Here is a 41,070-nt window from a genome sequence, read left to right as displayed (position 1 = left end):
TATGCAGTCAGGGGTTTTGTTTATGTAGAAGTCCATGATTTTCACCGGCACGTTGCGAACGCAACGGTCTGGTACACAGAATTTCTTGACGACCATAGAGCATTGGAACCACCTGATCCCATCCCGAACTCAGCAGTGAAACGATGCATCGCCGATGGTAGTGTGGGGTTTCCCCATGTGAGAGTAGGTCATCGTCAAGATTAAATTCCGAAACCCCTGTCTGCTAGCGCAGACAGGGGTTTTGTCGTTTAAGGGCTGGGCAAACAACTAGAACCGGCTCACCCTTTGCGTGCCTTACTGCTTCGCCTGGCCATTAACTTGCGCCACCATATATAGATCCCGGTAGCAGACAACATCGCGATCACAGCTCCCAGCAGCGCAATCAGCACCTGACCCGCCACCCCGATGATCCTGCCCCCATGGATCGGCAGTTGCAGCCGATAAAAGCGCTCTCCCAACGTACCTTGCCCTGCTATTTCCTGCCCCAGTAAACGCCCATCCGTCCCGTGGAAAAACAACCAGGATTTCCCATGGGCCTCGGTATCATGTTGTCCAAAACCCGCCCCATAAAAGTTGTACTCAAAGCTGTAGTAAAGCTCTCCAATCGCCGCCGTCAGTCCCAGCCGCTTGCCTTCCTCCAGCGCCCGCTCATAGGCCTGTTGATAACTCAGTTGTGTCACGCCCAATTGCTCGGCGGGTAACCCGCCACGGGCCTCATAGACGCTAGGCTCAACCGGTGAGAACAGCGAGACAGCAGGCTTGAACACCTGGCTCGGCAAATTCATCGCGACGCTGCTGACTGCAATCGGCAGCAACAACAGCCAAAGCCATAACCCGCCTGCACGATGCAGGTCGAAGTTCAGCCGGTAAGCGTGGCCGCCCTTGATCTTCCACGCCGTGGACCACTTCTTCCAGAACGGTTTACCTCTCGGCAGGGTCAGCCAAAGCGCGATAAAACAATCGAACACCCATGCGATCGCCACCAGTCCCATCAGCCACAAACCCCAATTACCCGGCAGTGTCAGGTTGTAGTGAAATTCCAGAATGAACGGAATGAAGTTCTCGCGCTGAAAGCAGCAAGCCCCCCAAACACGCCGGCCCATTTCTTCGCCGCTGACCGGATCCAGGTAAAAGACCTGGTTGGGCTCCTCAAAGGGTTTGCCCGTCGCCGGATCGTTTCTCGCAACTGCCGCCAGCATCGCGGTATGACCGGCCTCTTGTGGATACTCCATGTACCAGACTTGCAGTTTGGGATGCTGCCCCTGCAACGTGTCCACCAGTTCACCTGGCGGCAATGCCGAACCTTTGGCCGTTGCTCCATAAAAGCCGGGATTGAGCCATTCATCCAACTCATGGTTAAACGCCAGAAGGCTGCCCGTGAGTCCCGCCATCATCAGAAACAACGCCGTTGCCAACCCGATGTAGCGATGAAGTAAAACCAGCAATGCGCGCATAAAAATTTCCTGCAAAGACGACAAAGCCAGCGCCTGGAATCAGGAACTGGCTTTGTATGAATCGAGAGGGATTAGAACTGGTAGCTCACCGTCGCACTGACGTTGCGCTCTTCACCCAGGTAGCAGAAGTTCAAACTGGCACACGACGCCACGTAAGACTCGTTCGTCAGGTTGTTGGCATTCAGGCGTACATCCACACCCTTCAGTCCAACCTTGCCAAGGTCATAACCCATCGAGGCATCAAACAGCGTGTAGGCGGGCACCTTCATGGTGTTCTCCGCATCTGCCCAGCTGTAGCCGACATAACGAACACCACCACCGAGTCGCAGGCCATCCAGTGCGCCGCTATCGAACTTGTAGTCTGCCCATACCGACGCCATATGACGCGGCGCCTGCGTCGGCGAGTTCCCCTTGTTCTCGATCACGTTGTCCGCAGTACTCAGCGTGCTGACCATCGACTTCGAATACTCGATATCGGTGAAGGTATAGCTGCCCAACAATTTGAGATGGTCGGTCAACTGCATATGCGCCTCCAGCTCCAGGCCCTGGGAGCGCACAGCGCCGACAGCGCGATAGAAGTTTTCCTGCGGCAGTTTGGTCGCCAGGTTTTCCTGGTCGATGCGGAACAGCGAGGCCGTGAACAAATTGTCGGTACCCGGCGGCTGATACTTCAAGCCGACTTCCCACTGGGTGCCGTCGGTAGGTGCAAGGGGATTGCCGGCACTGTCCGAATAGGAGTTCGGGTTGAAGGATTCGGAATAGCTGACGTAGGGCGCGAGACCGTTATCAAACAAGTAGAGCGCTCCGGCCCGGCCGGTCAGTTTGGTACGTTTATCACTGATCTCTGTGCCCAGCGGTCGTCCCGCTTCGGCAATGCGATTTTCATCGGAGGTCTCAACCCAGTCCTGACGCAACCCGAGGGAGAACCGCCACTTGTCCATCTCAATCAGGTCTTGCAGGTAAACGCCGGTCTGCTCGAGCCGGCGCAGATAACTGGTTGGGCTGTAATAGCTGATCTCGGAATTGCCATACACCGGGTTGAACGCATTGATTGGCGCAAGAGAGCCGCTGCTCCAGTCCACGACGGTTTTGCGCCGCTGATAGTCCGCCCCCATCAACACCGTATGCTTGGTCGCGCCGGTAAAAAATTCAGCCTGCAGCATGTTGTCGATGATGAACGCATGCAGCTTTTCGTCACCGCCTGAGTAATAGCGATTCAACTCATTACTGGTGGGCGTAGTCCAGCCATAGGCATATACCTGGTCCAGCCGGACCTTGGAGTCCAGATACCGAAAGTTCTGCCGCGCGGTGAAAACATCATTGAAGCGATGCTCGAACTGATAGCCGAACGACTGTTGATCACGCTTGTACCCATCAATGCCCGGCTCGCCTTCGAAGAAGTGGTTGGAGATCCGCTGGCCGTTGCGCTGGTGCAACGCGCCATCTGCCGGCATGCCTCCGTGGTAGCCACCGTCGGGGTCATGCTGCAGGTAAGCCTGGAGTGTGAGGGACGTGTCATCGGTAAAGTCGATGCTCAAGGTGGGTGCCAGCGCGTAGCGTTTTTCCTTGGCATGGTCGAATTGCGTGTCGGACTTGTCTGCAAGCCCGGTCAGTCGGTAAGCAATGCGCTTGTCGTCATCCACCGGGCCGCTGAAGTCGAAACCCATGCCTCGCTGCCCTTGGGAACCTATCGTGGCCTGGACCTGATGGTATGGCTCAAACAATGGCTTCTTGCTGGTCAACGCCACCAGCCCACCCGGCGAGCTGCGCCCGTAGAGCACCGATGACGGTCCTTTGAGGATATCTACGCGCTCGAGGAAATACGGGTCCACCTGCATGGTGCTGTAGGTTCCGCTGTCACCCATGGATTTCAAACCGTCCAGGTAGATGTTATCCACCGAACCGTCGTTGAAACCACGCATCGCCACATAGTCATAGCGGTGAGTGGCGCCATAAGGGTTGGTCAGCACGCCAGGGGTGTAACGCATGGCTTGGGCAACGGTTTGCGAGCCTTGGTCGTCCATCTGCTCGCGGGTCACCACTGAAACCGTCTGAGACGTTTCCAGCAGCGCGGTACTGGTCTTGGTGGCGATCTGGCTGTGGGTCGCGTTGTAGCCTTCCATGCTGCCCAGGGCATTACCCAGGGCGAAGCCTTTGATGTCGGTGGTCGGCAAGGTCAGCGCCTCGCTCTCGGGCTGGACCTGCAACACGAAACTCACGTCGTCCTGGGCCTGCGCCTGCAAGCCTGAGCCGTTGAGCAATTGGCTCAGGCCCTGTTCGGCCGAGTACTCCCCGTGCAGCCCGGGAGACTGTCGGCCCTGAGTCTGCGCAGGCGTGCTGGAAAGGGTGATGCCTGCCTGACGGGCAAACTGATTGAGCACATCGCTCAGCGCGCCTGCCGGGATGTCATAGCGCTGGCTGATACGTTCGACCCCGCTATCAGCCGCGACACCGGCCACTGGCAGCAAGCCGATGCCCATCGTGGTCGACAGCAATGCTGCGCGTACGGCTTTGCCGAGCAAAGGGTAGGAAGAGGGAGAGTTGCTGAAAAAACGCACAGTCATTATCGAGATCCGTAGAGGTCGCTGAAGGCAGATTGAATTGCTTACTGTCTAAGCCGGACTCACGGAAAAAAGCCGCCAAAAATAACTCAGGCACGCCAAAAATAATCAGGCCTGACGCTCCAGGCTCACCCACCAGCGGGTGCGATAGCGCAGGCGCACAGGCAGCGTCTGCGGAAGGATCGCCAATAGTTTCTCGGTGTCCTCCAGGCGAAAAACACCAGACAAGCGCAAATCTGCGATATCGCTCGAGCAGCCCAGATAACCATGGCGATAGCGCCCCACCTCCGCCAGGAAATCGGCAAGACGCATGTTGCGGGTGACGATCAATCCGTCGGCCCAGGCCCCTGTATCCATATCCGAAGGCGGTGCCAGAGCGGCCGCATTCTGACGCACCAGGTAGCTTTCTCCTGCATGCACTTGAGTGAAAAGCCCGTCGGCGGTATGCGGTGAATGAATCGCCACGTTGCCTGACGCGACGCTCAGGCGTGTGCAATCGCTGTCCTGGCGCACCACAAATCGCCCGTCGATACCTTCGAACAAACCATGGCGGGTGCGAACCAGCAGGGGGGCGGTCGCCGCGGCGCCGCAGGTCACCAGGATTTCCCCGCGCACCAATGTGATCAAGCGTTGTTGCGGGTTGAAGTCGAGGTCCACTGCGCTATCGGTATTGAGCTGCAGGCGCGTGCCATCCGGTAGTTGCACGCTACGGCGTTCGCCAGTGGTGGTAGCCAGGTCAGAGGTCCAACGCTGCCAGCCGGTGAGGTCTCGGCTGACCCAGGCCGCCGAACCCATCAACAGCACGCCGGACAATACCTTCAATGCCTGCCGGCGCCCAAGGCGCTGGGCACTGTTCTCCAGCGCCACATGGGCCCCGGGAATCGCCGCCAACTGGCTGCTTAATTCATGCTGCAGTGCCTGCACGCGTTGCCAGGCCAACTCGTGTTCATGATGAGCCTCGCGCCAGTGCTCGCACTGCGCCTTCAGGCGGACATTGGCGCGATTGTTACGCAGGCGCAGCATCCAGCTGATGGCCTGCTTGACCACCTGCGGGTCGATTCCTGCGCGCGCGGTGTTATCCATCGAGGTCATGCCTCATACCGCAGCACATAACAGTGATAAAGCGCCTCGGCGACATAGCGTTCCACCGAACGCAGTGATACACCCATCTGCTGCGCAATCTGCTTGTACGTCAGGCCGTCGCATTGAGCCAGTAGAAACGCCTTGCGTACCTTGGGCTTGAGTCCGTCCAGAAGCCGGGCGATGGACTCCAGCAATTCCAGAATCAACGCACGTTCTTCAGCACTCGGCGCCAAGGCTTCGGGCAAATGCGCGATGGACTCCAGGTAGGCGCGCTCGATTTCTTCGCGACGCCAATGATCGATCACCAGGCCCCGCGCGATAGTGCGCAGGAAAGCGCGAGGGGCCTTGAGTTCGAAACGTTCGGTTTTTTGCAGCAGCCGCACGAACGTGTCCTGGGCCAGGTCCGCCGCATCCGCTGCGTTACCCAGTCGGCTGCGCAGCCAAGTGTTCAGCCAGCCATGATGGTTGCTGTAAAGCGTCTGTACTGCGTACTCGGATGAGGGCATTCACACGGCCTGGCAAAGCGTCACAAATGATAATTAGTCGCATTGTCGACAAGCCTGAAAAATTTTGCAACTCCTGACGTTAGAGCGCTACCACTGGTCGGTTTCTGACATTAAAAGCAGATGCTTCTCACAAATTCCTAAGATTTATCCTGCCTTGGCCGAAAGCCTGACGAGCCATGCGTGCACCGAAATAGAGCAGTCGCAGAGTCTGCCTATACCGTTACATGGAATGTTGCATCCGGCACGCTCACCCCCTTTTGGCAAAAAGAAGTCAATGAAATGAATCTCAAGTTCAGTCATAAAATTCTGTTGGCCGCGTCAGGCGTAGTGGTTCTGGCCTTCGCGTTATTCACGTTCTACAACGACTACTTGCAGCGCAATACCATCCGGCAAAACCTGGAGTCGTCCATTCAGCAATCCGGTGAACTCACCGCCAGCAGCGTGCAGAACTGGCTCAGCGGGCGGGTGCTGGTACTGGAAAGCCTCGCGCAAAACGTGGCCCATCAAGGCAGCTCTGCCGATCTTCCGGGGTTGGTCGACCAGTCGGCATTTACCTCCAACTTCCAGTTCACCTACGTCGGTTCCACCAACGGCGTGTTCACCCAGCGTCCCGACGCCAAAATGCCCGATGGCTACGATCCGCGTCAGCGTCCCTGGTACAAGCAAGCTGTCGCAGCCGACAAGACCATGCTCACACCGCCCTACATGGCTGCGGTAGGCGGGCTGATCGTGACCATCGCGATGCCGGTGAAAAAGGATGGCGAACTGCTTGGCGTGGTCGGCGGTGACCTGAGCCTGCAAACCCTGGTGAAGATCATCAACTCGGTGGATTTCGGCGGCATCGGCCATGCATTCCTGGTCAGCGGTGATGGTCAGGTGATCGTCAGCCCGGACCAGGACCAGGTGATGAAGAACCTCAAGGACATCTATCCCGGCACCAACGTGCGCATCGAGAAGCTCAGCCAGGAAGTGGTCTTGAATGGCCAGGAACGGATTTTGTCCTTCACCCCGATCAGCGGGTTGCCGAATGCCGACTGGTACATCGGCCTGTCGATCGACAAAGACAAAGCCTACGCACCGCTGGGTAAGTTCCGTACCTCGGCATTGATCGCCATGTTCATTGCGGTTGCCGCCATTGCCGTGTTCCTGAGCGTCCTGATCCAGGTCTTGATGCGCCCGCTGACCACCATGGGCCGCGCCATGCAGGACATCGCCCAGGGCGAGGGTGACCTGACCCGCCGCCTGACAGTGGAAAGCAAGGACGAGTTCGGTGACTTGGGCAGTGCCTTCAACCAATTCGTCGAGCGTATTCACGCGTCGATTTCCGAAGTTTCCTCGGCGACGCGCCAGGTGCACGACCTGTCCCAGCGAGTAATGGCCTCGTCCAATGCGTCGATCATCGGTTCCGACGAACAAAGCGCGCGCACCAACAGTGTGGCCGCAGCGATCAACGAACTGGGGGCCGCCACGCAGGAAATCGCGCGCAACGCCGCTGATGCTTCGCAACACGCCAGCGGTGCCAGTGAGCAGGCCGATGATGGGCGCAAGGTCGTTGAGAAAACCATCCTGGCGATGTCGGAGCTTTCGCAAAAAATCAGCCTGTCCTGCACGCAGATTGAAACCCTGAACGCCAGCACCGACAACATCGGCCACATCCTGGACGTGATCAAGGGCATCTCCCAGCAAACCAACCTGTTGGCCCTCAACGCCGCGATTGAAGCGGCACGTGCCGGTGAGGCCGGGCGTGGGTTTGCCGTGGTGGCGGATGAAGTACGCAACCTGGCGCACCGCACTCAGGAGTCGGCAGAAGAGATCCACAAAATGATCACCTCGCTGCAGATTGGCTCGCGTGAGGCCGTGACCACGATGAACGCCAGCCAGACCTCGAGCGAAGAAAGCGTCGAGGTCGCCAACCAGGCCGGTGAACGCCTGGTCAGCGTGACGCAGCGGATCGTCGAGATCGACGGGATGAACCAGTCGGTAGCGGCCGCCACCGAGGAACAGACCGCCGTGGTGGAAACTCTCAACGTCGACATCAACCAGATCAACCTGCTGAACCAGCAGGGCGTGGCCAACCTCAACGAAACCTTGAAGGATTGCGACGCCTTGTCTCAACAGGCCAACCGCCTGAAGCAGTTGGTCGACAGTTTCAAAATCTGATCGATGAGCACACAGGAGCGAGCCTGCTCGCTCCTGTCTCCTTTAGCCAAACATCGCTCGCACATTCGCCAGCGCACCGTCGGCGAATGCCTGCACAAACGGCTCAAATCCCTCCATGCCAGGTTCAACCGGCTCGGCGATGATCGTCCAGGTCACCCGTGAGGATCCTGCTCCCAACGGTTCGACATCCATGGCGGCCCACAACCGTGCTACGCCCAAGGTGTTGTAGATCGTGGTCCAGGTCATGCGCATGGCCTGCTCGTCGCGGCTGTTGAGTTGCTCCACCACCAGGTGTCCATCGTGGAAGAACTTCTTGCGCAGCGATCCCGCGCCCGCACCAGTGATTTCGATGTGGGACAAGGCGGGGATGAATCTTTCAAATCCGCCAAAGTCGCCGACCACCGCCCACGCACTGGCGGCATCGCAGGCAACCACAACTGAGGACACCACAGGTTTGGCGCAAGGGTTGCGAATCAACGTATCGGGTTTCATAAGGTCTTCCTTCAATTGAGAGCCTGGTCACAGGAAACCGGTGCTGCGCAGGTACTCGCAGCCCTTGCGTAACAGCGCCGGATTTTTTTCGGGGTAGCGTCCGCCCATCTGCTCGACGCCGCGTCGTGCGTTGTCATGGCGGATCATCGAGGTATCGCCGATGTCCTCGCCCACCCCGTTGAGGTAGAAGCCCAGTACGCCGAACAGCGCATTGCGGCTGTCCACTGTGTGCAGGTGACGTTGCCAGTGAGCCACGCTCACCAGCTCGAATGCGTGGCCTGCCTGGCGAAAGGCGTCGACGTAGGTTTCCCAGCTCAGGGGCTGCGGGTTATGCAGGTTGAACACCGTCCCTCCAGCACGGCAGCGGCTGCTGTGGAACGCAATAAACCGGGCGAGAAAGTCCACCGGCATCAGGTCGAAATTCAACTCAAGGTGCGGCACCAGGCCCAGTTGGAGTGAACCTTTGAGCATCAACATCAGGCGATTCTTCTGTGGCTCGCAGACTCCGCTGCGGCTGTTGAAGCTGATGTTCCCCGGGCGATGGATATTGACCCAGGCACCTTGCGCTGCGGCGCGTCCCAGCAAGCGTTCGGCAACCCATTTGGACAGGTTGTAGCCATTCTGGATGTAGAGCGGCGGGGTGGCCGCGGCGGGGTTTTCGAGTACCTGGCCATGTGCGTCGATAGTGCTGGCGGCCGACAGCGTCGAGATAAAATTGAAGACCTTCTTGCACCGGGTTTCACACAGGCGCAGGCATTCCAGCACCGGTTCGACGTTGTCCTTGGCCAGGGTGGCGTAATCCATCACATGATTGACGTGGGCGGCGTTGTGCACCAACACGCCGAACTCCCCGGCGAGGTAGTCATACACCTCACTCGACAGGCCAAGACGCGGCTGGCTGATGTCGGCGGCATACACCTGCACCCGGCTCAGGTCCAGGTGTTCCAGACGGTACTCTCGCAGGGCCTCGGCAAACCTCGCGGTCGCCGAATGTCCGGGCCGTTCGCGCACCAGGCAGGCCACTTCAAGTGCACCCTCGGCCAACAGTGCCTCGACGATATGCACCCCGAGAAAACTGTTGGCCCCGGTCACGATCACCCGGCGACGTTCGCCCGCCTGTTCAGCCGGCAATGCCTGCACATGCAGCTCACGCAGCGCATCCCGGGTAGCCTGGCCGGTCGGTGCTTCGGGTGGTGCGTCGTCCCCCATCAGCGTAGCGAGGGTACGAACCGTGGGGGTTTCAAAAAACCGGCTTAGGGAGAGGCTGCGCCCGAACTGCTCGCGGATACGCAGCAGCATCGTCGACAGCAGGATGGAATGGCCGCCAAGATTGAAGAAGCTCTCGTCGGCCGACAGCTGCGTGACCGGCATACCCAGCAACTCGCTCCACAGGTTGAGCAACTGCACTTGCATGGGCGTGTGCGGTTCGCCGTGAATGATGGCCGGCAGCGTTGGAGTCGGTAACGCCAGCAATGCCTGGCGGTCGACCTTTCCGTTGGGGGTGCACGGCATGCTCGCAAGTTCCGTGCACAGGGTTGGCCGCAAATAGTCCGGCAGTGTTTGCCGGGCATGCTGCGTCAGTGCAGGCAGGGCGTCTTGTGTTTCGGGCTGAGCAACAAAAGCCAGGATTCGCCGCTCACGGTCAATCACCACCGCCACTTGGCGAAACAGCTGACTGCTGCGCAGGCAATGTTCGATCTCTTGCGGTTCGACCCGGAACCCACGGATCTTCACCTGCTGATCCCGGCGCCCGACCAACTCGATGCCGGCAGCGGTCCACTTCGCCAGGTCGCCTGTGCGGTAGGCCCGCAAGGTCTGCCCGTCGGGCAACTCCAGGGGGACGAAATGCTCGGCGGTCTGACGCGGCTGGTTGAGGTAACCCAGGCTGACGCCGGGACCGGCGATGTACAGTTCGCCCAACACCTGCTCATCCACCGGTTGCAGGTGCTCGTCGAGGATCAGTACCTGGCTGTTGGCGATGGGCGTGCCGAGGTTGCGATTGCTGTCGCTCGGCTGCAACGTGTGGCTGGTCACCAGCACGGTGGCTTCGGTGGGCCCGTAGAAATTGTGCAGGCGGCACTGGCCTGCCAACTGCTCGATGACATAGGGCTCGCACACGTCGCCTCCGGTCATCAGGTGCGCCAGGCCCAGGGGTTGATCCAGCGGCAGGATGCTCAGCAGCGCCGGCGGCAGGAAGGCGTGGGTAACGCGCTGTTGTCGGATCAACTCCACCAGTTGCTGCGGGTCGCGTCGCTGGTCCTCACTGGGCACGATCAGCTCGGCGCCCGCGATCAGGCTCGGGAAGATATCGATCAGGGACGAGTCAAAACTCAAGGGCGAAAACTGCAAGACCCGGCTGTGTTCGCTCAGCTGCACATGACCCCTGAACCAGGCGCTGAAATGGGCCAGGTTGTGCTGGCTGAGCAGCACGCCCTTGGGTTGGCCGGTAGTGCCCGAGGTGTGGAGCACCATGCAAGGGTCGTCCATGGCGGGGCACTGGCGCATTGGCAGCGAGGTGTCGGGAGTGTCGACGGCACTCACATCCAATGCACAAAACCCGTCCCGCAGTGGATGCTTGCCATCATCCAGCAGCACCGAGACGCCGGCGTTTTCCAGCATCGCTTGCTGGCGTTGCAGCGGGTGGCCCGGCTCCAGGGGCAGGTACACCGCACCGCAGGCGAGTACCGCGAGAATGCTGGCGTACAGCTCCAGGGATTTGTCCAGGCAGACGCCGATTACCGGCGGCGTATCGTGGGGCCCAAGCAGAGGTCGCAGACGGTGCTGGATAGCCAGGCTCTGGCGATGCAACTGTCGGTAAGTCAGCCCGCTGCCGGCAATGTTCAACGCTGGCCGGTCGGCGAAGGTTTGCAGACTGTTTTCCAATCGTTCGATCAGGGGTACCAGGGCTTGCTGCTGCAGAACCAAATCGGCCGTCAGGTTAAAACGATGCAGGTACGCCAGGGATGCAAGCGCTTGCAGGCCGTGTTCCGGATCATCAGAGGCGACGGCCGCCTGCGAGAAATAGCCCGGGTCCCGGGAGAACCCACTCACCTGTTGGGCTACCCACTCCACCAGGCTGCTTACTGCGTGTTGACGCAGCCGTTGACCATTGCCACAGGCTTCTCCGGCAACCTCCAGGGTTGTCAGGAGTCGCCGTGAGTGGGCGTAACACCTGAGCTGCAGGGCCGGCAATCCACAGTCGGTCAACGCTCCCATACCCACGCGCAGGCTCATCAAGGCTGTGCACGTCACGCCGGGCGGAACCTCCTCGCTACCGTCATCAATCAGCAGGTCTAGGTGGGTGACATCCTGTGCTCGCAGCACCCCATGACCGTATTGCGCCAATGTCTCACCCAGTTCATTCAGCGCCGCGCTGAAGCCCGCCAGCCCAATCTTCAGGTGCCTCATGGGTGCCCTCCTGGCGCCGCAAGAAAGGCATCCAGCGCCAGAACCACACTCGGCGTTTGCAGCAGGCCGCTGTGGTTCAGGAAGCCCATGATATTGCCGATCAACGGGTGCTGGCGGGTAATGGGAAAGCCCATCGCCTGCACTTCAGTGCGCAGCGCAGAGCGCGTGCCGTCACTGACATCCAGGTGCTCGATCAAGTGCAGGTCGAAGTTTTTCTGCAGGTCGTGGGTCAGGTAATGCTGGAGAAAAACCGGCAGGATCCGGGCGATACAGTCGCGGTCCGCGGCGTCTGCAGACTGCCAATAAATACGCACCAGGCGCGTCCAGAAAAGCGCGTGGCGGCCCTCGTCAAACAAGTGGTCGGCCATCAACCCACGGATGGACTGCTTGACACTGTCGTCCTTGGAAAACGCTGCCACGTCATGGGTCACGGTGTTCTCGGCGATGGCCACGGCAATCAGTTCCACGGCATCGCGCAGGTGTTCGGGCGCCAGCGCCAGTGCGGCAGGCAAGGCGCGGCTCAGCTCGATTTGCGCGGGTAGTTCAAGGGGTGGGATCCCGGTCATCTCGATGGTCTGTTGCATGAAATCGAGGGCGACGAGGGCGTGGTAATCCTCGTCCACCACCACGGTCATGGCGTCGTAGCGACAGGCAAGCGGGAAGGGCACCGAAAAGCGATTCTTGGCGATGCTGCGTGCGGTCTTGTCGACGATCTCGGTTTCAAAGATCACCACGTCGTTGATGAACTTGTAGAACGTCTGCAGCAAGACAAAATCACGGCACTGCGGGCATCGGTCGATAAAGGTTGCGCTCAGCACCAGGGGCTGTCGGCTCAGGGGGTAGATCAGTTTCTGATCGTTTTCCAGCAGCCGCCGCGGGCGTGTGCGGATGGTCGCGCGGCGCTCCCAGTCGTCGGCAAATGAGCGGTAGTCGGCAGGGTTCATGCGCTCATCTCCGGCAGGCACCTATGCAACCCATCCCATAAGGCCAGGCGGCTTTCCACGGCGCCGAGGGCGCAACTGTCGGCTTGCTGCTCGCGGCTTGGGTCGCCGAGGGTAAGGCGTTGCAGCAATTGCGTTGCCGCCGGGCCATGCTCCTGGGCGTCGATCTCCATGTGGCGCTTGAGGTAGTAGCAGAAGGTGGGCGCCTGGCGATGGAGCACCTCGCACTCCTCCAGGATGCGCTTGAACATCGCCGGGATGACGCTCTCGCGCCCGTGGAGAAACGCAGCCGCCACGCAGTGCGTCGGTGCGTCCAGGGCAACCTGCAGGGTACTTCTGACGAACCGGGCCACGGACGGGTGGATATCGATTTTTTGCAGGGCCGTTTCTGCATCGTTGCCGTCACGCTGCAGGCTGACGAACCGCTCGATGTTCGCCGTGCTCGCGCCGACTTCACGCATGGCTTCCAGGTACAACTCGAAGTGGCTGCCGTGCCCATGGCCGGGATACGCGTCCGACTCTTCGCCCAATACGATCTCATTGATCAGGCGAGCCGCTTGCGGGTCCGTTGGCGGTAACCAGGGCAGGCGCATACCGGTGAGGTCATGTTGCAGGCGTTTGGTGAGTGTCATGAAGTCCCACACGGCGAATACGTGGTTTTCCATAAAGTACTGCAACTTTGGAAGGGTATTTATATGTTTGAATATTGGATGGATATGTAACTTCTGCTTTTTTTGTTTAAGCAGGTGTGAGTGCTGGAACATGTTGATGCCTATAAGTCGTTGTCTCTTCCCTGATAAAAGCGTTGTGCTTTAGCGACAAATAAACATTGGTTTTCACGGATGCGCGGTTGCCTTGATAACAGGCAGCCCTGTACGAGGCTGACACTGTTACTGGCAAGCAGCATGCTGTGACAAAATACCAAGGCTTTATTTAAAGGAACGCCACGCGCAGTGACGCACCGAGCATGGATTCACGCTGTCGATTGGGAGAATTGGAGTGTTGGTAATAATCTGATTAAGTATTCAGGTGTTTTTAGTTTTATAAGTTTTTCGAGTTGGAATAGTGCGGTAGTTGGATCGCTCTGCGGAGTGTGTGAAGTTTTCTTTGGGCTTAATGGTTTAACGGGATAATGGTGGTGCGCTGGCCTCCGTCGGCCAGCGTCACTTTGCAGCGCTTTGTGGTCGAGGGAGGCGTTTCAGTTCCACGCGGAATTTACAGCGCAGCGTTCTGTTCAGTCTCTTCAAGACTTTTGAGGTAACCCGTAATCACCTCCATGCCGCGGGTAAGGTGGTTACGCAGGGTCAGGATGCTTTCGTCGACCTTCTTTTGCGCCACGAGGTCGAGCAGTTCGCGGTGATCTTCCTGGGACGTCTTGCCCAGGCCCATGGCCTCGAGGTTGAAGCGCAGGAAACGTTCCTCTTCGTTCAAGCCGTGTTCAACCAGCTTGAGCAACCGCTGATTGCCCGCCTTGCCATATAGCGCCATGTGGAACAGGCGGTTGAGGCGGCCGATTTCGGTGTAGTCGCTTTCCCGTTCCAGCGCGTCGATAAAGGCGCCGGCCTGGGCGATGTCATCGGGCGTGAGCAGGGGAATCGACAAGCGCAGCGCTTCGGATTCCAGGAGTATGCGCAGGGCGTAGGTTTCCGCCGAGTGGTCCTCGATCAGTGGCGCCACCACCGCGCCTTTGTGGGTGACCACATGCAGCAGTGATTGGGCTTCCAGTTGACGCAATGCCTCGCGCACCGGCATCCGGCTGACCCCGAACAAGCTGGCCAGCTCCTGTTGACGCATGGCGGTGCCACAGGGCAAGCGGCCATCCAGGATGGCGTTGCGCAATGTTTCTTCAATCACGGAGCGGGCGAGATGGGCGGGGATAGGCCCGCTGATCTGGATGCTGCTCAAAGGGTTCGGCTTCTGCGTCACGACTACGCTATCCTCCTTTTCAAGGTGAGGTGGCTAATTGGATCCAATGCACACTAGAGATTGTCCACAAGCTTGTCAAACGGGCAAGGTTTCGGCTTGTAAGCGACTCAACAGCGTGTTCTTCGGGCCCACAGCTCCCATTTGTCAGGTCTTACAGGCTAAAGGTCCGTCGTGCACATTTTATTCCCGGGAGTCGGGCCAACAGCGGTATTGCTGCATATCGATATTCACTAACGGTATTTAAAATGCGGTTCTTATGACTATAAAGTCACTCTCCTGACTGCACGGGAGTGAACTCATGTCTGCCACCTCTACTGTTCCAACAGCGACCGACACCACACAAACCTTCGAGATCCGTCCATTTCCCGGCAGCGTCGGCGCCGAAATCATAGGCCTGGACCTGGCCCGCCCGGTCAGCGACCAGGACTTCGCACGCATTCACCGCGCGCATCTGGACCATCACGTCGTGGTCTTCCGCGACCAACGTATCACCCCCGAGCAACAGATCGCCTTCAGCCGCCGTTTCGGCGTGCTGCAAATCCATGTGCTCAAACAATTCCTGCTGGCCAACCACCCGGAAATCCTGATCGTCTCCAACATCATCGAAAACGGCCAATCCATCGGCCTGGGAGACGCCGGCAAGTTCTGGCACTCGGACCTCTCCTATAAGGAGCTGCCGAGCCTGGGCTCGATGCTCCATGCCCAGGAGCTGCCGTCCGAGGGTGGCGACACATTGTTCGCCGACATGCATAAAGCCTGGGACAACCTGCCCGAGTCCCTGCGCAAGGCCGTTGAAGGCCGCAGCGCCGCGCATTCCTACACCGCACGCTACAGCGAAACCAAATTCGAAGGCAATTGGCGCCCGACCCTCACGCCCGAGCAACTCGCTCAAGTGGCGGAAGTGGTACACCCGATTGTGCGCACCCACCCGGAAAACGGCCGCAAGGCGCTGTTTGTCAGCGAGGGCTTCACCACCCGCATCGTCGGCCTGCCTGAGGATGAAAGCCGCGACCTGCTTGCCCAGCTGTACGCCCACAGCGTGCTGCCGGAAAACATCTACCGCCATCAGTGGCAGCCCCACGACATGGTGTTCTGGGACAACCGCTCGCTGATCCACCTGGCGGCCGGCTGCCCCAGCCACCTGCGGCGCAAGCTGTACCGCACCACCATCCAGGGCGACGCGCCTTTCTGACCCGGAGCATGACCATGTCCAAGAAAACCCCATTTGCGCGCCTGGCCGCGACGGTTGGCCTGGGCGTCAGCCTGCTGGCCGGCAGTCTTGTGGCGCCTGCCGCCGCCCAGGCCGAAGGCGAGATTCGCATCGCCGAGCAGTTTGGCATCGTCTACCTGTTGCTCAACGTGGTGCGCGACCAAAACCTGATCGAAAAATACGGCAAGCAGGAAGGCATCGACATCAAGGTCGACTGGACGCAACTGTCCGGCGGCGCAGCCGTCAATGATGCGCTGCTCTCCGGTTCCATCGACATCGCCGGGGCCGGCGTTGGCCCGCTGCTGACTATCTGGGACCGCACCCACGGCAAGCAGAACGTGAAAGCCGTTGCCTCCCTGGGCAACTTCCCCTACTACCTGGTGAGCAACAATCCCAAGGTCAAGACCATTGCCGACTTCACCGAAAAAGACCGCATTGCCGTACCGGCAGTGGGCGTTTCCGTGCAGTCGCGTTTCCTGCAATACGCTGCCGCCAAGCAATGGGGCGACAAGGAATTCAATCGCCTCGACAAGTACACTGTTGCCGTCCCGCACCCGGATGCCACGGCTGCGCTGATTGCCGGTGGCACCGAGCTGACCGGGCACTTCTCCAACCCGCCGTTCCAGGAGCAGGCCCTGACCAACCCGAACGTGCATGTGGTGCTCAACTCCTATGACATCCTCGGGCCTAACTCGCCGACCGTGCTGTTCGCCACCGAGAAATTCCGCAACGACAACCCGAAAACCTACAAGGCGTTCGTCGAGGCACTGACCGAAGCGGCGCAGTTCGCCCAGAACGACAAAGGTGCCGCCGCCGATACCTACATCCGCGTGACCAAGGCCAAGATCGACCGCGCCGAGCTGCTGAAAATCATCGAAAACCCGCAGTTCGAATTCAGCGTCACACCGAAAAACACCTACCCGCTGGCGGAATTCCTCTACCGCGTCGGCGCGATCAAAAACAAACCCGAATCGTGGAAGGATTACTTCTTCCAGGACGCCAAGCCGCTGCAAGGGAGCTGACATGAACGCGCCCTTGCAAGGCCACACGGCCAGCAACCCGACCACCACCGAAGCACTGCTTTCGGTGGATAAAGTCAGCCTTGAATACCGCACGCCCGAACGGGTGGTGCGGGCCACTCACCAGGTCAGCTTCGCGATCGATCCGGCAGACCGCTTTGTATTGCTGGGGCCTTCGGGCTGCGGCAAATCCACGCTGCTGAAATCCATCGCCGGCTTTATCAAGCCGTGTGAGGGCGAGATCCGTCTGCTCGGGCAAAAAGTCGAGCAGCCAGGGCCGGACCGTATCGTGGTGTTCCAGGAGTTCGACCAACTGCCGCCGTGGAAAACCGTCAAGCAGAACGTCATGTTCCCGCTGCTGGCGTCCAAAACCCTCAAGCGTCGCGAGGCCGAAGAGCGGGCGCTGTACTACCTGGAAAAGGTCGGCCTTACGGCCTTTGCCGATGCCTACCCGCACACCCTGTCCGGCGGCATGAAGGCCCGCGTGGCAATCGCCCGGGCGTTGGCCATGCAGCCGAAAATCCTGCTGATGGACGAACCCTTCGCCGCCCTCGACGCCCTGACCCGGCGCAAGATGCAGGAAGAACTATTGCTGCTCTGGGAAGAGGTGCGTTTCACCCTGCTGTTCGTCACCCACTCCATCGAGGAAGCGCTGGTGGTGGGCAACCGCATCCTGTTGCTGTCGCCGCACCCGGGGCGGGTGCGGGCGGAAATCCACAGCCATCAATACGACCTGCACAGCCTCGGCGGTGTGGAGTTCCAGGCTTCGGCGCGGCGCATTCATCGGCTGTTGTTTGATGAAGCGCCCGAGGTGGAAACCGAACTGGGTTTCGCCGATATCCGCATCGCTTATTGAAGGGTTTGCACCATGCGCCAGGAATATGAAATCACTCTCGAACCGTTGCCCGGTGTTCGCGTAGAGCGCGAGTTGCCGTGGCGCCAGCGCCTGTGGCAACAAGGCTGGCTGCGTAAAAGCCTGATCCTGATCGTGCTCGCGATCCTCTGGGAAGCGGCTGCCCGTTATCAGAACAATGACTTGCTGCTGCCGAGCTTCCTGCAGACACTGAGCGCGTTCTACGACGGCATGGTCAGTGGCGAGTTGTTGAGCAAGGTCAGCATCTCGCTGGTGGTGCTGATCAAGGGTTACCTGATCGGCATTGTGCTGGCGTTTGCCCTGACCACGCTTGCGGTGTCGACCCAACTGGGGCGTGACCTGCTGAGCACCCTGACCTCGATGTTCAACCCGTTGCCGGCGATTGCCCTGCTGCCGCTGGCGCTGTTGTGGTTTGGCCTGGGGCAGAACAGCCTGATCTTCGTGCTGGTGCATTCAGTGTTGTGGGCGCTGGCGCTCAACACCTATTCAGGCTTCCTCGGCGTCTCCGAAACCTTGCGCATGGCCGGTCGAAATTATGGCCTCAAGGGTATGCGCTTCGTGTTGTTCATCCTGATCCCGGCTGCGCTGCCGTCGATTCTCGCAGGGCTGAAAATCGGCTGGGCGTTCGCCTGGCGCACGTTGATCGCTGCCGAACTGGTGTTCGGTGCTACCAGCGGCAAAGGCGGTTTGGGTTGGTACATCTTCCAGAACCGCAACGAGCTGTACACCGACAAAGTGTTTGCCGGCCTGGCGGTGGTGATCCTGATCGGGTTGTTGGTGGAGAACCTGGTGTTCGACACCCTGGAGCGGGTCACCGTGAAGCGCTGGGGCATGCAGCGCTGACTGAAACACCAACCCCAACTGAAACACCAACCCCAACTGAAACACCAACCCTGTGGCGAGGGAGCTTGCTCCCGCTGGGCCGCGAAGCGGCCCCAATAACATCACCGCGCTCTTTCAGAAAAGTCTCGATTGCAAATTTTGGGGCTGCTTCGCAGCCCAGCAGGAGCAAGCTCCCTCACCACAGTCTGCTACGATTGCGCCAAGTTCACTCATAACCCATCACGAGTGCTTGGCATGCAATTACCGGACATGAACCTGCTGGTCGCCCTCGACGCCTTGCTCGACGAGGGCAGTGTGGTAGGCGCCGCGCGGCGGATGAACCTGAGCCCGGCCGCCATGAGTCGCACCCTCACGCGTATCCGCGAAGCAGTGGGCGATCCGATCCTGGTGCGCGCCGGTCGCGGCCTGGTACCGACGCCCAAGGCCCTGGAGCTACAGGGCCAGGTGCGCAGCGTGGTGGAGCAGGCGGCGCTGCTGTTCCGCTCGGCGGACGAAGTGGACCTGCGCACCCTGCGCCGGCGCTTCAGCGTGCGGGCCAATGACTTTTTTGTCGGAGTGTATGGCGGTCGGCTGTTCGACACCATGGAACGCATGGCACCGCTGTGCGAACTGCGCTTCGTGCCGGAAGGCGACACCGATGACGAGGCCCTGCGTGAAGGCCGTCTCGACCTGCGGGTGGGCAACACCATGCCGATCACCCCGGAAGTGAAGGTGCAGAACCTGTTCACCACCACCTTCGTCGGCCTGGCACGGGAAGGGCACCCGTTGTTCGATGGAGAAATCACCGCCGAACGGTTTGCCAGCTATTCCCATATCAGCATCTCCCGCCGCGGCATTGCCCGGGGGCCCATCGACACCGCCCTGAACGCCCAGGGGCTGGAACGCCGAGTCGCGATGATCGCCCCGGGGTTTCACGGCGCGATGTTCATGCTGCCGGACTCCGACCTGATCCTGCCGGTGCCCAAGGAAGCGCTCTACAGCGCCAATCGCCTGAAGCTGCCGTTGCGAGCCTTCACCCTGCCAATTTCCCTGCCGACCCTGGTGCTGACCCAAGCCTGGCACCCGCGTTTCGACAAGGACCCGGCCCATAGATGGCTGCGCGAGACCATGCGTGAATGCTGCGAGGCGACGTGGAAGGAAGCGCAGCCCACGTGAGTCGCAAGTGAGCTCGGTCAATGTGGGAGCTGGCTTGCCTGCGATGCGGGCGACACGGTTTTTCAGGAATAGCGAGGTGATGCAATCGCGGGCAAGCCCGGCTCCCACAGAGATCGCCTACATTTTGATCATTGCGTCTGGTGCACTTATAAGCTTCCGATAAGTCACTTTTTGTCATGTCTAAGCCTTATTAAACTGCTCGGGTATTTCCTATTCCGAGTTGTAGTTCATGACGTCCCTCGCTGCTCCCGCACCCCTGGCCGCAGCCAAGCCGACCGCCATTACCCCGCCCGTTTTCGGCCCGCGCATCATCATCGGCCTGGTGGGCGTATTGCTTGCGGTACTGGTGTCCGGCCTCAACGAGATGGTGACCAAAGTCGCTCTCGCCGATATTCGTGGTGCGATGTACATCGGCTTCGACGAAGGCACCTGGCTGGTGGCTGCCTACACCGCCACCTCTGTCTCGGCGATGGCCTTTGCACCCTGGTGTTCGGTGACGTTCTCTCTGCGCCGTTTCACCCTCTGCGCCATCGGCCTGTTCACCGTGCTTGGCGTGCTGTGCCCGTTCGCACCGAACTACGAAAGCCTGCTGATCCTGCGCACCGTGCAAGGCCTGGCCGGTGGCGCCTTGCCGCCGATGCTGATGACCGTGGCCCTGCGGTTCCTGCCGGCCAACGTCAAGCTGTACGGCCTGGCCGGCTATGCCCTCACGGCCACTTTCGGCCCCAGCCTCGGCACACCGCTGGCGGCCATGTGGACCGAATACGTCGGCTGGCAATGGGCGTTCTGGCAGATTGTCGGGCCGTGCCTGCTGGCCATGGCGGCCGTGGCCTACGGCTTGCCCCAGGACCCGCTGCGCCTGGAGCGCTTCAAGCAGTTCAACTGGCGCGGCTTGCTGTTGGGCTTCCCGGCGATCTGCATGCTGGTGATCGGCCTGTTGCAGGGCAATCGGCTGGACTGGTTCGAGTCGCCGCTGATTACCTCATTGTTGATCGGCGGCCTGGTGTTGCTGGTGCTGTTCATGATCAACGAGTGGTCGCACCCGATGCCGTTTTTCAAGTTGCAGATGCTTGGGCTACGCAATCTGTCGTTCGCGCTGATTGTGCTCGCCGGGGTGCTGATCGTGCTGCTGGCGGTGACGATCATTCCGTCCAGCTACCTGGCCCAGGTGCAAGGCTACCGCCCGCTGCAAACTGCACCGGTGATGCTGATCATGGCGCTGCCGCAGTTGATCGCACTGCCGTTGGTGGCGGCGTTGTGCAACTTGCGCTGGGTCGATTGCCGCTGGGTATTAGGCATTGGCTTGAGCATGTTGATCCTGTCCTGCGTGGGCGGGGCGCAACTCACGTCGGCATGGATTCGCGATGATTTCTACGTGCTGCAACTGCTGCAAATCTTCGGGCAACCGATGGCGGTGTTGCCGCTGCTGATGCTCTCCACCGGCAGCATCACGCCCCAGGACGGGCCTTTCGCCTCGGCGTGGTTCAACACCGTGAAAGGCCTGGCTGCCGTGGTCGCCACCGGCGTGCTCGATGCCCTGACCACACACCGCCTGCATTTCCACTCGACCATGCTGGTAGACAGCCTGGGCAACTCGCCCCTGGCCGACAGCGATGCCGCCGGCCTTGCCCATCGGCTGCACGAGCAGGCCGTGGTGCTCACCTCTTCGGATCTCTACTACGTCATGGCCGGTGTCGCGGCGGCGTTGATCCTGCTGATTTTCTGGATGCCGACGCGGATTTATCCGCCCCGCGCGCCGACTTGATTGCTCACTGAGCCAAAGGGATTGTTATGAAACGCAAAGACAAAATCGCTGTAACCGTCATCACCGTGTTTGCCGTCGGTGTGCTGGTTTACCTGCTGGCGCCGGGTGTGTTCGGCAGCAAACGCCAGAGCACCAACGACGCCTTCGTCGCCGCTGACTACACCCTGGTGGCGCCGCGTGTGGCCGGCTTCATCAAGGAAGTGCTGGTGGAAGACAACCAGCGGGTCAAGGCCGGGCAGTTGCTGGCGCTGATCGATGACCGTGACTTCCGCGCCGCTGCCCAGGCGGCCGATGCCGATACGCTGGTGGCCCAGGCGCAGCTGAAAAATGCCACGGCAACCCTGGAGCGCCAAAGCTCGGTGATCGCCCAGGCCCAGGCGACTGTGGCGGCGGATCGCGCCGAAGTGGCGTTTGCCGAACACGAACTGAACCGCTACAACCACCTCGCGGGTGTAGGCGCCGGCACCGTACAGAACGCCCAGCAAGCCAAGACGCGTATTGACCAGGCCACCGCACGCCTGGCGAATGCCACGGCGGTGCTGGCCGCTGAACGCAAGCAGGTGGAAATCCTCAGCGCCCAGCGTGATGCGGCAGAGGGCGGCCTGAAACGTGCCCAGGCCGCACTGGAAATGGCCAGCTATCAGCTGTCGTACACCCGCATCGTCGCGCCGGTGGACGGCATGGTCGGCGAGCGCGCGGTGCGGGTCGGCGCCTATGTGACGCCGGGCAGCAAGATCCTCGCCGTGGTACCGCTGGCCGAGGCCTACGTGGTGGCCAATTTCCAGGAGACCCAGTTATCCCACATGCACGCTGGCCAAACGGTGGACGTGAAGGTCGACAGCCTCGACGGCGAAGTGCTCAAGGGCCACCTCGAAAGCCTGGCGCCAGCTACCGGCGTGACATTTGCCTCGGTCAAACCCGACAACGCCACCGGCAACTTCACCAAGGTGGTGCAGCGTATTCCGGTAAAAATCATCCTGGAGCCCGGCCAGGCGTTGACCGAGCGCCTGCGGGTCGGCATGTCGGTGGAAGCCAGCGTCGACACCCACGCCGCCGCCCAGCAACGTGAGGTGGCGCAGCAATGAGACGCCTTGCCTGGTTAACCTTGAGCCTGCTCACCCTGAGTGCCTGCACCGTCGGCCCGGACTTCCAGCGCCCGCTGAATCCCGTCGGCCAATGGACCGAGCCCCATGGCCGACAAGCCGCCAGCCACGCGGTCAACGACCCGCTGGAAGAGCGCTGGTGGGAAGTGTTCCACGACGCGCAGCTCACCGCGCTTACCCATCGCGCGCTCACCGATAACCTTGACCTGAAACTCGCCAGCAGCCGCCTGCAACAAAGCCGCGCGGCGCGCCAGGTGATCACCGCCGAGCGCTACCCGACCGTCAACGCCACCGGCGATTACCTGCGTCAGCGCAACAGCGCCGATGGCTTGAGCGATGCCTCGGGCAAGAACGGCCGCTCGGCGTTTAACCAGTGGGACATGGGTTTCTCCGCCGCCTGGGAACTGGACTTCTGGGGCCGGGTAAAACGCGAAACCGAAGCCGCCGACGCCACCCTGCAAGTCGCCGAAAACGACCGCCGCGCGGTGCTGTTGTCGGTGCTGGCGGAAACCGCCCAAGACTACATCCAGCTGCGCGGCGTGCAAAACACCCGCGCCGTCACCGAGCAAAACCTCGAGGTGGCGCGCCACAGCCTGAAGCTCTCGCAACTGCGCCTGGCCGACGGTGTCGCCACTGACCTGGACGTAGCCGAAGCCGCTGCTCAAGTGGCCGCCATCGAGGCGCGCCTGCCGGATTTGCAGCAACGCCAGGACCAGTTGATCAACGCCCTGAGCCTGCTGATGGGCGAGCCGCCACAAGCCTTGTACGCCGAACTGTCCAAGGACGCTGCGGTGCCGCAAACCCAACGCCAGGTCGCCATCGGCCTGCCGTCGCAACTGGCCGAGCGCCGCCCGGATATCCGCCAGGCCGAAGCTCGCTTGCATGCGGCCACCGCCTCCATTGGTGTGGCCAAGGGCGACTTCTACCCGCGCATCACCCTGTCTGGCAGCGTGGGCTCCCAGGCGTTGCAACTGGCGGATTTCGGCTCGTGGAGTTCGCGTGCATTCGCCTTCGGCCCGCAACTGAGCTTGCCGATTTTCAACGGTGGCCGGTTGCAAGGCATGCTCGATCTGCGCGAAGCCCAGCAACAGGAGGCGGCCCTGGCCTACCAGCAGACCGTGCTGCGGGCCTGGCATGAAATCGACGATCAACTGACCCGCTACAACGCCAGCCAGCTGCGGCGCGACAGCCTCGCCGAAGCCGTGCGGCAGAACCAGATCGCCCTTGCCACGGCGCAGCATCAATACGTCGAAGGCGTGGTGGATTTCGTCAACGTACTGACCGTGCAAAGTGCGTTGCTGGCGACCCAGGAGCAGTGGGTGGAAAGCTCCACCGGCGTGTCCCTGGCCATGGTCGGGTTGTACAAGGCATTGGGCGGGGGCTGGGAATCGGTGTACCCGTTGCAGACCGCCGGACGCTGAATGACAAAGAACTTTGCCAGCCGTGCAACATGGTGTAATGATAATTGCTCTCAATAACGTATCCGAGCTTTTCATGGACACCGCGACTGACGGCCGGCAACAGCTTCATCTCCTGTATCGCGACCATCATGGCTGGCTGCAAGGCTGGCTGCGCAAACGCCTGGGGGATCGCGAACACGCCGCCGATGTGGCGCAGGACACCTTCCTGCGCTTACTGGTATCGGGGCGCTTTCCCGGTGACAAGGAAAGCCGCAGCTACCTGACGCAGATCGCCCGCAACCTGGTGATTGATCAATGGCGACGCCTGCGCATCGAGCGTGCCTACCTGGAAAGCATTGCCCACCTGCCGGAGCCCGAATCCCCGTCCCTGGAAACCCGCGCACTGATCCTCGAAACCCTGATGCAGATCGACGCCATGCTCGACCGCATGCCCGACAACGTGCGCCGCGCGTTCCTGTTGTCGCAGTTCGAAGGGCTGAGCTACGCACAGATCGCCGAGCGCCTGGAGGTGACCGTCAGCTCGGTGCAGAAGTACATGACCCGGGCGATTCTCGCCTGCTACCAGGTCGTCTACGAAGAATGAGAACCCGGCACGAAGCGCCGATTGCCCCGGCCATTGTCGAGCAGGCCAGCGAGTGGTTGATGCTGCAATGGGGCGGCGAGATGGACGGCGATCAGCGCCAGGCCTTCGCGCGCTGGCAGGAGGCCGATCCGGAACACCGGCGCGCCTGGAAGCGCTTGCAGCAGTTACAGCAAACCCTCGGCGGTGTGCCTGTCGACAGTGCCCGTGCGGTGTTACGCGATACACCGGACACCCAACGCCGCGCCGCCTTGAAACTGCTCGGGCTGTTGCTGGTGGCCGGTGGCAGCGGCTATCTGGTGCAAAGCAGCCAGCCCTGGCAGGCGGCGTTTGCCGAATACCGCACCGCCACCGGCGAGATTCGTCACCTGACCTTGAGCGATGGCACGCGCCTGGACCTCAACAGCAACAGCGCGGTCGACTTGCGCTTCAGCGCCAGTGAGCGGCGTATCCGCCTGATACGCGGCGAGATCCTGTTGACCAGTGGCCACGACCCGTCCCGGCCATTGATCGTCGAAACCCCGGCCGGAGATGTGCAGGCCCTGGGCACCCGGTTTGCCGTGCGTGAAGTGGACGATGGCAGCCGCGTCGACCTGTATGAAGGACGTGTGCAGGTACGTCCGGTGCGCGGTGCGGCGGTGCAGATGAATGCCGGGGACAGCCTGTGGTTCAGCGCCAGCCGGACTTCGACGCTGGTGCCGGTGGATGCCAATGCCAGCAGTTGGACCGAGAACCGCTTGATCGCCGAGCGCCAGCCGCTGGGGCAGTTCGTTGCCGAGTTGAGCCGTTATCGCCCGGGGCTGTTGCGCTGCGATGCGGCAGTGGCCGGCTTACTGTTGACCGGCGTGTTTCCGCTGAATGACACCGACGCAATTCTCCACGCGCTTGAGCGTTCGTTGCCGGTACAGGTACAGGCGGTGACGCGCTATTGGGTCACGATCAAGGCGCGGGGCTAAAAAATTTTTTGCCTGCGGCTTGTCGGTTTTCCAACCCCGTCCGGGATACCTCTTGAAAGCCAATCAAGAAGCGTTCTCACGGGGAGCCCTGCAATGTCGCACCACCCAATCCAACCCCTGGCCCGAGCCCTGCGCCGTGGCCTGTTTGTCAGTCTGCTGGCGACGGCGCCTGTGGTGCCGAGCGTGGTCCAGGCCCAGGAGAGTGCTGAAGCCCTGCGCCAATACAACATTGCGGCGGGCAACCTCGACCAGGCCTTGAACCAGTTCGCCAGCGCCTCCGGGATTCTGTTGTCGGTGGACGCCTCGCTGACCCAAGGCAAGCACAGCGCCGGCTTGCAGGGCCGCTACGCCACCGGGCCAGGGTTGGAGCGTTTGTTGGCCGGCAGCGGATTGGTCGCGGTGCAATCCCAGGGCGGCTGGTCATTGCAGGCCCTGCCCGCGAGCGGCGCGCTGCAACTCGGTGCGACGCAGATCAGTGGTCAACAGGATCAGGAAACGGCCTGGGGCCCGGTTGACGGCATCGTTGCCAAGCGCAGCGCCACCGGCAGCAAGACCGATTCGGCGCTGGTGGAAATCCCCCAGACCATCAACGTCATCACCGCCGCCGAGATCAAGGCGCGGGGCGCGCAAAGCGTTACCCAGGCGTTGCTCTATACACCGGGCATGACGGCCGGCGGTTTTTCCGATCGGGTCAAACTGTTCGATGAGCCCACCTCCCGTGGCTTTACGCCGACGCCGCTGTACCTCGACGGTTTGCACTTGCCCTACGGCGGCGGCAGCACCGGCGGTGCTTTGCAGATCGAGCCCTATTCCCTGGAGCGCATCGAAGTGCTCAAGGGGCCGGCCTCGGTCTTGTACGGGCAGAACCAACCGGGTGGCATCGTCAACATGGTCAGTAAGCGCCCCAGCGAAACCCCGGTGCATCAAGTGGTGCTGGAGGCCGGCACCTACGAGCACAAAAGCGCCGCCATCGACCTCGGTGGACCGCTGGATGAGCAGGGCGAGTTTCTTTATCGCCTCACCGGCCTGGCCAAGGACGAACAGGGCGAGATCAACTACGTCGAGAACAAACGCCAGTTCATCGCCCCCAGCCTGACCTGGCAGCCCAACGACGACACGCGCCTGACCGTGTTCGCCCAGTACCAGAAAGACAAAGGCGTGCCCGAGGCCCAGGGGTTGCCCGCGTCCGGGACGATCTGGGACAACCCCAACGGCAAGATCAAGCGTGATGTGTTCATCGGCGAGCCAGGCGTCAACCAGTACAACCGCGAGCAGTACGTGTTGGGCTATGAGGTGTCCCATCGCCTGAACGACACCTGGACCCTCAAGCAAAACGCTCGCTACGCCGAAGTGGACGACCGCTACACCGCACCGTTGCACGGCTACAGATTTGTGCCCAACCCGGTAACGGGCGTGCAAGACCAACGCTATCTGCAACGCTTCGGTGTGGACTGGTCGCAGCACAACAAAGTATTCGGTGTGGATAGCATCGCCCAGGCGGAGTTCGACACCGGCGCCCTGTCCCACACGTTGATCGTTGGCCTGGATTACTACCACTTCAACTCGCAATTCCACGGCCTGTACGATCGTAATCCGCCGGTGATCGACCTGTTCAAGCCGGTCTATGGCCAGCGGCTGAATTTCGGCCAGCCTTATCGCTGGGACCGCACCGTGACCCAGACCGGCTTGTACGTGCAGGACCAGATCAAATTGGACAAGTGGGCGCTGGTCCTTGGCGGGCGCTACGACTGGGCCAACGTGGTCAACAAGGAGCCACTGGCCGACACCCGCACCAGCAGCAAAGACCAGGCGTTCACCGGCCGGGCCGGTCTGGTGTACCTGTTCGATAATGGCCTGGCGCCGTTTATCAGCTACTCCGAATCCTTCCTGCCGCTGTCGGGCACCGATATCAGCGGCAAACCGTTCGATCCTTCTACCGGCAACCAGTACGAAGTCGGCCTGAAATACCAGCCGCCGGGCCAGAAGAGTTTTGTGCAGGTCTCGGTCTATCAACTGGATCAGAAAAACGTGCTGACCACCAACCCGGTAGACACCACCTTCAGCACCCAGAGCGGTGCCATGCGCTCGCGTGGCGTAGAGCTGGAAGCCAAGGCGTCCCTCAGCGATGCCTGGGACGTGGTCGCCTCGGCAGCGCGCAACGACATCAAATACACCAAGGACAACGACGGCCGCCAAGGCCGACACCCGGCAGGCATCTCACCGCTTACCGCTTCGGTGTGGGTCAATTACACCGTCCTCGGCGACACACCCCTGGCCGGTGTTGGCGCAGGCTTGGGCGCGCGTTACGTTCGCAGCAGCTTTGGTGATTACTACGCAGGGGCGTTCAGCATTCCGTCCTATACCGTCTACGACGCCAGCCTGAGCTACGACCTGGGCCGTTCGGCGTTCAAGCTCAAAGGCGTGAAGCTGGCAATGAACGTGCAGAACCTCACCAACAAGACCTACGTGTCGCAATGCACCAGTGACCTGGATTGTTACTACGGGGAAGGGCGCACGGTGGTGTCGAGCTTGACTTATGACTGGTAGATACCGGTCATTCGCGGGCGTTTTTTAGCCCTGAGTGCCCACAGTCCAAGGACCGTGGGCACTCAGGGATTCTGCAAAAACACCACATACCCGCGAAACCACTCACTCCCCTTCAAATACCCCGGCTCCTCCCATGCCCCACCCTGAATCAACCCAATCTTGAACGGCACCCCCAACCGGTTCATGCGTGGCAGATACGCCGCGTAGTCCGGGATGCTGTGGCGGCCCTGGTAGGTCTGCACCACCACTTCATCAATCACGCCCTTGAGTTGTGCGATGGCGGCCGGGTCGGCGTTGCTGCTCCAGTCCATCAGCCCGGTGATGCTCAGGCGTAGGTCCTTGGGCAAGCGTTGGCGCAGGTCACGCAGGAAGTCCGCGTATTCGTCGAGGTATTGCGTGCGCGCATCGAAGTCGATCTGGATGCCCACCACCGGGTTGCCCGCGTCTCGCCAGCGTTGTACCTGGCCGAGCATCTGGCTGTAGACCGACTCGGGCCAGTGCAGGGTGTGGGCGCGGTACACCACCCAGATTTCACCCTGGGTGATGCGCGGCACGCTCATGCCCTGGGCGATGAATTGCACGCCACGCCGGGGCGCGCGGCGGGTCGAGTTGATCTGGCCCTGGAGGATGTACAGGGTTTTCGCCTGCTTGAGCACCGGCTGCGGCGCGACACCGCTCCACAGCCAGAACGCATCATGGTCGCGGGCGTCTACCGCGCCGAAGGCCGGGCTTGCCAGCAGGAGCAGGGCCAGCCAGAAACGCTTCACGGCTTACCAGTAGTACTGCAGCGACTTGCCCCACTGGGTGTCGGCGAACCCGGTTTTCAACTGGCGGAACCAGCCTTTGCGCACGTTCTTGTCGGCGTCTTCGCCACCGCAACTGTTGTAGCCCGAAGGTCCGTAGCAGTTGATGGCACGAAACAGCGCGTAGGCCTTGTCGTTTCGCGGTGCCTTGGGATTGCCGATCACCCGCTTGTAGCCCTCCAGTCGCGAGAAGGTTTCACCCTTGAAGGGCGAGGCAGTGCTGCCCAGGCTGCCGGCGGAGCGCGCTTGTTCCAGGGGCATGCCGTCCAGGCCGTTACGCAGGACGAATTCCCCCAGGCAGTTCAGGCCCTGCGGGTTTTTCGGATCGGCCTGCAAGGTACTGGCGATTTGCGCGATGCTCGGGCAGGTGTAGCCGGACTCGGCCTTGTCACCGTTCCACTGGAACAGTCTCAACGACTGGCCGCCGCTGTAGACGTAGCCCAGGCTGGTGCCGAGCTTGTCATCGGCAACCGAGGCGGGCAGTTGCTTGAGGTCCTCGGCAAAGGTCTCGAACTGGCCGCGCAGCAGGTCTTTATAGAGCAGCGTGAATTGTGCGGTCTGGCGCTCTACCGGGTCTTCGGCATGGGCAAGCTGCTGGCGCAGCAGGTCGGGACCGGCGACGTTGCGCAGCAGGATATAGCGCACCTGTTTGGCGCTGATCGGTGAGTCGGCAGCGAATACGTTGGCCAACTGGCCGCTGCGTTCGTAGTTCATCGCCAAGGCCAGCTCCAGCTGGTCACGTTGCAACGGTTGCCTGGCCAGCGGCAGCAGTTGCAGCCACAGCGCTTCGGCGGCTTTCCAGTCTTCCTTGGCTTCCAGCGCGAGGCCGCGCAGGGTCTGTTGGCTGAAAGCGAAGTAGTCGAGATTCGACGGCACGTCTTGCGGCAGCAGCTTCAAGGTACGGTCGGGCTGATGCTCGACGTTCAGGGCAAACGCCGCCTGCACGTAGGCATACAGCGCGGGCTCCTGCGCGAACACCGCTTTTTGTGCATCGAGCGCTTCACGCGTGAGCTTCGGCGGCTCACCGGCACGCATCCACATCAGGTCGTTGAGGGCCAGGATCAGCGGGTTGCCCACAGGTGCCGTGGTGCTGGTCAGCAGCTTGGTGTCGGCTTCCTGCACCAGTTCATCCAGCGACACGTTGCGCTGGGCATCGGTGGCCTGGGTCAGTTGCCAGGCAAAGTCGTCCGCCAGTTTGTCGGGGTTGGGCGCCAGCCAGTGCACCCGGCGCAACAGGCCACGGGCGGAGGCGGCGTATTCGCCCTGTGGATAAGTTTTCAGGTAGTCGTCGAAAGCGCTTTCGGCCCGTTGCAGGGCAGACTTATCCACATGCTCAAGCGACGGCGTGCCGTATTCATCGAAGGCATTTTGCTGGGCGTCGTTCAGCGCGGTGCGGGCGGTCATGTACAGCGCTGTTTCCTTCAGCCAGGGCAGCGAGCTGCTCGTCAGCCCGGCAAAACCTTTTTGCGCATCGCTGAAGCGTCCGCTGTAAAAGTCCCCGGCGGCTTTCAGGTAGGTGAGCAATGCCTGGCCGTCTGCCGATTTGATTTGGTCGGCCTCGCCTGCCGCTACGCCGTCCGAGGAACAACTGCCGAGCATCTGCAGCCGCAGCTTGGCCAGTAACTGGCGCTCGGCCTGCGGTGCATCGGCCTTCACCACCTGGCTGATAAACGCGGCGGCACTGTCATCGGCATTGCTGCGGCAACGGCTGCCTTCGCCGGAAAGGAAGGCTTCACCGGCGGTCTTGGCGTCGTCGCGCTTGATGCCCAGCGGGCTGAGCAGTTCATCCAGTTCGGCGGTGCGCGAGTCGTCGGGTTTGTTGTCGGGCTCATCCGCAGCCGGCATAAGCCGATACACCGGAAAGGGCACCGGGCCAAATCCTTCGGACACGTCCTGCTCGCCCAAGGCATTCGGCGCCAGCGGCATGACGTTTTTGTCCGCCAGCAACAGCCGCAGGTTGACCCGGCTGTCATTGCCGGGGCTCAGGAAGGGCAGGTTGCTGCACACGTCCAGGCTGTTGCGCGACACCCGCCAATCCGGGTAGCAAGAGTCATCGCCGCTGGCGTGGGCCTGGAGGGGAAGGGTAGCGAGCAATGCCAGTGCCAGGGGTGACAGAAGACCGATGCGCATGAAATGTCCTTGATCCTGAATCCATGGAAGGCAGCAATCATAGCGTGATCCGATGAAAGCGTCGGAGACGTCCTGCGCAAAATTCAGATTTGTCCGATTGGCGGATGGTTGGTCAAATCCATGCAAAACAGCGGGCGAATCAAGGCCTTTTGACCTAGAGTGGCGGGTGTTCGCGCAAGCGCAGGTTCAGTAGTGGGTGAGGAAGTAGAGGTGCGACGCTCTGTGGCGGAACAAGACAACAAGGCCGGGGCATTGCCCTTGCTCAATCCTGGCCTTTGGGAACATGCCGGCTGGCTGGCTCGGTTGTGGTGGGTACCGCTGGTGGCGTTGGCCATGGCCGTGCGTTTCTATGGCCTGACCGCCTCCGCCATCTGGGGCGATGAAGGTTCAAGCCTGCTGCTCGCCGAGTATTCCCTGGAAGACCTGTGGTTTCACGCCGCACATGACGTTCACCCGCCGCTGTATTTCTGCATGCTGCGCGGCTGGATCGAGGTGTTCGGCGACAGCATTTTCTCCCTGCGCAGCATGAGTGCGATCCCCGGTGTGGTCGCAATCGGCCTGGGAATCTGGCTGACAAGGCTGATCGCGACCCGTCGCGCGGCGGTGCTGGCCGGGATTCTGTTGGCGTTGCTGCCCACGGCAGTGCGCTACAGCCAGGAAGTGCGGATGTATTCGCTGCTGGGCGTGTGGCTGCTGGCCGCCACCCTGGCCTTGGTGTATTGGGTCCGCCAGCCTGAGCGCAAGCGCTATCTGGTGGCCTATGCGCTGTTGATGACGGCAGCCTTCTACACCCACTATTTCACCGCGTTGTGCGTGCTGGTGCATTGGTCATGGCTGCTGTTGCTGCGCCAGCCACGGGCCGGCGGCCTGCGCCTGGTCACGCGTGCGGGCTGGTGGTTGGCCAACGTTGCCATTGTGTTGCTGTACTTGCCCTGGCTCCCGAATCTGCTGGGCCTGGTGCAGCACACCGAAGAACTCAAGGTGGGCGGTGACATTGGCTGGGAAGACCCGGTCAACCTGTATTCCGTGCCGTCGATGGTGTGGCAGTTCCTCATCCAGGACCCGGGCGACCACTTGTGGCGACCGCTCTTTGTGGTGTTTCCGTTATTGCTGATGGCGCTGGTCGGTGTGACTGCCTGGCGCGATCAAAGCCGCTTTCGCTTTGGCTGGCTGCTGGGGCTTTTTTTCCTGCTGCCAGTGCTGCTGGTCTATGGGGTTTCGTTTATTTCCCCGGTGTTTATCGAGCGTTATCTCACCGCCTACGCGATGAGTTTGCCGATCATCGTGGCGTTGGCCGTCGACCGTCTGTCGTCGCGCTTGCCGCTCGCAGCAGCGGCAGTCTTCGTGTTGTTTGTCGGGGTCGAGCTGGTGGGCGTGAAGACCAACTCCACCGTCGATGAGCATGATCAATTCAACGTGGTGGTGGAGTTCGTCAATCGTAACTACCAGGAAGATGACCGCATCGTCATCAGCGACATGCTGTGGTACCTGCCCTACGTCTATTACGACGAGACCGACGCCCAGTTGCAGCTTTTCACACCGCCGACCGCCGCCGGCAAGTCCACCCGGCCTAATGCCTATGGTTTTGGCACCCTGGTGGACCAGGATGGCGGGCGCATCTACCTTGATCGCTTGTCGGCGTTACCCGCCGAGATCCAGCGTGTATGGCTGATCAGCGCCGCGGAGCCGCCGGATGAGTTTGCCCCGTTGCCGGCCGGATGGCGTCAGCTCAGCCAGCAGGACGGCGGCGGCGCGCGGGCCCGGCTGTTCGTGCTGTGTAACGCGCCAGCGGGCGTGCACCGTGAGGGCTGCGATTAATCCGCGCAACACCTGAGAGGTTTATGTTCGCCTGGGGGGCTAGACTCAGGTGAACCCTCTCTCCAGGAACGCCTCATGGAATCCCCAGTCCACAACTTGCCATCGTTGTTCAAACAGCTCGGTTTGCCCGATGACCCGGTCAGCATCGAGCGGTTCATCGCGGTCCACTCCCCACTCAAGCCCGAACTGCACCTGGCGGATGCGTTTTTCTGGACGCCGGCCCAGCGGGCGTTTTTGCGTGAAGAGATTCTGGAGGACGCGGATTGGGCGGAGGTGGTGGATGAGTTGAATTTGCGGTTGAGAGAGGGGCGAGGAGTCTAGGCCGTCAAGAGGCGGTTGCTTTCTCTGGTGGCCATTGGCGAGCGGTGTGCACAAGCGCCACGACCCTTACTACGTCGGGCTCAAGTTGGTAAACAAGGCGGTAGCTTGGATGAGGAATGACTTCGCGTGTGCCTGTGATCCTGCCGAGTGGGCCGGTTTCTGGGTGTTTTGCCAGCCCCAGCACTGCACTGCTGAAGCGTCGATCCATATCGGCTGCGGCTTGTGGGTTTTTCTCAAATAAAAAGTCCCAGATATCCCTACGGTCCTGCGCCGCTTCCGGCGTCCAGGCAATCCTCATTCCTGATTATCTACGTGAGCACGTTTCGCAGAAAACTCAGCTTCCAAATCCTCATTGGAAATCTCTCTGCCTGCCTGTATCGAGGCGCGAGAGGCGTCTACTTTACGCTGCAAGAACGCGTCGTACTCCCGTGATTCCTGCTGGGCCTGGACAAACTGACGCATCATATCTCGCACGATTTGCGATGCAGGACGGTGGGTAGCCTCGCACTCGGCCATGAATTGGTCGCGTAGTTCCGACTCAAGCTTCAAGGTGAAAACGGCCAGTTTTGACATAAGTGAATGCTCTGGATTGGTATGTACGAAGTATATACAACGTGCATACCTGACGACGCATGTGAGCTGACTGAGGCGACTGACGGTTGCTGACGGCAAAACACCTTTCCCCAAACCAGCTTTACTTAGCCCACGGGCCATCCTCCCATCCGTAAGTTTGTATCAAAACTTGACTGCATTGGATCCATCGACCATATTGATAGTTAGCAAACTAACTGTATGCGAATAATCCAGTGTCCCAGACCCTCGAACAACTCCAGATGAACATCAGCAGCAGCATGGTGGTAGGTGCCAGGACCTGGCGCAAAATCTGCCAGACCACGCTCGTCAGCTATGGCATCTCCGAAGCCTGCGCCGTGCCGCTGCTGATGATCGGCCGCCTCGGCGACGGTGTGCACCAGGTGAAGGTAGCCCAGGCCGCCGGGATGGAAAGCCCGTCCCTGGTGCGCCTGTTGGATCAGCTGTGCAGTTCCGGCTATGTGTGCCGCACCGAAGACATCCACGACCGCCGCGCCAAGGCCTTGAGCCTCACCGAGCGTGGCCGCGAGCTGGTGCAGGCAGTGGAACAGCAACTGGTGCGCCTGCGTCGCGAGGTGCTGGCGACAATCGACCCCGATGACCTGGAAGCTGCTTTGCGTGTACTGCGGGCCTTCGAAGGTGCCAATCAACATCCCATGGTTGTGAGTTCTTGAACGGATTTTTTACCGGCATGCCGCCGGCCAGGGATTGGTTCTATGGCGTAAGGACATTCGCCGCTTCAATGATCGCGTTGTACATCGCCATGCTGATGCAAATGCCGCGTCCGTATTGGGCGATGGCCACGGTGTATATCGTGTCCAGCCCGTTTGTCGGCCCTACCAGCTCCAAGGCGCTGTACCGGGCGGTCGGTACCTTCATGGGGGCGGCCGCAGCGGTGTTTTTTGTGCCGATGTTTGTGCAGACGCCTTACTTGCTGGTGGTGGTGATCGCGCTGTGGACCGGGATTCTGCTGTTCCTGTCCCTGCACCTGCGCACCGCCAACAGCTATGCGCTGATGCTGGCCGGCTACACCTTGCCGCTGATCGCCCTGCCGGTGGTGGATAACCCGCTGGCGGTGTGGGATGTGGCCGAAGCGCGGACCGAAGAGATCTTCCTCGGCATCGCCGTGGCGGCGGTGGTGGGGGCGATGTTCTGGCCGCGACGCCTGGCGCCGGTGTTCGATGACTCGGTGAGCAAGTGGTTTGCCGACGCCCAGGTCTACAGCCAGCGCTTTCTCAGCCGCAATGTGCAACCCGAGGAAATCAGCACCCTGCGCGGCGGCATGGTCGCTACCTTCAACACCCTGGAATTGATGATCGGCCAACTGCCCCACGAGGGCTCCCGGCCGCAAACGGTGCGCAATACAAAGGAGCTGCGCGGGCGGATGATCCACCTGCTGCCGGTGATCGACGCACTGGACGACGCCGTGTACGCCCTGGAACACCGCGCCCCGGAGTTGCTCGAGCGCTTCACGCCGCTGCTGACCGCCGCCAACGAGTGGCTGGCCAGCACGCAAAAGGATGCGCCCCTCGAACGCTGGCGTGTCCTGCGTGACCAGATCGAAGCCCTGCAACCCGATGCCGACGCCCTGGATGACCGCCATCAGTTGCTGTTTTCCAACGCCCTGTATCGCCTGGGCGAGTGGGTGGATCTGTGGCAAGACTGCCGCAGCCTGCAAGCCGCCATCCAGTGCGAAAGCCAGGACAGCTGGCGCGCAGTTTACCGCCACTGGCGCCTGGGCCGGCTGACGCCATTCCTCGACCGTGGCCTGATGTTCTACTCGGCGTTTTCCACCGTCACCGCGATCATCGTCGCCTCGGTGTTGTGGATCCTGCTGGGCTGGACCGACGGTGGCAGCGCGGTGATCCTCGCGGCGGTGGCCTGCAGCTTCTTCGCCTCGATGGACGACCCGGCGCCGCAGATCTACCGGTTCTTTTTCTGGACCGCGATGTCGGTGCTGTTCGCCAGCCTCTACTTGTTTCTGGTGCTGCCCAACCTCCACGATTTCCCGATGCTGGTGCTGGCGTTTTCGGTGCCCTTTATCTGCATCGGCACGCTGACGGTACAGCCGCGTTTCTACCTCGGCATGCTGCTGACGCTGGTCAATACCTCGTCGTTCATCAGCATCCAGGGTGCCTACGACGCGGACTTCCTGGCCTTTGCCAACTCCAACCTGGCGGGCCCGGTGGGCCTGTTGTTCGCCTTTGTCTGGACCCTGATTGCCCGGCCGTTCGGCGCCGAGCTTGCGGCCAAGCGCCTGACCCGTTTCAGCTGGCGCGACATCGTCACCCTGACCGAGCCTGCGACCCTGGCCGAACACCGCAAGATGGGCGTGCAAATGCTCGACCGCCTGATGCAACACCTGCCGCGCCTGGCCATGACCGGCCAGGACACCGGCATCGCTCTGCGGGAAGTGCGGGTGGCGCTGAACCTGCTGGACCTGCTGGCGTACTCGCCGCGCATCCTCGGGGTGCCGCGGGTGTTGTTGAACCAGGTGGTGGAAGGCGTCGGCGGTTACTTCAAGGCCTGCCTCAAGGCCGGTGAACGTCTGCCGGCCCCCAGCGGTCTGCTGATGACCCTCGACCGTACCCGCCGCGCCCTCAACGGCCAGGGCCTGCAAGGCGAGGACGAAACCCGCCTGCATTTGTTGCACGCTCTCAGCGGCTTGCGCCTGGCGCTGTTGCCCGGCGTGGAATTTCTTGGCGGCACAGAGATGGAAGCGCCGTTACCCGATGGAGCGCCTTTATGATCGGTGATCTGGATATCAGCGGGGTGTTCCTGCCCACGTTGCTGGTGCTGATGGGCATTACGTATGTGTTGTACCTGGTGGTGCACGGGCTGTTGACCCGCGTCCACTTCTATCGCCTGGTCTGGCACCGGGCATTGTTCAATGTGGGTCTCTACGCTCTGTTGCTGGGCGCAGTGGATTCACTCAGTCGATACCTCATGACATGAAAAAACCTTTTTTGACCATTGGCCGTGTAGTCCTGACGTTACTGGTGGTGACCTTCGCCTGCGTCGTGGTGTGGCGCATGGTGATGTACTACATGTTCGCGCCGTGGACCCGTGACGGCCACATCCGTGCCGACATCGTGCAGATCGCCCCGGACGTGTCCGGGCTGATCCAGCAAGTGGACGTGCGCGACAACCAGTTGGTGGTGCGCGGCCAGGTGCTGTTCTCCGTCGACCAGGACCGTTTCAAGCTGGCCCTGCGCCAGGCCCAGGCCGCCGTGGCCGACCGTCAGGAAACCCTGGCCCAGGCCGTGCGCGAGAACAAGCGTAACCGTGGCCTCGGCAACCTGGTGGCCAGCGAGCAACTGGAAGAAAGCCAGTCCCGTGTCGCCCGTGCCCAATCGGCCCTGGCCGAGTCGCAAGTGGCGGTGGATGCCGCGCAGCTCAACCTGGACCGCTCGGTGATCCGCAGCCCCGTGGACGGCTACATCAACGACCGTGCGCCGCGTAACCAGGAGTTCGTGACCGCCGGGCGTCCGGTGTTGTCGGTGGTGGACAGCAACTCCTTCCACATCGACGGCTACTTTGAAGAGACCAAGCTCGACGGCATTCACGTCGGCCAGAGCGTCGACATCCGCGTGATCGGCGACAACGCTCGCCTGCGCGGGCATGTGCAGAGCATCGTCGCCGGTATCGAAGACCGTGACCGCACCAGCGGCTCCAACCTGCTGCCCAACGTCAACCCGGCGTTCAGCTGGGTGCGCCTGGCCCAGCGGATTCCGGTGCGCATTGCGTTTGACGATGTGCCGGCAGACTTCCGCATGATTGCCGGGCGCACCGCCACCGTGTCGATCATCGACGACCAACCCAAGTCGGAGAACAAGCCATGAAACGGCTTTTAGCAACCGCCGGGCTGGGGTTGTTGCTGGCGGCCTGCCAAGTGGTGGGGCCCGATTACAAACTGCCGGACAAGGCGGCCGTGAACCGCGGTGACCTTCAGGGCCAGTTGGCCGGGGAGGGCAGCAATGTGGTGTCGGCGCCGGTACCGGCGGACTGGTGGAAGCTCTACCAGGACCCGCGCCTGGATAAGCTGGTGGAGCAGGCCATGGCCTCCAACACCGACCTGCGGGTGGCTGCGGCCAACTTGCAGCGCTCGCGCTATCAGGTGCAGCAAGCCGAATCGGCCGGCGGCTGGAGTGCCGGGGCCAAGGCCGAAGCCCAGCGCCTGCAAGAATCGGGTGAGGCCTATTTGCTGACGGAAAAAGTCCCGGTGGCGAATATCGGCAGCGCCAGTATCAGCACTTCCTATCAATTCGATTTGTTCGGCACCTTGCAGCGCGGCATTGAAAGCTCCCAGGCCACTGCCGATGCGGCCCAGGCGGCGTCCGATATCGCCCGTATCACGCTGGTGGCGGACGTGGTGCGCTCCTACACCCAAGTGTGTGCGGCCAACGAAGAGCTGGCGATCGCCAACGAGTCCCTCGACCTGCAAGCCCAGAGCACGCACCTGACCCAGCGCCTGCGGGATGCCGGGCGCGGTGATGAAACCCAGGTCACCCGTTCGCAAACCCAATACAAATCCTTGCGCGCCGAAATGCCGCGCTATGAAGCACTGCGCCAGGCCGGGCTGTTCCGCCTGTCGATGTTGCTGGCCAGGCCGCTGGATCAACTGCCGGCCGGCACTGCCCAATGCGCCGAGCTGCCGCACATCGCGCAGTTGTTGCCGGTGGGCGATGGCGCCACGCTGCTCAAGCGTCGCCCTGACGTGCGCCAGGCCGAACGCCAACTGGCGGCGGCCACCGCGCGCATCGGTGTGGCCACCGGCGCGCTGTACCCGGACATCAGTATCGGCGCCACCGTGGGTACCGTCGGCATCCTGGATGACCTCGGCACCCCGGCCACCAACCGTTGGGGCTTTGGCCCGCTGATCAGCTGGACGCTGCCGACCAACGGCGCCCGCGCCCGCATCCACGAAGCCGAAGCCGCGACCCAGGGCGCCCTGGCGCACTTCGACGGGGTGGTGCTCAACGCTATCCGTGAAACCCAGACCGGCCTGGCGCAATACACCGCGCAACTGCAACGCCGCGATGCCCTGGCGGATGCCGGCGCGTCGGCCAAAGAGGCGGCGGAGCAGACGCACCGGTTCTTCCAGGCCGGCCGCGCGTCGTTCCTGGCTGACCTGCAAGCCACTCGCACCTACACCGACGTGCGGGCGCAATTGGCGGCGGCGAACACCCAGGTTGCCATGAGCCAGATCGATTTGTTCCTGGCCCTGGGCGGTGGCTGGGAAAGTGGACGAACGCAAGCCACACAAGCCAGCAAACCCTGAGCTGATTGCTATGCTTTGACAGGCGGACTTACGTGATGGTCCGCTGGTCACTGCTCGCGTTTGCTCATGGGGATTCCAATAATGAAAAACCCTTATGCTCCCGCTTTCTGGTGCGTGTTCTTCGCACTGGTGTTGCTATCGGCGACTTACTTCTACGGCATCATGCTGGCCCATCAAATCGACAAGGCCATGGTGTTCCTCGACAGCGCCAGCGCGCTGATCGCGGTGCTGTCCATCGGCGTGGTGGCCTGGGCCTCCTACCAGGGCCAGCGAATCAAGCGAAGACTGCTCGAACAAGGCAAGACCCGCGTGGCGATCTGGGACACCAAGGTTGCCCTGCGCCGGGTCGAGACGGTGTTCGACCGCTACTTCTGGGGCAGCTACTGGCAGCCGGGGCGCACCTTCCAGGAAGTCATGGGCGAACTGACCGGCACACCGCTGGAAAAAAGCCTCGAAGCCTTGAAAAAACAATGTGTGATGCTTGATCGGCAAGTCGCCGACGGACGGCATTGGCTGAATAACGCCCGGGAATTATCCGACGTGGCCACTGCGATGGCGCGAGAGCGTTACCAGCTGGATTTTTATGATCCCAAGTCGGATACGCCGGGCAATGCGGTGATTCACCGTGAGTTTGAGGTGCTGGTGTATACGTGGACGGCACGGCTGAAGAGCTTCGACCATCAACTTGATGAGATCGAAACCGAGTATTCCTGAAATCTGTGGTGTCTGTACTGACGCCTTCGCGAGCAAGCCCGCTCCCACATTCGATCGAGTTCCATCTTTGGAATGCAGTCGAATGTGGGAGCGGGCTTGCTCGCGAAGGCACTTTACCGTTCAGCGCTGAAGTCTGCGCCTATTGAAAAATTGGGCTGCATACGCCAGCCAATGCTAATCTTCCCCGGATTTCGGCGGGCTTGAGCCGACACCCTTCGGGGTTCAGGGAAGACAGCCCACTTCACAGGATTTGATCAGGTCACTACATGAATAAGCCAGCAGTCGTTCTCTTGGGTATCGTCGTCGCCATTGGTGCAATCAGCGCAGGCGGTGCCTGGTACACCGGCAAGCAACTGGAGCCGGTGCTGCAAACCGCCATCCAGGACGCCAACAAGGAACTGCAGACCTCCATGGCCGGTGTCGACGGCACTGTGACCCTCGAACTGGTCTCCCTCGACCGCCAGCTGTTCAGCAGCACCGCCCACTATCGCCTCAAGGCCCAGGGCGCGGTGTTCGGCGAAAATCATCAGGACACCGAACTGCTGTTCGTCGACCATATCGAACACGGCCCGCTGCCGTTCTCGCGCCTGGTGTCGCTGAAGTGGCTGCCGGTCATGGCCACCAGCCACTACGAACTCGAGAAAAACCCCACCACCGAAAAATGGTTCGCTGCCAGCAAGGACGTGTCGCCCCTCAAAGGCGTGGCCAACATCGGCTATGACCGCTCGGTGACCGGCAACGTTGAACTGCTGCCCCTGGAACTCAAGGACGACAAGTCGGCCGTGAGCTTCTCCGGCGCCAACCTCGACTTCGACTCCACCGCCGAAGGCAAGAAGGTCAAGGCCAGCGGCTACATGGACAACCTCAAGGTCTCGGTTGTCGATGCCAACAACGCCAAGCTGGATGCGGAGCTGAGCGGCCTGACCATCGCCAGCAACCTGGAAAAAACCACCTTCGGTTTCTACACCGGGCAAAACACCGTCGAGCTGACCAACACCAAGGTCACCTTCGGCCCGCAGCAAGCAGTGCTGACTCTCAAGAACTTTGAGCAGAAAGACAGCAGCGAAACCAAGGACAACAACCTGGCCGGCCGCGTCGACTACAAGATCGACGAGATCGGTTACCAGGGCAAGCCAGTGGGTTCGGCGGCCATGGCCGTCAGCATGAAGAACGTCGACATCCCGTCGATGCTGGTACTGACCAAGCTCTACCAGGAAAAAGTACAGCCGGCCCAGGCCGCTGCCGCTGCTGGCCAGCCCGTGCCTGAGTTGCAACTGACCGAAGCCGAGCAGACCCTGGCCCAGGCCAACGTCGACCAACTGCTGGCTGCCAAGCCGCAAGTGGCGGTAGAAAACCTGTCGCTGAAAACCACCAATGGCGAGAGCCGCTTCAACCTGGTGGCGGACTT

At 61.2% G+C, this 41,070-nt stretch carries 34 protein-coding genes and 1 rRNA gene (1 of these 35 cut by a window edge); 22 read left to right on the top strand and 13 right to left on the bottom strand.

What is annotated here, in order from left to right:
- Nucleotides 1-84 precede the first annotated feature (84 nt).
- Nucleotides 85-200, top strand: a 5S ribosomal RNA gene (gene rrf, locus HX811_RS09395).
- 78 nt (nucleotides 201-278) lie between these two features.
- Here the strand turns inward: rrf and HX811_RS09390 are convergent.
- The 4 genes from HX811_RS09390 to HX811_RS09375 form a co-directional block, all read right to left on the bottom strand.
- The gene (locus HX811_RS09390) at nucleotides 279-1,454 is read right to left on the bottom strand and encodes a PepSY domain-containing protein (RefSeq protein WP_177022646.1); all 1,176 of its coding nucleotides are present in this window, start codon (nucleotides 1,452-1,454) and stop codon (nucleotides 279-281) included.
- 71 nt (nucleotides 1,455-1,525) lie between these two features.
- Nucleotides 1,526-4,018, bottom strand: coding sequence for a TonB-dependent siderophore receptor (locus HX811_RS09385; protein WP_008433611.1), 2,493 nt, complete (start codon nucleotides 4,016-4,018; stop codon nucleotides 1,526-1,528).
- 105 nt (nucleotides 4,019-4,123) lie between these two features.
- A complete protein-coding gene (locus HX811_RS09380) occupies nucleotides 4,124-5,107 on the bottom strand; it encodes a FecR domain-containing protein (RefSeq protein ID WP_003218246.1) in 984 nt (327 codons plus the stop codon).
- Nucleotides 5,104-5,604 carry a sigma-70 family RNA polymerase sigma factor gene (locus HX811_RS09375; RefSeq protein ID WP_008433614.1) on the bottom strand — a complete coding sequence of 167 codons (501 nt, stop codon included), beginning with the start codon at nucleotides 5,602-5,604 and terminating at the stop codon, nucleotides 5,104-5,106. The genes HX811_RS09380 and HX811_RS09375 overlap by 4 nt, the downstream gene beginning before the upstream one ends.
- 279 nt (nucleotides 5,605-5,883) lie before the next feature.
- Between HX811_RS09375 and HX811_RS09370 the strand changes: the two genes are divergently transcribed.
- Complete coding sequence (locus HX811_RS09370; protein WP_177045672.1) at nucleotides 5,884-7,764, top strand: methyl-accepting chemotaxis protein; 1,881 nt, start codon at nucleotides 5,884-5,886, stop codon at nucleotides 7,762-7,764.
- Nucleotides 7,765-7,806: 42 nt separating this feature from the next.
- On the opposite strand, the gene HX811_RS09365 is transcribed toward HX811_RS09370, so the two are convergent.
- The 5 genes from HX811_RS09365 to HX811_RS09345 form a co-directional block, all read right to left on the bottom strand.
- Nucleotides 7,807-8,256 carry an SRPBCC family protein gene (locus HX811_RS09365; RefSeq protein ID WP_177045671.1) on the bottom strand — a complete coding sequence of 150 codons (450 nt, stop codon included), beginning with the start codon at nucleotides 8,254-8,256 and terminating at the stop codon, nucleotides 7,807-7,809.
- 27 nt (nucleotides 8,257-8,283) lie between these two features.
- Nucleotides 8,284-11,664: an amino acid adenylation domain-containing protein gene (locus tag HX811_RS09360; protein ID WP_177045670.1), complete on the bottom strand. Its 3,381-nt coding sequence runs from the start codon at nucleotides 11,662-11,664 to the stop codon at nucleotides 8,284-8,286.
- Entirely contained in the window at nucleotides 11,661-12,608 is a 948-nt protein-coding gene (locus tag HX811_RS09355; protein ID WP_177045669.1) for a diiron oxygenase, read from the bottom strand. Before HX811_RS09355 ends, HX811_RS09360 begins: the two co-directional genes overlap by 4 nt.
- A complete protein-coding gene (locus HX811_RS09350; protein WP_134325511.1) occupies nucleotides 12,605-13,369 on the bottom strand; it encodes a DUF3050 domain-containing protein in 765 nt (254 codons plus the stop codon). Before HX811_RS09350 ends, HX811_RS09355 begins: the two co-directional genes overlap by 4 nt.
- A gap of 451 nt (nucleotides 13,370-13,820) precedes the next feature.
- On the bottom strand, nucleotides 13,821-14,531 hold the full coding sequence (locus tag HX811_RS09345; protein ID WP_134325512.1) for a GntR family transcriptional regulator: 711 nt from the start codon (nucleotides 14,529-14,531) through the stop codon (nucleotides 13,821-13,823).
- Between the two features lie 298 nt (nucleotides 14,532-14,829).
- Between HX811_RS09345 and HX811_RS09340 the strand changes: the two genes are divergently transcribed.
- The 11 genes from HX811_RS09340 (at nucleotide 14,830) to HX811_RS09290 (ending at nucleotide 28,004) form a co-directional block, all read left to right on the top strand.
- Nucleotides 14,830-15,723, top strand: coding sequence for a TauD/TfdA family dioxygenase (locus tag HX811_RS09340; RefSeq protein ID WP_003218232.1), 894 nt, complete (start codon nucleotides 14,830-14,832; stop codon nucleotides 15,721-15,723).
- A gap of 14 nt (nucleotides 15,724-15,737) precedes the next feature.
- The gene (locus HX811_RS09335) at nucleotides 15,738-16,763 is read left to right on the top strand and encodes an ABC transporter substrate-binding protein (RefSeq protein WP_003218229.1); all 1,026 of its coding nucleotides are present in this window, start codon (nucleotides 15,738-15,740) and stop codon (nucleotides 16,761-16,763) included.
- Nucleotide 16,764: 1 nt separating this feature from the next.
- Nucleotides 16,765-17,616, top strand: coding sequence for an ABC transporter ATP-binding protein (locus tag HX811_RS09330; protein ID WP_008433632.1), 852 nt, complete (start codon nucleotides 16,765-16,767; stop codon nucleotides 17,614-17,616).
- 12 nt (nucleotides 17,617-17,628) lie between these two features.
- On the top strand, nucleotides 17,629-18,477 hold the full coding sequence (locus HX811_RS09325) for an ABC transporter permease (RefSeq protein WP_177045667.1): 849 nt from the start codon (nucleotides 17,629-17,631) through the stop codon (nucleotides 18,475-18,477).
- Nucleotides 18,478-18,711: 234 nt separating this feature from the next.
- Nucleotides 18,712-19,632, top strand: coding sequence for a LysR family transcriptional regulator (locus HX811_RS09320; protein WP_003218223.1), 921 nt, complete (start codon nucleotides 18,712-18,714; stop codon nucleotides 19,630-19,632).
- A 229-nt stretch (nucleotides 19,633-19,861) separates the two neighbouring features.
- The gene (locus HX811_RS09315) at nucleotides 19,862-21,397 is read left to right on the top strand and encodes an MFS transporter (protein ID WP_102367852.1); all 1,536 of its coding nucleotides are present in this window, start codon (nucleotides 19,862-19,864) and stop codon (nucleotides 21,395-21,397) included.
- Nucleotides 21,398-21,423: 26 nt separating this feature from the next.
- Nucleotides 21,424-22,482 (top strand): HlyD family secretion protein, encoded by a 1,059-nt coding sequence (locus HX811_RS09310; protein ID WP_003218219.1) that lies wholly within the window; start codon nucleotides 21,424-21,426, stop codon nucleotides 22,480-22,482.
- Complete coding sequence (locus tag HX811_RS09305) at nucleotides 22,479-23,921, top strand: efflux transporter outer membrane subunit (RefSeq protein WP_177009328.1); 1,443 nt, start codon at nucleotides 22,479-22,481, stop codon at nucleotides 23,919-23,921. Before HX811_RS09310 ends, HX811_RS09305 begins: the two co-directional genes overlap by 4 nt.
- A gap of 73 nt (nucleotides 23,922-23,994) precedes the next feature.
- Nucleotides 23,995-24,504 carry a sigma-70 family RNA polymerase sigma factor gene (locus HX811_RS09300; protein ID WP_008433639.1) on the top strand — a complete coding sequence of 170 codons (510 nt, stop codon included), beginning with the start codon at nucleotides 23,995-23,997 and terminating at the stop codon, nucleotides 24,502-24,504.
- A complete protein-coding gene (locus HX811_RS09295; protein ID WP_008433641.1) occupies nucleotides 24,501-25,457 on the top strand; it encodes a FecR domain-containing protein in 957 nt (318 codons plus the stop codon). The genes HX811_RS09300 and HX811_RS09295 overlap by 4 nt, the downstream gene beginning before the upstream one ends.
- Nucleotides 25,458-25,550: 93 nt before the next feature.
- Nucleotides 25,551-28,004, top strand: coding sequence for a TonB-dependent siderophore receptor (locus tag HX811_RS09290; RefSeq protein WP_177045666.1), 2,454 nt, complete (start codon nucleotides 25,551-25,553; stop codon nucleotides 28,002-28,004).
- 62 nt (nucleotides 28,005-28,066) lie between these two features.
- On the opposite strand, the gene HX811_RS09285 is transcribed toward HX811_RS09290, so the two are convergent.
- Both HX811_RS09285 and HX811_RS09280 read right to left on the bottom strand, forming a co-directional pair.
- Nucleotides 28,067-28,771 carry a DUF3142 domain-containing protein gene (locus HX811_RS09285; protein ID WP_008433644.1) on the bottom strand — a complete coding sequence of 235 codons (705 nt, stop codon included), beginning with the start codon at nucleotides 28,769-28,771 and terminating at the stop codon, nucleotides 28,067-28,069.
- A gap of 3 nt (nucleotides 28,772-28,774) precedes the next feature.
- Nucleotides 28,775-30,937: an outer membrane assembly lipoprotein YfiO gene (locus tag HX811_RS09280; protein ID WP_177045665.1), complete on the bottom strand. Its 2,163-nt coding sequence runs from the start codon at nucleotides 30,935-30,937 to the stop codon at nucleotides 28,775-28,777.
- Nucleotides 30,938-31,147: 210 nt separating this feature from the next.
- Between HX811_RS09280 and HX811_RS09275 the strand changes: the two genes are divergently transcribed.
- Entirely contained in the window at nucleotides 31,148-32,755 is a 1,608-nt protein-coding gene (locus HX811_RS09275; RefSeq protein WP_371132394.1) for a glycosyltransferase family 39 protein, read from the top strand.
- A gap of 75 nt (nucleotides 32,756-32,830) precedes the next feature.
- Complete coding sequence (locus HX811_RS09270) at nucleotides 32,831-33,076, top strand: DUF2789 domain-containing protein (RefSeq protein WP_177009324.1); 246 nt, start codon at nucleotides 32,831-32,833, stop codon at nucleotides 33,074-33,076.
- Between the two features lie 4 nt (nucleotides 33,077-33,080).
- Here HX811_RS09270 and HX811_RS09265 read toward each other — a convergent pair whose 3' ends face one another.
- Nucleotides 33,081-33,374, bottom strand: a complete 294-nt coding sequence (locus tag HX811_RS09265) for a type II toxin-antitoxin system RelE/ParE family toxin (protein ID WP_177045664.1) — start codon at nucleotides 33,372-33,374, stop codon at nucleotides 33,081-33,083.
- The gene (locus tag HX811_RS09260) at nucleotides 33,371-33,649 is read right to left on the bottom strand and encodes a hypothetical protein (RefSeq protein WP_003218199.1); all 279 of its coding nucleotides are present in this window, start codon (nucleotides 33,647-33,649) and stop codon (nucleotides 33,371-33,373) included. Before HX811_RS09260 ends, HX811_RS09265 begins: the two co-directional genes overlap by 4 nt.
- Nucleotides 33,650-33,909: 260 nt before the next feature.
- Between HX811_RS09260 and HX811_RS09255 the strand changes: the two genes are divergently transcribed.
- From HX811_RS09255 to HX811_RS09225, 7 genes are all read left to right on the top strand, one after another.
- Nucleotides 33,910-34,341: a MarR family winged helix-turn-helix transcriptional regulator gene (locus HX811_RS09255; protein WP_177009336.1), complete on the top strand. Its 432-nt coding sequence runs from the start codon at nucleotides 33,910-33,912 to the stop codon at nucleotides 34,339-34,341.
- On the top strand, nucleotides 34,338-36,416 hold the full coding sequence (locus tag HX811_RS09250; RefSeq protein WP_102367858.1) for an FUSC family protein: 2,079 nt from the start codon (nucleotides 34,338-34,340) through the stop codon (nucleotides 36,414-36,416). Before HX811_RS09255 ends, HX811_RS09250 begins: the two co-directional genes overlap by 4 nt.
- Entirely contained in the window at nucleotides 36,413-36,622 is a 210-nt protein-coding gene (locus HX811_RS09245) for a DUF1656 domain-containing protein (RefSeq protein ID WP_003218193.1), read from the top strand. The genes HX811_RS09250 and HX811_RS09245 overlap by 4 nt, the downstream gene beginning before the upstream one ends.
- Nucleotides 36,619-37,509: an efflux RND transporter periplasmic adaptor subunit gene (locus HX811_RS09240; protein WP_003218191.1), complete on the top strand. Its 891-nt coding sequence runs from the start codon at nucleotides 36,619-36,621 to the stop codon at nucleotides 37,507-37,509. Before HX811_RS09245 ends, HX811_RS09240 begins: the two co-directional genes overlap by 4 nt.
- Nucleotides 37,506-38,948 carry an efflux transporter outer membrane subunit gene (locus HX811_RS09235; RefSeq protein ID WP_003218190.1) on the top strand — a complete coding sequence of 481 codons (1,443 nt, stop codon included), beginning with the start codon at nucleotides 37,506-37,508 and terminating at the stop codon, nucleotides 38,946-38,948. Before HX811_RS09240 ends, HX811_RS09235 begins: the two co-directional genes overlap by 4 nt.
- An 81-nt stretch (nucleotides 38,949-39,029) precedes the next feature.
- Nucleotides 39,030-39,662 (top strand): hypothetical protein, encoded by a 633-nt coding sequence (locus HX811_RS09230; protein ID WP_003218188.1) that lies wholly within the window; start codon nucleotides 39,030-39,032, stop codon nucleotides 39,660-39,662.
- A 266-nt stretch (nucleotides 39,663-39,928) separates the two neighbouring features.
- Nucleotides 39,929-41,070: the 5' portion of a YdgA family protein gene (locus tag HX811_RS09225; RefSeq protein WP_177045663.1), read on the top strand. It continues 355 nt past the right edge of the window; the window shows 1,142 of its 1,497 coding nt (coding positions 1-1,142); the start codon lies at nucleotides 39,929-39,931; the stop codon falls past the right edge of the window.

It is taken from the genome of Pseudomonas sp. F8002, assembly GCF_013385495.1.
In the GTDB taxonomy this organism is placed as follows: Bacteria; Pseudomonadota; Gammaproteobacteria; order Pseudomonadales; family Pseudomonadaceae; genus Aquipseudomonas.
This window is presented reverse-complemented; position numbering and strand designations above follow the sequence as displayed.

What these genes read in the sequence shown, in the direction of transcription:
- HX811_RS09315 (WP_102367852.1), top strand. Translation starts at nt 19,862, where the DNA reads ATGACGTCCCTCGCTGCTCCCGCACCCCTGGCCGCAGCCAAGCCGACC.
- HX811_RS09340 (WP_003218232.1), top strand. Translation starts at nt 14,830, where the DNA reads ATGTCTGCCACCTCTACTGTTCCAACAGCGACCGACACCACACAAACC.
- HX811_RS09350 (WP_134325511.1), bottom strand. Translation starts at nt 13,369, where the DNA reads ATGTTCCAGCACTCACACCTGCTTAAACAAAAAAAGCAGAAGTTACAT.
- HX811_RS09265 (WP_177045664.1), bottom strand. Translation starts at nt 33,374, where the DNA reads ATGAGGATTGCCTGGACGCCGGAAGCGGCGCAGGACCGTAGGGATATC.
- HX811_RS09245 (WP_003218193.1), top strand. Translation starts at nt 36,413, where the DNA reads ATGATCGGTGATCTGGATATCAGCGGGGTGTTCCTGCCCACGTTGCTG.
- HX811_RS09235 (WP_003218190.1), top strand. Translation starts at nt 37,506, where the DNA reads ATGAAACGGCTTTTAGCAACCGCCGGGCTGGGGTTGTTGCTGGCGGCC.
- HX811_RS09390 (WP_177022646.1), bottom strand. Translation starts at nt 1,454, where the DNA reads ATGCGCGCATTGCTGGTTTTACTTCATCGCTACATCGGGTTGGCAACG.
- HX811_RS09335 (WP_003218229.1), top strand. Translation starts at nt 15,738, where the DNA reads ATGTCCAAGAAAACCCCATTTGCGCGCCTGGCCGCGACGGTTGGCCTG.
- HX811_RS09290 (WP_177045666.1), top strand. Translation starts at nt 25,551, where the DNA reads ATGTCGCACCACCCAATCCAACCCCTGGCCCGAGCCCTGCGCCGTGGC.
- HX811_RS09360 (WP_177045670.1), bottom strand. Translation starts at nt 11,664, where the DNA reads ATGAGGCACCTGAAGATTGGGCTGGCGGGCTTCAGCGCGGCGCTGAAT.
- HX811_RS09385 (WP_008433611.1), bottom strand. Translation starts at nt 4,018, where the DNA reads ATGACTGTGCGTTTTTTCAGCAACTCTCCCTCTTCCTACCCTTTGCTC.
- HX811_RS09370 (WP_177045672.1), top strand. Translation starts at nt 5,884, where the DNA reads ATGAATCTCAAGTTCAGTCATAAAATTCTGTTGGCCGCGTCAGGCGTA.
- HX811_RS09255 (WP_177009336.1), top strand. Translation starts at nt 33,910, where the DNA reads ATGAACATCAGCAGCAGCATGGTGGTAGGTGCCAGGACCTGGCGCAAA.
- HX811_RS09365 (WP_177045671.1), bottom strand. Translation starts at nt 8,256, where the DNA reads ATGAAACCCGATACGTTGATTCGCAACCCTTGCGCCAAACCTGTGGTG.
- HX811_RS09355 (WP_177045669.1), bottom strand. Translation starts at nt 12,608, where the DNA reads ATGAACCCTGCCGACTACCGCTCATTTGCCGACGACTGGGAGCGCCGC.
- HX811_RS09375 (WP_008433614.1), bottom strand. Translation starts at nt 5,604, where the DNA reads ATGCCCTCATCCGAGTACGCAGTACAGACGCTTTACAGCAACCATCAT.
- HX811_RS09240 (WP_003218191.1), top strand. Translation starts at nt 36,619, where the DNA reads ATGAAAAAACCTTTTTTGACCATTGGCCGTGTAGTCCTGACGTTACTG.
- HX811_RS09300 (WP_008433639.1), top strand. Translation starts at nt 23,995, where the DNA reads ATGGACACCGCGACTGACGGCCGGCAACAGCTTCATCTCCTGTATCGC.
- HX811_RS09260 (WP_003218199.1), bottom strand. Translation starts at nt 33,649, where the DNA reads ATGTCAAAACTGGCCGTTTTCACCTTGAAGCTTGAGTCGGAACTACGC.
- HX811_RS09270 (WP_177009324.1), top strand. Translation starts at nt 32,831, where the DNA reads ATGGAATCCCCAGTCCACAACTTGCCATCGTTGTTCAAACAGCTCGGT.
- HX811_RS09295 (WP_008433641.1), top strand. Translation starts at nt 24,501, where the DNA reads ATGAGAACCCGGCACGAAGCGCCGATTGCCCCGGCCATTGTCGAGCAG.
- HX811_RS09280 (WP_177045665.1), bottom strand. Translation starts at nt 30,937, where the DNA reads ATGCGCATCGGTCTTCTGTCACCCCTGGCACTGGCATTGCTCGCTACC.
- HX811_RS09305 (WP_177009328.1), top strand. Translation starts at nt 22,479, where the DNA reads ATGAGACGCCTTGCCTGGTTAACCTTGAGCCTGCTCACCCTGAGTGCC.
- HX811_RS09230 (WP_003218188.1), top strand. Translation starts at nt 39,030, where the DNA reads ATGAAAAACCCTTATGCTCCCGCTTTCTGGTGCGTGTTCTTCGCACTG.
- HX811_RS09325 (WP_177045667.1), top strand. Translation starts at nt 17,629, where the DNA reads ATGCGCCAGGAATATGAAATCACTCTCGAACCGTTGCCCGGTGTTCGC.
- HX811_RS09380 (WP_003218246.1), bottom strand. Translation starts at nt 5,107, where the DNA reads ATGACCTCGATGGATAACACCGCGCGCGCAGGAATCGACCCGCAGGTG.
- HX811_RS09310 (WP_003218219.1), top strand. Translation starts at nt 21,424, where the DNA reads ATGAAACGCAAAGACAAAATCGCTGTAACCGTCATCACCGTGTTTGCC.
- HX811_RS09320 (WP_003218223.1), top strand. Translation starts at nt 18,712, where the DNA reads ATGCAATTACCGGACATGAACCTGCTGGTCGCCCTCGACGCCTTGCTC.
- HX811_RS09330 (WP_008433632.1), top strand. Translation starts at nt 16,765, where the DNA reads ATGAACGCGCCCTTGCAAGGCCACACGGCCAGCAACCCGACCACCACC.